Below are 56,372 nucleotides of genomic sequence, written 5' to 3' on the forward strand. Positions count from 1 at the left end.
ACGAAACCGTCGACCTCGAAGTCCCGGCCGGCGACCAGCCCGACGACGTGGCGGTTGGGGGCGTCGGCACCCGTGATCCAGGCGGTGCCGGTGACCACGCGGGGATCGGCGAGCACGCGCACACCGTTGGCGGCCAGGCCGCGCGGGCCGACGTAACCGCGGACGAGGAAGGGGTTCTTCTTGAAGTCCACGTCCTCGGCCATGGCGACCTCGGCCGGCTCGAGGGAGGCCTCGAGGCGCTTCATGTCCACCTCGCGGTCACCGGGAACGAGCACGCCGAGCAGCTCCGGCTCCTCCGCACCCGGCTCGGTGACCTTGACCACCACGCACTTGAGGGTGTCGGCGGCGGTGACATCCAGACCCTGCGAGTTCGCCCAGTCCACCAGGGTGGCGATGGTCTCCGCATCCGGGGTCTCATGCTCCACGGCCGCAGGCAGCCCCGCCACGGGACGCTCGGTGCCCGGCTGGGTGACCACGGCCTCCACGTTCGCGGCGTAGTCGCCGCCGGTGGCGCGGACGAAGCTGTCCTCACCGTTCCCGCTCAGCGCCAGGAACTCCTCGGAGGCGGAACCGCCCATCGCGCCGGAGGTGGCCTGGCAGATGGCGTAGGAGATGCCCAGGCGGTCGAAGATGCGCTGGTAGGCCGCGCGGTGTGCCTGGTAGGAGGACTCCAGGCCGGCGTCATCCATGTCGAAGGAATAGGAGTCCTTCATCACGAACTCACGTCCACGCAGGATGCCGGCCCGCGGGCGGGCCTCATCGCGGTATTTGGTCTGGATCTGGTACAGCGTGACCGGGAAGTCCTTGTAGGAGGAGTACAGGTCCTTGACCGCGGAGGTGAACATCTCCTCGTGGGTCGGCCCGAGCAGCATGTCCGTGCCGCGGCGGTCCTGCAGCCGGAAGAGTTCCTCGCCGTACTCGGTCCACCGGTCGGTGGTCTCGTAGGGCTCACGCGGCAGCAGCGCCGGGAAGAGGAGTTCCTGGCCACCGATCGCGTTGATCTCCTCACGCACGACGTCCTCGATCTTGCGCAGGGTCCGCAGGCCCAGCGGGAGCCAGGAATAGACACCCGGGGCGGCGCGGCGGATGTAACCGGCGCGGACGAGCAGCTTGTGGCTGGGGACCTCGGCATCAGCGGGGTCTTCGCGCAGCGTGCGCAGAAACAGCGTGGACAGACGTGTGATCATGAGCAGTCACATTACCCGGTAGCCTACTGGGCATGCTGATCGTGCTCCCCCCTTCCGAAACCAAGGCACCCGGCGGCGACGGACCCGCCCTCGACCTCGGGGAACTGTCCTTTCCGGACCTGAATCCCGTGCGGGGGAATCTGGTGGACGATCTGGCTGCGCTGCCGGTCGATGAGGCACTCGGGGTGTTGAAGATCTCGGCGAGGCTCCGCGGCGAGGCGGAGGCCAACCTGGCGTTGCGGAGCTCGCCGACGATGCCTGCCATCCACCGCTACACCGGGGTGCTTTTCGACGCCCTCGACGCCCCCACCCTGCCCACTGCCGCGCTGGAGCGCCTCGCCGTGGGCTCGGCACTGTTCGGTGTGGTGCGTGCCACCGACCCGATCCCCCGCTACCGACTCTCCGGCAGCACCCGCCTGCCGGACGCGCCGACGCTGAAAACCCGGTGGGGTGGGCTGATCACCGGGGTGTTGGCGGCGGAGGATTTCGTGGTGGACCTGCGTTCCGGTGCCTACCAGCAGCTGGGGAAGGTGCCCGGCGCGCTGACGGTGCGGGTGGAGCGTGACGGGAAGGTGGTCAGCCACTTCAACAAGCAGTACAAGGGGGAACTGGCCCGGGTGCTGGCGCTGGCTGGGGAACCGGCGCGCGGCATCGACGATGTCGCGGAGATCGCCCGCGCCGCGGGGATGACGGTGGAACGCGATTCTGGCTTTCAGCTGACCCTGGTGGTGTAGTTGTCCCATGGTTGACGACTCAGGCATGAGGAAGGTGGCTGTGCTCTCCCCCTCCCGCGCGGCCCCGGCGATGGGTCCGGCGGTGCACGAGCAGGCGATGCGCCGCCTGCGGGAGGAGTTCGGTCTGGAGCCGGTCGAGTACCCCACGACCCGCACGCCTGATTCCACCCCGGAGGACCGGGCCCGCGACATCATGGCTGCGTTCACCGACCCGGAGATCACGGCGGTCTTCGCCACCCTCGGCGGCGACGACCAGGTCACGGTGATCCCCTTCCTCGATCCCGGGCTGATCCGGGCCAATCCGAAACCCTTCTTCGGTTACAGCGACAACACGAACATGCTCAACCTGCTCCACGGCCTGGGTGTCCCCGCCTTCCACGGCGGCAACACGCAGGTGCAGATCGGCGCGGGTCCGGAGCTTGACGGCGTCCTGCGCACCTCCCTCACCGCGGCCCTGAACGGCGGCGGCCTCATCGAGGTGACGGATCCTGGTCAGTCGGAGGACCACGGGATCCGGTGGAGCGATCCCCTGGCCCTGAGCGAGAACGGCCTGCGCGAATCCACCCCGCCGTGGCGCTGGGCGGGTGCGGCGCGGAAGGTCAGCGGTCGCACCTGGGGTGGCTGCCTGGAGGTGATCACCCAGATGTCACTGGCGGACCGGATGCCACGGGTGGCGGATCTGGCCGGCGGGATCCTCATGATTGAGGCCTCCGCGCGGCTGACCAACACCCACGGGATCATGGAGATCGTCCGTGCCCTCGGTGAGGCCGAGGTCCTCGGGGCGGTGCAGGGCGTGATGCTGGCCCGGCCACCCGCCCGCAGTCTCTTCCTCCCTGACCACAGGGACCGCGGGGAAATCTACGACGCCGTGATCGAACAGGTCGAGCTCTACAACCCGGAGGCCGTCGTGGTCTGTGGTGTCCCCTTCGGCCACACCCGTCCGCAGTGGGTGCTGCCCTACGGCGGGACCGTGGTGCTGGACGGGGTGGAGCAGCGGGTTTTCGCGGACTACTGATTATCAACGGGCGCGATTTATCAATCCCACCTTCGGCGCCTCGCCCCACCACCGGGCCGGGCGCAGCCTCATTCTCGAGGAGTTCAGCGAGGCACTCCACAGTCACCCGGGACACCCCTCCCGGAGCATGGTCATCGACGGTGCCCGCGGCATCGGCAAGACGGTCCTGCTCACTGAACTCGAGAACCTCGCAGCGCAGCAGGGTTGGGTCGTGTTGCGGGCGACCGGACGCCCCGATTCCGCCCCCACCCTCATCAACACGACAATCCCCGCGAAGATCGCCGAACTTGACCCACCCGCCGGTCGCACCGTGACGGCGGTGCAGGTCAGCGTTTTCCGCGTGGACACCGAGCTTCTCGACGCCCCCTCCCTCAAGGGCGTACCCCCCGGCACAGCTGGACTATCTGCGCGCCATGGCAGAACTGACTGACGAGGAGGTGTCCAGCACCGCCGTGGCGGAACACCTGGGCCGGCGGCCCAACGAGGCCCCCCGCCTGGGGCCGGGTCTCCTTCACCCTGCCGTATCTGGCGGAATTCCTCCGCGGTGAATCACGTCCGACGCGGGTGAGCTGACACCCACACCCCCACCGTCGCGGTCACCGCGGTGCCGAGCATGACCGCGACCATGGCCACCGGCTGGGACACCCCGGCCGCGGCAACCAGGCCCACCAGCGGGGAGAGGATGCCGGCCATGATGAACTGGCCTGAGCCCATGAATGCGGAGGCCGAACCGGTGACGGTGCCCGCCCGGGAGATCGCCAGGGCGGAGTTGTTCGCGAAGTTGATGCCCATCGAGGCGACCACGATGAACAGGCCGGCGAGAATGAACCAGCGGGAGGCGTCGAGAAGCGCGACCGTGAGCAGGTAGACCGTCGCCCCCAGCATCACCAGGTTGCCGATGCGGGCGAGCTTCAGCGGCCCGATCTTCTTCACCAGCCGCGCGTTGGCCAGCGCGACGAGGAACATGCCTCCGGTGTTGGTGGCGAAGATGAACGAGTACTGGACCGGGGTGAAACCGTAGTACTCCTGCAGGATGAACGGTGAGGCGGCGACATAGGCGAACATCGTGGCGAAGCTGAAGATGAAACCGACCGTGAAGCCGACGTAGGTACGGTCGCGCAGCAGTCCGCCGATGGCCCGCAGCAGCGGTCCCGCTCCCCCGCTGGAGCGTTCCGCAGCGGGCAGGGTCTCCGGGATAAAACGCCAGATCATGATCACGACGAGCAGGTTGAGCCCGGTCAGCAGCCAGAACACACCCCGCCAGCCGACGCCGTCGACCATGAGCCCGCCGATGACCGGCCCGAGGACCGGTGCCACACCACCGAGCAGCATGAGCAGGGAGAAAACACGCGCCAGCTCCGGGCCCTTCACCAGGTCGCCGGCGACGGCTCGGGCCAGCACGACCGCCGCCCCGCCGGCCAGTCCCATGACGAAGCGGGCGGCGAAGAGGATCCACGCCTGGGTGGCCAGGGCGCTGGCCATCGTCGCGAGGACGAGCAGTATCGCGCCGGTGCGGAAGAGTCCGCGGCGGCCGCGGGCGTCGGAAAGCGGGCCGGTGAGCAGCTGCCCCACGGCCATGCCCGCGAGGAAGAAGGTGATGGTCAGCTGCGCACCGGCCTGGCTGAGGTCGAGATCGCGGCCGAGCTGGGGCAGGCCCGACAGGTACATGTTGATGGACAGCGGTTCGACGGCCGAGACGAGGGCCAGCACGCCGAGGATGATCGGGGGGATCATCGTCTTCCGGTCCGCCTGGGTGGTGGTCGCCATGTGTTCTCCGCTTCGCTGGTGGTGATTATTGGTTATCTGTCAACGACCATAGCAACAGATACCCGAGGGGGTATAAATGACAGATTAGGCAACCCTAAGAAGAAATCGGTACCATGACAGTCATGACTATTACATCAACTGCCCACGTCACCACCGACCGCCCCGGCCGCTACGGCAAACAGCTGACCTCCCACCTCGGCCGCCGCCTGCACAGCAGCTGGGACGCCGAGGCCGAGCACGGCCAGATCACCTTCGGTGGTGAGGAGTTCAGCGGCGGCCTGGTCGGCGAGGTGACCCTGACCGCCGCCGAGGGCACCCTCCTGCTGGAACTGGCCACTGAGGAACAGCATGTCGAGCAGATCGAGAGTGTCGTGGGCCGCCACCTGGCCGGCTTCGGCAAGAAGGATGAGCTGAACGTCTCCTTCGAACGTTCCGACGGCACGGCCGGCACCAGCTACACCGCTGAGGAGCGCTGACCTACAGTCCCGCAACCTCGCCGATGACGTAGACCGCCGGCGCGCCGATGCTGTGCTCCGTCATCGTCGCAGCCAGCGTGCCCAGGGTGCAGCGCACCGCACGCTGCGCCTCGGTGGTGCCCTCCTGGATGACGGCCGCGGGGGTCTCGGCAGGCAGGACCTCCTGCAGGGCCTGCGCGATGGCGGGGGCGTTCTTCACGCCCATGATCACGCTGATCGTGCCTCCGGACTGTGCGACGGCCCGCCAGTCGACCAGGGAACCGGGATGCCCCGGCGGGAGGTGCCCGGAAACCACGGTGAAGGAGTGGACCAGGCCGCGCTGGGTGACGGGGACGCCCGCTGCCGCCGGCACGGAGACCGCGGAGGTCACGCCGGGCACGACCTCGCAGGGGATGCCGTGTTCGCGGCAGACGGTCAGTTCCTCGAAGCCACGGCCGAAGACATAGGGGTCACCGCCCTTGAGCCGGACGACCTTCCGGCCGGCCAGGGCGTGGGTGACGATGAGCTCGTTCGTCTTCTCCTGGGTTACCTGTCTGCCGTAGGGCAGCTTGGACACGTCGATGATCTGCTTCGACGCGGTATCGCAGAGCTCGTCGAGTTCGTGGGCGGGTCCGAGGTGGTCAGTGAGGATCACGTCGGCCTGCTGGAGTGCGCGCTGGCCCCGGATGGTCATCAGGTCCCAGGCGCCCGGTCCGCCGCCGACGAGAGTGACGGAACCGGTGGTGGGAGAGGCTGCAGTCATGGTCAATCAGTTTAGGGGGCTGACTGCGGGGCTCCACATCGTTAGCCTGGGGGTATGAACGCACCACACCTCGACCACCCGTTCTCCGGGACATTTCCCGAGCTCGTCCACGCCGCCCAGGCAGAGGAGCAGCCTGATCCGCAGCTGCTCGTCCTGAATGAATCTCATGCCCGCGAGCTCGGCCTCGACCCGGACTGGCTGCGCAGTCCCGACGGGGTGGCCTTCCTGCTGGGCCACGGGGAGGGACCGACGGTGGCGATGGGCTATTCGGGGCACCAGTTCGGGCAGCTCTCCCCGCGGCTGGGTGACGGGCGGGCGCTGCTGCTCGGGGAGACCGCCGGCCGGGAGATCCACACCAAGGGCACCGGCCCGACGGTCTTCTCCCGGGGTGGCGACGGCCGGGGTGCGCTGGGGCCCATGCTGCGCGAATATCTGGTCTCCGAGGCGATGCATGCCCTGGGTGTGCCCACGACCCGCGGTCTGGCGGTGCTGTCGACCGGGCGGCGGATCCAGCGCACGGGGGTCGTGCCCGGCGCGGTGCTGGTACGCACGGCGGCGAGCCACCTGCGGATCGGCACCGTGCAGTATGCGCGGCTGTTGGGGGTTGAGGGTCTGGTGGAACGCCTGTGTACTTATGCACGTGAGCGCCACTACCCGGAGGTGGACACCCATGAGGGTTTCTTCCGTGCGGTGATGACATCCCAGTCGGAGACGGTCGCGAAATGGATGCGCCTGGGTTTCATCCACGGGGTGATGAACACCGACAACACCACCCTGTCCGGGGAGACCATCGACTACGGTCCGTGCGCCTTCCTGGACCGTTATGACCCGGCGATGTTCTTCAGCTCCATCGACAGACACGGCCGTTATGCCTTCCGCAACCAGCCCGCCATCCTCGGTTGGAACCTCGCCCGCCTGGCGGAGGCGATGCTCCCGCTTTTCGACGCCGATGAGAACGCGGCCGTCGATAAGGCGCAGGCCGCCATGAACGACTTCCCCGACGTGTGGGAGCAGGCGCAGCAGCGTGAGCTGGCGCGCGCCCTCGGCACGGCGGACACGGGGATCGGGCAGCGGTGGCTGCAACTGCTGGAGGAGCATGCCCCCGACCTGACCACCGTCAACCGCCTGCTCGTCGACGATCCCGGTGCGCTGGCGGAGATCGTCGGCTCCGAATGGGTCGCGGACTGGCAGGCGCTGGATCCAGAGGTGCCGGCACACCCGCACCACATCCCACGCAACCATCTGCTCGACGCCGCGCTCCGCGACGCCGAGTCCGGCGACCTCGGCCCCTACCTCGATCTGCTCACCGTGGTCACCGACCCCTTCACCGACCACGGTCGGACGTACCGGGGGCCCGCGCCGGAGGGCTTCGACGAGAGTTTCCGCACCTTCTGCGGCACCTAGAGTTCGTCGATGACGATCTTCTTCATCTCCATGAGGTTCGCGTAGGCGCCGGGGCGTTCCAGCAGATCGTTGAGGTTGTCGGGGGCGATCTGCCAGCTCACGCCGTAGCGGTCCTGGAGCCAGCCGCACTGTTCGGCCTCGGGCACCGCGGACAGCGCCTTCCAGAGGTGGTCGATCTCCTCCTGCCCGCGGGCGTTGAACAGCAGGGAGATACCCGGGGTGAAGGTGAAGGGCTGCTCAACGGCCGAGTCCATCGCGGTCAACCATTCCCCGCGGATCTGGAACTCCGAGAACATCACCGCATCGGTGGAGTCCTCGTAGTGGACGCGGTTGCCCACCGCAGCTTCCGGGAAGACGGAGGCGTAGAAGTCGACGGCCTCGTGCGCCTTGTTCTGGGCGGGACCGCAGAACATGAGGTTGGGGATGACGAAGGGGCGGGGCTCCCCCTCCGGGTCGGTGAGCATGAGCTGCCAGTTCACGCCGTAGCGGTCGGCGACCCAACCGTAGTGCGGGCTGAAGGGGTACTCACCGAGCTCCATGAGCACCCGGCCACCCTCGGTGAGGCGCGCCCAGGTGCGGTCGAGGTCACCGCGGGCGTCGTCACGCTGGCTGGGATCGAAGTTGAGGAAGAAGCTGATCGCCGGGGTAGGGGTGAATTCATCGCCCGCGTTGATCATCGCCAGCCGGTAACCGCCGATGTCGAATTCCACCGTCAGGGGCTGGCCGGCGAACTCCTCCTGGAAATCCAGCAGCCCCTCGGTGGGGTAGGTCCACCTCTCGACGACCGTGGTGTCGGGCAGAGCGGAGAGATAGAACTCCGTCGCATCATCGGCGACGCGGTTGATCCAGATGTGCGGGACGATCGTCTGCATGCGGTTTCCTTCCGCGATATATTAGGTGTGACGCACTTCACGATACGCCCGCTGGGGGCGCCTGCGCCAGAGCCCGGGAGGAACGATGGGCGACACCGCCATCACCACGAACAACCTGACGAAGACCTTCGGTTCCACCCGCGCCCTGGACGAATTCAACATCACCGTCCCCGTCGGTGAGGTCCGCGGCTTCCTCGGCCCCAACGGCTCCGGAAAATCCACCGCCATCCGGGTGCTGCTGGGTATGCTGCGCGCCACCTCCGGTTCCGCCCAGGTGCTCGGTATGGACCCGTGGCGGGACTCCGTCGCCCTGCACCACCGCCTCGCCTATGTCGCCGGGGACACCAGCCTGTGGCCCAGCCTCACCGGCGGTGAAGCCATCGACCTGCTCACCCGCCACCAACGCTCGGAGGCACAACGCCGCCGCCGGGCGGAACTCATCGACCGTTTCGAACTGGACCCCACGAAGAAGGCCCGCACCTACTCGAAGGGCAACCGGCAGAAGGTCGCGCTGGTCGCCGCGCTCTCCCTCGACGTCGACCTCTACCTGCTCGATGAACCCACCTCCGGTCTGGACCCGCTCATGGAGTCGATCTTCACGCAGGAGATCCGGCAGCTGCGCGACCAGGGCCGGACGGTTCTGCTGTCGAGCCACATCCTCGGGGAGGTGGAGAAACTCTGCGATTCGGTCACCATCATCCGGGCCGGCCGGGACGTTGAACACGGCACGCTCGCCGAACTGCGCCACCTCACCCGCTCCGCGGTGGCCGGCACCGTCACCAACGATCCGGCGCGCCTGACACAGATACCGGGGGTCCATGACCTCGCGGTCGATGGCGGCCGGGTGCGTTTCCAGGTCGAGGACCGCAACATCGATGACGTGCTGCGGGTTCTGCCGGAGCTGGGGGTGCAGAACCTGACGATCACTCCCCCATCCCTGGAGGACCTCTTCCTGCGGCACTACGGGAAGGTGGAACAGTGACCTCCCGGCTCGCCGGCACGGGGCAGCTGCTGCGCCTGTATCTCCGGCTGGACCGCTTTCGCCTGAGCGTATGGATCCTGGCGATCCTCGTCGTGGTCTGGGCCTCCGTTGACGCGCTCCAGGACACCCTCAGTGACCCGGAGTCGTTGCAGGCCCGCGCGATCCTGGGGGCCAACCCCGCCTCCATCATGATGACCGGCCCGCTGTTCACCGACAACTACAACTTCGGCACCATGGTGGCCAACGAGCTCTCCCTGTGGCTGCTGCTGCCCACCGCGATCATGGCCGTACTCTTCACCGTCCGGCACACCCGGACGGATGAGGAGTCCGGCCGGCTGGAGATGCTGCGTGCGCTCCCCCACGGCCGGTTGGCGGCCACCGCGGCGACCACGGTGCTGGTCGTCCTGGCCAGCAGTGCCCTGGGGGCGGCGACGACCATCGGTCTGCTCATCCCCGGGATGGCGGTGGCCGATTCGGTGGCCTTCGGCCTGGCGGTGGCTGTCACCGGTCTGGTCTTCGGTGCGGCCACGGCGGTGGCGGCACAGCTGACCAGCAGCGCCGGCACCGCGACGGGGTTGGGCATGTCCGCTATCGTGCTGGCTTTCCTCATCCGTGGGGTGGGGGATGTCATCGATAAGGAAGGCTCGTGGCTGTCCTGGTTCTCGCCCTTCGCCTGGGCACAGCAGACACGACTGTACAGCGACCTGCGCTGGTGGCCGCTGCTGATCTCCCTGGCGGTGGCGGTGGGACTGACCGTCCTGGCCCTGCGCCTGGCGGACAGCCGGGACCTGGGCGCGGGTATCGGCACCGACCGGCCCGGCCCCGCGGAGGCCGCGACGCGGCTGCTGTCCCCCGAGGGGCTGGCCTACCGCATGGAGACCCCCAAGTACCTCCTCTGGGGTGTAGGACTGCTCTTCTTCGCGGTGGCCTTCGGCAGCCTCGCCTCCGAACTGGACGGGGTCCTGGACGACGTACCCGCCCTCAACGAATGGGTCGAGATCGACCTGTCCGACCTGACCACCTCCTTCGGTTCCCTGGTGCTCAGCTACCTCAGCCTCGGGCCCGCGGTACTGCTGGTGACGTCGGTGCTCCGTCTGCGCCGGGAGGAACGCGAGGGCCGGCTCACGGCCCTGCTGCTCAGTGGTTTCTCCCGCCCCCGGGTACTCGCCGGCTGGTTCGCGGTGGCCGCCGTTGAGGCGGTGCTGCTGATGGTTGTCCTCGGTGCCGGCCTCGGCCTGGGGATGGTGTTCGGCTCCGGCGGGGGCGGCTGGAGCGGTGAGATGGCGCTCGCCTCCCTGGCCTACGTCCCCACCGTGCTGCTCCACGGTGCGATCAGTGCCCTGCTGCTGGGCTGGCTCCCCCGCCTGGCTGCATTGAGCTGGCTGGTGGTCTCCTGGTCCGCCCTGGTGCTCTTCCTCGGCCAGCTGCTCCGCCTGCCGGACTGGGCCATGGCTCTCTCGCCACTGTGGCACGCCCCCCTGGTGCCGGAGGCCAAACCCGACCCTGTGCCGCTGGCCGTCCTGGCCGCGCTCACGGTGGCCTTCCTGGCGCTCGGGCTGCTCGGTTTCCGACGCCGTGACATCGCCGAGGGCTGAAAAAGGGAAAGCCCCTCCGAAGAGGGGCTGATCCTGCTGGCGGAGACTACTTCTTTGCGTTCCTGGGGGCCAACTTGAGCGTCTTCTGGGAGTAGTCCCAGAGCTCGTCGAAGAGCTTGGTGTCGTCGCCCAGCTTCTTGCCGTAGGACGGGATCATCTCGTAGATCTTCGGACCCCAGTCGATCATGCGCTCACCGAAGCAACGCTCGAGCAGCTCGAGCATCGCGGCCGGAGCGATGGAGGCACCCGGGGAGGCACCCAGCAGGCCGGCGATGGAGCCGTCGCTGCCGTTGATCAGGGTGGTGCCGAACTCCAGGGAACCGAACCGCGGGGCGGCGGTCGGCTTGATCACCTGGACGCGCTGCCCGGCGACGACGGTCTCCCAGTCCTCGGCCTTTGCGGAGGGGACGTAGTCGCGCAGGTCGACGAGACGCTTCTCGAAGTCCTTGGCCACCTCAGAGATGAGGTACTTGGTCAGGGCGAACTCCTGGACGGCGACACCCAGGTAGGACGGGATGTTGTCCGGGCGGATCGACTTGAACAGGTCGAGGTAGGAACCCTCCTTGAGGAACTTGGGGGTCCAGCCGCCGTAGGGGCCGAAGAGCAGGCCCTTCTTGCCGTCGATGACGCGGGTGTCCAGGTGCGGGACGGACATCGGCGGGGCGCCGACCTTGGCCTTGCCGTAGACCTTGGCGTCGTGCTGATCGATGAGCTCCTGGTTGGTGGAGCGCAGCCACAGGCCGGAGACCGGGAAACCAGCGTAGCCGTTGACCTCGGGGACACCGGCCTTGCGCAGCAGGTCAAGGGCGTAGCCGCCGGCACCGACGAAGACGAACTTGGCCTTGACCACGGAGGTGTCACCGGTGTGGACGTTCTTGACGGTGACCTTCCAGGAGGAGCCCTGCTTCTTGAGGTCCTTGACCTCGTGACCGTAACGGACCTCGGTGCCGGAGGCCTCGGCGGCGGTGAGGAACTGGCGGGTCAGGGCGCCGAAGTTGACGTCGGTGCCCAGGTCCGTGCCGGAGTAGGCGACCTTCTCCTTCTCGAAGTCACGGCCCTCGGCCATGACCGGCAGGCGCTCGGCGAACTTGGCGTCGTCATCGACGAACTCCATGCCCGGGAAGAGGATGCTCTCCTTGAGCGCCTCGTGGCGGCGGCGCAGGTAATCCACCTGGTCATCACCTTGGGCGAAGGCCAGGTGCGGAACCGGGGCGATCCAGTCGCTCGGGTCATCCAGCACACCGTTGTCGACCTGGTGGGACCAGAACTGGCGGGAGACCTGGAACTTCTCGTTGATGTCGATCGCCTTGGACAGGTCGATCTGGCCGTTCTTCTCCGGCGTGTAGTTCAGCTCGCAGAGTGCCGAGTGTCCGGTTCCGGCGTTGTTCCACGGGGAGGAGGACTCCAGAGCGGGTCCGTCGAGCCGCTCGAAGATCATCTGGGACCAGCTGGGTTCCAGCTCACGGATCATGGCACCCAGGGTGGCGCTCATGACACCCGCGCCGACGAGGACGACATCGACCTCGTCAGTGACCTTGGCAGCGTTCGTTTTGTCAGTGGACACCTTGCATTACCTCATTCGTCGTCGAAGGTTGTGGCCCTCACCGGGCGGCGGCTGACTTCCCGGCGGGCGGGACAATATCGGGTGCGGCCTCTCCGTCCTCGGCGGGAATCCGCTCCCCTTGTCCGGCAACCAGACAGCTTACGCCCTGGCCATGCTGGGGGTGGGCAGAAGGTCCGTATTTAGTGAACTTGCCGACACTCCACACTCCCCCGCACATTGCCCCCGGCCGGTTCTAGACTGGGGTGCATGACCGTAGCTGACATCTCCGACTGGTACGAGGACCTCCTGGGCCCGGACTTCCACGCCCGCGACATCAACCTGGGGCCCGACCCCGAGGGCGAGGGGGACATCGTGGCGACGTTGGTGCGGTACGGGGAACCGGCGGCGTCGAGAAGCGCCGTCCTGTGGGTGCACGGGATGACCGACTACTTCTTCCATGAACACGTCGCCCGCGCCCTCGATGAGGCGGGTTACGCCTTCTATGCGCTGGACCTGCGCAAATGCGGGCGCTCCTGTCAGGAGGGCCAGCGCTGGCACTACAGCACCGACTTCCGGCACTATTTCGCTGAGCTGACCGTCGCCCTGGACCTGGTCACGGCGGAACACCCGGAGGTCATCCCCATCGCGCACTCCACCGCCGGGATGATCGTCCCCCTGTGGGCGGCGCATCTCGCCCGCAATGACTCCGCCCGTCACGCGAAACTCGGCGGGCTGATCCTCAACTCCCCCTGGCTGGACATGATGTACCCGAAGCCGTTGGTGAGGGTGCTCCGGCCCATCGTCGACATCCTGGGCCGGGTGGCACCGGGTGTGGAGATCCCCGGCGGCAACCTCGGTGCCTACGGCATGTCGATCCACCGCGAGCACCACGGCGACTGGGATTTCGACGTCACCTTCAAGCCGGTGCGCGGCCACCGGAAGTACCTGGGCTGGCTGCGCGAGGTACTGCGGTCCCAGGCCCGCATCCACCGCAACGAGATCGACGTGGGCGTGCCGGTACTGACCCTGTGTTCCGCGGAGTCCCGGTTGGGCAGGCCGTACTCCGATGAGAGCACCGGGGTGGACACCGTCCTGGACACCGCGCAGATCCAGCGGTGCGCCCCGCAACTGGGTGAGGAGGTGACGGTGCATCCGGTCGAGGGCGCGCTGCACGATGTGTTCCTCTCGAAGCCGGGACCACTGGCGGAAGCACTGGGCACGACCATCGACTGGTTGAGGCGCAGGTAGACTCTCCGGTTGACCCCATCCATCATCCGTCGAGCCGAGGAGCCTACCCACCCATGACTGCTGACCTGAAGGTCGACCAGCACTATGACCTGATCATCATCGGCACCGGTTCGGGTAACTCCATCCCCGGTCCGGAATTCGATGATCTCTCGATCGCCATCGTGGAAAAGGGCACCTTCGGCGGCACCTGCCTCAACGTCGGCTGCATCCCGACGAAGATGTTCGTCCACGCCGCCGACACCGCCCTGGCGACGCGGGAGGCCGGGAGGCTGGGACTGAGCGCACAGACCTACCACGTGGACTGGCCGGGCATCGTCTCCCGCGTCTTCGACCAGCGCATCGACCTGATCGCCGAGGGCGGCGAGGCCTACCGCCGTGGCCCGGAGACCCCGAACATCGATGTCTACGACCAGCACGCCAGCTTCGTGGGCGAGCGCACCATCCGCACCGGTGAGCACGTCATCTCCGGTGACCGTGTCATCATCGCCGCCGGTTCCCGCCCGATGATCCCCGAGGCCATCACCGAATCCGGTGTGCATTTCCACACCAACGAGGACATCATGCGTCTGCCGCAGCAGCCGCAGTCGATCATCATCGTCGGTGGCGGTTTCATCGCCATGGAGTTCGCGCACGTCTTCGACGCCCTGGGCACCAAGGTGCACGTCATCAGCCGTTCCGCCCTCATGCGGCGCATCGACGCCGACCTCGGCTCCCGCATCAACGACCTCGCAGTCAAGCGTTACGACGTCCGCATCGGCCGCACCGTCGCCGACGCTGTGCAGAGCCATGACGGCATCACCGTCACGCTTGACGACGGCGGCTCCATCACCGCCGACGTCCTCCTCGTCGCCACGGGCCGCACCCGCAACGGCGACCAGATGGACCTCGACCGCGGCGGCATCGAGATGACCGACGACGGCCGCATCAGCGTCGACGAGTACGGCCGCTCCACCTCCGCTGAGGGCGTGTGGGCCCTGGGTGACATCTCCTCCCCCTTCATGCTCAAGCATGTGGCCAACGCTGAGATGCGGGCCGTGCGCCACAACCTGCTGCACCCCGACCACCTGCAGAAGATGCCGCACGACCACGTCCCCTCCGCAGTGTTCACCAACCCGCAGATCGCCACCGTCGGCCTCACCGAGCGTGAGGCCCGCACGGCCGGCCACAACATCACCGTGAAGCTCCAGAAGTACGGCGACGTCGCCTACGGCTGGGCGATGGAGGACACCACCGGCATCGTCAAGCTCATCGCCGACAAGGACACCGGCAAGCTACTGGGTGCCCACTACCTCGGCCCCCAGGCCTCGACCCTGATCCAGCAGATGATCACCGTCATGGCCTTCGATCTCGACGTCCGCGAGGTGGCCACCAAGCAGTACTGGATCCACCCGGCCCTGCCCGAGGTCACCGAGAACGCTCTGCTGGGCCTGGAGTTCTGACGCTTCCCAGTGCCTGTGGGCACCGTTTCCTGTTAAATGGAAATGGTGCCCATTTTCATTAAATAACACCCCCTGAACTGCATATTCACCGTCGGTTGACCCCGAAGTTCACCCCCGTGTCCCGGTCATGGTCTAGCGTCGGAATCGAACGGATAAGCGACGGATGTTCGACAGGGGGTGACCACGATGCAACCGTCATGGAGCGTGCTCAACGAAGACGACCCACACGCGGTGGCCCGGACCATCAACACCGCCGGCAACTACCGGTTCTGGCGGGCCATCCAACCCACCGACGAGCAGTTGGACACCGTCGACTGGACCACCCTGCTCGCCGGACTAACCCGTTCCACCGGCATCGAAGCCCCTCGCCTGACCGCCTATCTCGACGCCCTGACCACCCTCGACCAACTCCCCCGCCTACGCACACTTGTGGAGGCCACGTGGGTGCTCGACATGGACTACCTGCGCATCATCGACCGCGCCGCCGCACGCGCCCCGCTACGCCTGCAGGACGACCCCTACTTCTGGGAGACCCTCGACGAGGTCCTGGTCGAGCGCCTGTCTACACCCCGCAGGGCGCATCAGCTGCTGCTTAAGCCCGGGGCCATCCGGCAGGTCGTGGCCACCACCATCACCACCGTGCAGACCGCCGATGATCATCCTGCCTGGCCACCGGTACCGGAGCCTGACCCACCACCGGAATCAGAGCCAGGGGACAACTCTGAGAAGAATTCTGAAGGGGAGGCCGGGGAGGACGATTCCGAGGGGAACGTCGGGACGGAGGGCCCTGAAGGAGATTCCGACGCCGACAGCGAGGGGAACCACACCAACGACGGGGATGAGGGGACTGCGGACCGACCGCAGCCGTGCCTCGACCCGGCAGAGCTCATGCGGTCCCTCCCACCCCTGGAAGGCACCCCGGCACCGGGCCTGTGGATCGACACCGAGGACAACGGCACCCTCCGCTTCGAGTTGTCGGTGGATCAGGCCACCGGCACACTCATCAGGGATGCGGTGTGGCAGGTCGCCAGATCAGCCAAGATCAGTCAGGCCAGGGCCATGGTCATGCTGCTGCTGGGCCAGGCCACCACCAGTGTCACCACGCACCTCTACACCGCGAAGGATGTTGCTGATGCGCCGGTGTTCCACCCCCTGGCCGGGGTGCTCACCGAGCAGGCAGCACAGCGCCTGCTGGACATCTCAACGAAGACCACCGACATGGATGCTGCGGCCGGTGCCTACACCCCGTCGTACACCCCCACCGACACCATCCGGGCCTACCTCGTCGGCCGGGATTGGGCCTGCCGCTGGCCGGGCTGTTCCGCACCCGCGGTCAAGGTCGACAACGACCACCGCATCAACCACCACGAGGGTGGGCCCACGACAGCGGCGAACATGGTGATGCTGTGCCGGCACCACCACAACCGGAAGACCGATGTCCAGGCCCAGTATCTGCTGGACCCGGTGACCGGGGATGTATTCTGGCTGTTCGCCGACGGTACCTGGGCGGTGGACCATGCCGAAGGTCCGCTGGCACCTGCGGAGAAGCACTGGGTGCAGACCTACGCGCAGCGCCGGAAACGCCGGGCGGAGCGGGCTGCAGCGCGGGCCGCAGCAGCGGAGTTCGAGGACTACCAGGAAGGTGCTGAGCAGCGGGCCGAGGCCCACGGCCGGCTGGAGGAGGCCATGGCACAGACCGACACTGATCCGGGCCGGGCCCCACCCGAGTAACAGCTGCACCCCGGGCACCTGGAGGATGACCCGGGGTGGGAGGAGCATCGATAAGAGGGGGCCCCGAGGATTATCTAGTCCTCGTCCGGCAGGGTGAGGATCTCGTTGCCGTCCTCGGTGATGACGATGGTGTGCTCGAACTGGGCGGTGAACTGGCCGTCCGAGTTCTGCACGGTCCAGTCGTCGTCCCAGATGGTGTAGTCGAGGCTGCCCAGGTTGATCATGGGTTCGATGGTCAGGGTCATGCCCGGCTCGAGGATGTCGCGGTACATCATGGAGTCGTAATGCAGCACCACCAGTCCGTTGTGGAAGGTGGGGCCGACACCGTGGCCGGTGAAGTCGCGGACGACGTTGTAGCCGAAGCGGTTGGCGTAGGACTCGATGACCCGGCCGATGACGTTGACCTCGCGGCCCGGCTTGGCGGCGCGGATGCCGCGCATCATGGCTTCCTCGGTGCGCTCGACGAGCAGGCGGTGCTCCTCGGAGACATTGCCGGCGAGGAAGGTGGCGTTGGTGTCGCCGTGGACACCGTTCTTGTAGGCGGTGACGTCGACGTTGACGATGTCACCGTCCTCGAGGACGGTGGTGTCGGGGATGCCGTGGCACACGATCTCGTTGAGGGAGGTGCAGCAGGACTTGGTGAAGCCTCGGTAGCCCAGCGAGGAGGGGTAGGCATTGTGGTCGAGCATGTACTCGTGGGCGATGCGGTCGAGTTCATCGGTGGTCACGCCGGGGACGACGGCCTTGCCGACCTCCTTGAGTGCGTTGGCCGCGATCTTCGAGGTCTCGCGCAGCGCCTCAATGACCTCGGGGGTCTGGACGAAGGGCTCGCCGATGTTCTCCTGGACCGTCTCCTTCCACGCGTACTCGGGACGCTCGATGTGGTCCGGGACTGAGCGGATGGGGGTGGGCTTACCGGGGACAAGAAGGGCACGTTTCGACATGCCTGACATGGTAGTCCCCTACCCTGCCATCACTGGAACGCGGTCTGCGCGCATCCCGTCGAGGTTGAGGAAGAAGCGGTCGGTGATAGCGGTCGCGGTCTCGGACCCGCCGCCCAGAACAACCAGGGTGGCGAAGGCGATGTCGTCGTCGCGGTAGCCGGCGAACCAGGCGTGTGAGCCTTCATTGATCTCAGCCTCACCCGTCTTGCCGTACAACGCGCCGGAGGCCTGCATGCCGCGGGCGGTGCCGGAGGTGACCACGGACCGCATCATCTGGCGCACCTGGTCGATGACCTCCGGCTCCGGGGCGGGGACCTCCTCGCTGGCGGTGGTCTCGTGGCCCTCGATGAGCACCGGCAGGGGGGTGGAACCGTTGGCTGCGGTGGCGGCGACGAGGGCGAGGCCGAAGGGGCTGGCCAGGTCGAGGCCCTGGCCGTAACCGGCCTCGGTGCGGTCCAGCGGGGTCTCGCCGACGGGGACGGAGCCGGTGACGGTGTGCAGGCCGGGGATGTCGTAGTCGACGCCGAGGCCGAACTGCTTGGCGGTCTCGGTGAGTTCGCCGGGGGCGAGGTTGGTGGAGATGTCGGCGAAGGTGGTGTTGCAGGAGGAGGCGAAGGCGCGTTCCAGCGGCACGTTGCCCAGTGCGAACTGGTTGTAGTTGATGACGACGCGTCCGTAGAGGTTCATCGAGCCGGGGCAGGGCACGATGGAGCCGGTGTTCAGCCCCTGGCGGTCCAGGCCGGCGGCGGCGGTGATGATCTTGAATACGGAGCCTGGCGGGTACAGGCCGGAGAGCGCGACGTCGCCCTTCTCGTCGGCGGCCTTCGTCTGGGCGACGGCCAGCACCTGGCCGGTGGAGGGGCGGATCGCGACGAGCATGGCCTGGGAGTTGGCGCGCAGGTCGACGGCCTCCTGGGCGGCGCGCTGGATGTCGTGGTCGAGGCCGATGCGGATGGCGGGAGCGGGCTGGGCGGGGTGGTACTCGACATCGTCGATGGGTGAGCCGTGTTCGTTGACGGCGGTGACGCGCCAGCCGTTGGCGCCGTCGAGATCCTCCGCGACGATGGTGGACACACGCGCCATGATGTCGGGGGCGAAACCGGGGTCGAGGTTGACCATGGCGGCTTCGTCGTTGACGATGACACCCGCCACGCCGGCGAGTTCCTCGGCGACACGTGCCCCCTCGACCTGGTTGACCATGGTGACGGAGTAGATGCCGCTGGCGCGGTCGAGCTGTTCGGTGAGTTCAGCGGCGTCGATAAGCGGGACCGTTTCGTCGCGGCCGTGGGCGGCGTTCACGGAGGCGGCGATGGACGCGGCGACGGGGCGGACATCATCGACCTGGTCCGTGTCGACCAGCACCCGCCACATGGTGCCCGGCTGGAGGATCTCCACGCCGTCGGAGCTGACCACACTCGCGCGTTCCGCGGTGACGGGATGCAGCTCGAGGTGCTGGTTGGCGCCGAGGCTCGGGTGCAGGAGGGTGGGCTGCCAACGGACGGTCCACTCCTCCCCCGTCTTCGTCAGGGTGAGGGCGGTGTCGTAGGTGAGACTGCGCTCGCGCGGCAGCTGCCAGTCGAGGGTGTACTGCGCGGTGGCGATGTTCTCCCGCACGTCAACATCCCCGAGGGTGGCGGTCAGGGATTCCGCCTGGAGGCCGTCCCAGGTGGAGTTGATCACCGACTGGGCGGTGGCGGGGATGTCGATGAGCTCACCGATGTTCTCGGTGTCGCGCGCCGCCAGCGCCTCGAGGAAGTCCTCGGCGACGGGGGCGGCCTCGACCGGCTTCGGTGTGCAGGAGACCAGCGCGAAGCAGGTGGCCACGGCCGTCAGCATCCCCACCAGTGTCCTTGCGCTCCCTGTCATGGAAGGCAGGTTAACAGGCGGGGAGCTTATCGACGCCCAGGCGCGCCCCTACTGGGTGACCTTGACCTCCGCCTTCGTCCCTTCGATCTCCTCGAGGCCCTGCTCCTCTGCGATGCGCAGGGCCTCCTCGATGAGGGTCTGGACGATCTGGGACTCCGGCACCGTCTTGATGACCTCACCCTTGACGAAGATCTGGCCCTTACCGTTGCCGGAGGCCACGCCCAGGTCGGCGTCGCGTGCCTCGCCGGGGCCGTTGACGACGCAGCCCATCACCGCGACACGCAGCGGGAACTCCATGCCCTCCAGGCCGGCGGTGACCTCCTCGGCGAGCTTGTACACGTCGACCTGTGCACGGCCGCAGGAGGGGCAGGACACGATCTCCAGCTTGCGGGGGCGCAGGTTCATCGACTGGAGGATCTGGTCACCGACCTTGATCTCCTCCACCGGGTCCGCGGACAGTGAGACGCGGATGGTGTCGCCGATGCCCTGGGAGAGCAGCGCGCCGAAGGCCACGGAAGACTTGATGGTGCCCATGAACTTCGGGCCGGCCTCGGTCACACCCAGGTGCAGCGGATAGTCGCACTGCTCGGCGAGCTGGCGGTAGGCCTCGACCATGAGGACCGGGTCGGAGTGCTTGACGGAGATCTTGATGTCTCCGAAGCCGTGCTCCTCGAACAGGCTGGCCTCCCAGAGCGCGGATTCGACGAGGGCCTCCGGGGTGGCCTTGCCGTGGTACTTGTCCAGGATGCGCTTGTCCAGGGAGCCGCCGTTGACGCCGATGCGGATGGGGATGCCGGCGTCACCGGCCGCCTTGGCGACCTCCTTGACGCGGCCGTCGAATTCCTTGATGTTTCCCGGGTTGACACGCACGGCGGCACAGCCGGCGTCGATGGCGGAGAAAATGTACTTCGGCTGGAAGTGGATGTCGGCGATCACCGGGATCGGGGACTTCTTCGCGATGATCGGCAGCGCCTCGGCGTCGATGGTCTTCGGGCAGGCGACGCGTACGATGTCGCAGCCGGAGGCGGTCAGCTGGGCGATCTGCTGGAGGGTGGCGTTGATGTCGTGGGTCTTGGTGGTCGTCATGGACTGCACCGAGATCGGATGGTCCGAGCCGACGCCGACGTTGCCGACCATCAGCTGGCGGGTTTTCCGGCGCGGCGCCAGAACGGGCGGCGGGGAGGCCGGGAGTCCAAGTCCGATGGAGGTCGACACGTTACTTAATTCTCCTCAGGGTTCGGGTCAGGGGATGCCTCATACTCTAGCCGAACAAGCGCACAGGATTAACTACGTCAGCGACGATGACCATCAGCCCCACCGTGAGCAGGGCGGCGGCCATCGCGTAGGTCAGCGGCAGCAGCTTCTCGTAGTTCGCGGGGCCGGCCGGGGCCAGTCCACGCAGGCGGCGGAAGAAGTCACGGACCTTCTCCCACAGCACCACGGCGATGTGTCCGCCGTCGAGAGGCGGCAGCGGCACGATGTTGAACAGGGCGAGGAAGAAGTTCAGGGAGGCGAGCATCAACCAGAACATCTCCCACAGGGAACGCTCCACCAGTTCCCCGCCGACACGCGAGGCGCCCACCACGCTCATGGGCCCCTCCATGTCGCGTTCCGCGCCGAAGATGGAGGCCACCACGCCGGGGATCTTCGACGGGAAGGCCATGAGCCCCTGGACCGTGCCCTCCAGCAGCGTGCCGGTGAAGGAGAAGGTCGCGCCGACGGCCTCGACGGGGCCGTAGTTGATGATCGTGTTCTCCAGCGGGGCGTTGGTCAGGCCGACAGCACCCGCCTCGTAGGGGCGGCCCTCGGCATCCAGGCGAGTGACGGAACTCACCGGCACGGTGATGTCCAGGACCTCACTGTCGCGTTCGACAGTGAGCACGACGTCCTCGCCGGGCATGGTGAGAACCTTGTCACGCAGCTGTCCGAAATCAGCGAGTTCCTCGCCGTCGAGCGCGAGCACCCGGTCACCGACCGCGACGCCGGCCTGCCCGGCGGGGCCGGTGCCGGTGCAGGTGGCCAGCGTCTGGGCGTCGAGCTGGTCGGAGACGCAGCTGACCTCTCCCACCGTCGGCGTGGTGTCGACGTCGGGGTTGGGCAGGCCACTGCTCACGGCGATGCCGTAGATGATGATGATGCCGATCAGGACGTTGGTGATCACACCGCCGGAGAGCACGATCACCCGCTGCCACCACGGCTTGTTCACCATGGCGTGCGGGGCCTCCTCCGCGGTGACCGGGTCCTGCGCGGTCATGCCGGCGATGTCGCAGAAGCCACCGAAGGGCAGTGCGGCCAGGCCGTAGGTGGTGTGTCCCCGCCTGAACGAGAACACCGTCGGCCCGAAGCCGATGAAGTAGCGGCGGACCCGCATGCCGAAGGCACGGGCGGTCAACATGTGGCCTGCCTCATGCAGCGCGATGGTCACCGCGATGCCGAGGGCGAACAGGACCACGCCGAGCAGGTAGGCGCCCACGAATCTCCTCTAGAGCTTGTTGACGATCGCGTTGGCCCGCGCCCGGGCCTCCCGCTCCACCGCCAGAATGTCGTCGACGCTAGAGGGTACACCAGCGAACTGCCCGGCCTCCGCGAGGACCTCGGCAACGGTGTCGACGATCTGGGGGAAGCGGATCCGGCCCTGCAGGAAAGCGGCGGCCGCCTCCTCGTTGGCGGCGTTGTAGACCGCGGGGAAGGTGCCCCGCTGCTTTGCGACGTCGCGTGCGAGCTGCACCGCGGGGAAGGCGACACCGTCCAGCGGTTCAAAACGCCAGTCATGCGCCCGGCTGAAATCGAGCGCCGGCTGGGCCTGTGGCACCCGGTGAGGCCAGTTCATGGCCAGGGCGATGGGCAGTTTCATCGACGGCGGGGAGGCCTGGGCGATGGTGCCGCCGTCGGTGAAGGTGACCATGGAGTGGATGATCGACTGCGGGTGGACGGTGACGTCGATGCGTTCGGCCGGAATACCGAAGAGTAGGGTCGCCTCGATGAGCTCCAGGCCCTTGTTGACCATCGTCGCGGAGTTGAGGGTGTTCATCTGCCCCATCGACCAGGTCGGATGCGCCGCTGCCTGCGCCGGGGTGACGTCCCACATGCGCGCGCGGTCCCAGCCGCGGAAGGGCCCGCCGCTGGCGGTGAGCACCAGCCGGTCGACCTCTCCCCCGGTACCCGAGCGCAGGCACTGGGCCATGGCGGAGTGCTCCGAGTCGACGGGCACGATCTGCCCCGGCGCCGCGGCCGCCATGACCAGGTCACCTCCGGCGACCAGGGATTCCTTGTTCGCCAGCGCCAGGACCGCACCGACCTCGATCGTGGCCAGCGTGGCCGCCAGGCCGAGGGAACCGACCAACGCGTTGAGGACGGTGTCGGCCGCCACCTCCCGGACGAGCCGTTCCGCGGCGCCCGGCCCGGCGATGACCGGGCCGCCCAGTTCACGGCCCACCGTGTATGCGGCCTGTTCGTCGGCGACAGCGACCTGTTTCGGGCCCAGGCCCAGCTGCCGGGCCTGGGTGATGATCAGTGCCGGATCCGAGCCACCGGCGGCGATGCCGGTCACCTCGAAGAAGCCGGGATTGTCCGCCACGACCTCGAGGGCCTGGGTCCCGATCGAACCCGTCGAACCGAGAAGGAGAATGCGCCTGGGGGAATCATCCGTGTTAGTCACGCACCCTATTCTGTCACCAGCTTGTTACGGGGGTGTCTTCTCGCACCCGGATGAACTATGTGCAAGGATATGTGGAGAAGAAACTGTCGCAGAAACGTGCCCGGCGCCCGGTTGATGGGTGCTGCACACGTTCATGAGAAGGAGAAGAACGTGGCTGCTTCCCACGAGATCGTGCCCGAGGTCCACAACGGAACCTCCACCCTGGATGTGCCGTCTGCTGCCGTAGGTTGGAGCGAGCTCTCCCGCACCACCGTCCAGGTTTCGGGCTGGGTTTCCGTGTTGATCCTCCTGGGCTACAACTTCGGTAACCACGAGGGCCACGTCGAGACCATCTGGCTGCTGGTTCTGGCCTCCCTCGTCGCGATCGGCCTGCTGATCCACCTCTTCGAGCCGAAGCTCAACCAGGTCCGCACCCTGTCCTCCCGCAACCAGCCGGTGGGCCACAAGGAGCCCGAGTGGGCCTACGACCAGAAGACCCTCTCTGGTGCCTACTCCAGCCTGACCGACTCCCAGCTGATCGCGCTGAACATCGACCCGGCCCGCGTCCGGCACCTGCGCGAGCTCGACGTCGAGCGTTCCTGACCGGACACTCCGAAAAGCGCCCTCCCGCGAACGGGAGGGCGCTTTCGTTTGTTGGCCCGGGATTGAGCTGGAGAAACTGGGCCACACCGTTCAATCCCGGTGGTTCGCCTGCGCCGCATTCCTGTCCTGTCAGGCCTGGCGGTGGCCCGGGAGGTGAGCCTGCTCCCCACCGTGATCGAGGATGGTGAGCAGCTCTGCGGGGCCTCCCTGGGCCTCGAGCCGGTGCGGGGTCATTGTCGAGAACTCGACAGCCTGGCCCGGGTACACCAAAATCGACCTCGTGCCGAGCTGAAGCCTGACAGTGCCGCTGAGCACAGTGAACCACTCATACCCGGGATGAACCTGGGGGTCATTATCTGCACGGTCTTCGGTGATCCTCATTTTAGCGATGGTGACACCCCGTCGATCACGCTCGCGGGAAAGCAGCCAGAACGTCGTTCCGCCGTTCGATTCTGGCGTGGGGCGAATGACGACATCCTCATCGCCCTCTGGTTCCACGAGTTGGTCCAGCGAGATACCCAGCGCCTTCGCAATCGACACGAGCTGCTCGAGCCCGAGCCTCTGCCGGCCGGTCTCAATGCGGCTGAGAGTCGATGGTGAGAGATGACAGCGCGAAGCGAGCGCATCAAGCGTCCAATTACGAGCCAGACGTAGACCGCGAATGCGCTGTCGGACGATCAATTCCGTATCTTCTTGCACCATACGCAAGAGCATATCCGATTTGAGGGATTCTCCGTTACAGTTTGCTTATGACTCACCATCACCACCACCCGGGCCGGGAACCCTGGCACGATCTTCCCGAAGCTTTCATCGATCGTCTCGAGTTGGAATCGCTCCTGAATGAATCCGTGAGACGGGAGACTCTCGAACAGGCAGCTCTCACACTGCGCACACCACCGTCCACCATCATCGACATCGGATCAGGCACCGGATCAGACGCGGTCGCCTTAGCGGAACGCTTCCCCACGGCCCGGATCCATGCACTTGATGTCTCTGCGGAGCTCCTCGAACGCGTCGAATCGGCAGCGGCGGCATCGGGCCTCGCAGATCAGATCGTGAGTCATCGGGTTGACCTGAATGACGACTGGCCGAAGGAAGCTCCGCAGGCTGTTGACCTCGCCTGGGCAGCACTGTCACTCCACCACCTCAGCGATCCCGCCGCGGCCCTACAACGCGTGCTCACGACGCTGAAACCTGGCGGAGTGTTCGTCCTCACTGAGCTGACCGGTCCCGGCGTCTTCACTCCATCTGATCTCGGCAGCGGACGAACCAGCCTGCAGGAACGCATGACGCACGGGTCATCAGCACATAGCGCGCACCGAACCCGGGACTGGTCGAAACTCCTGGAGCAAGCGGGATTCACCGCTGTTGAATACCAGGAGAAGGAATTCTCTGCACGGGCCGACACCATTGACGGCGCCCGATACCTGGAGATGCAGTTGCGTGCACAGCGGGAGCGACTCGCCCCCGACCTGAGCGCTGAAAACCTTGCAGTCATTGACGCGGCGATCCATGCTGTCACAACGGGGAAATCGGAGATTTCGTTCAGCGCTGGTCGGGGGGTGTGGATCGCGGCCCGCCCGCAGCCCACGATCTCGACCCCTCCAGTCACCCCGGGCACCCGAGAGTTCTCGGAGGTTGGTACGGAGGGCCACTCGACGTTGTCGCTGCCCCGGAGCTTCGAAGCAGACGTTGCAGTGGTGGGTGGCGGTGTTGCCGGGCTCGCCGCTGCCATTGCCCTTGCCCGCTCCCGACGCAGGGTCGTGATGGTTGATACCGGAGAACCACGCAATGCACCTGCAATTGGAGCGCATAACGTGCTCGGCCAGGAAGGCGTAGCGCCGGTTGAACTGGTTGCCCGGGGGCGTACGGAGGCCATATCCTACGGTGTCCGGATCATTCCCGGGCACGCCACCAATGTCGCGGGCCAGATTGACGATTTCAACGTTGAGGTCAACCACGGGAGTCATCACATCCACACCCGCCGGATCATCCTCGCGACCGGACTGGTGGATGATCTTCCTGACATTCCCGGAATCGATGCAGGATGGGGCCGGACAGTGCTCCACTGTCCCTTCTGCCACGGCTGGGAAGTGCGCGACCAGCACATCGCAATCCTCATCCGCGACGAAGTAACCATTCACCAGGCAATGCTGTTCGCCCAGCTCAGCGACAGGGTGACCATGTTCCTCCACGAAGCACCCGACCCCAGCGAAGAACAACGGGAACAGCTTGCAGCGCTGGGCATCGAAGTTGTGCGTCCGCGAGTCGAGCGACTCCTGATGGACGGCCCGGTGGTGCAAGGAATTGAGATCGCAGATGGCCGGACACTGGAGGTCGATGCAGTTGTCGTCACCCCCCGATTCAACTCCAGAACCGAACTCTATGAGTTGCTCGGAGGAGCAGCTGAATCGACTCCTTTCGGTAGGCAGATCCCTACAGCACCCAACGGCTTGACCGATGTTCCGGGTGTATGGGCCGCTGGCAACGCCAGCCAGATAATGGCAATGGTGACTGCATCAGCTGCGTCGGGCACCATGGCCGGCGCCGCTGTACACGGGGATCTCTCCCTGACTGAACTCAACAGGGCGGTAGAGGCACGTCGCACCAAATCCCGCTGAACCCGGTACCTGCATGGGGGGCAGTGGTGAAGAATCGCCGTCATCTTTCAGCAGCCGTGTGGACAGAGTAATTCCACCCAGATCCATATCCACGCTCACTGGTCTGTAGATCATCGCGGTAGGCGTGCGACAGCTGGTTCCCGATGAGATTCAGGCCGGGTCACACCACACCGCATCGCTTGTGGGCCCGGCGTCATCATCTGTTCACCGCAGCAAAGAAGCAGGGCGAGGTGGCCTCGGATAGTTACTTCTCCTCGGCGGCGAGCTGGCCACAGGCCGCCGCGATCTCCTGGCCACGGGTGTCACGCACCGTGCAGGGCACACCCTGGGCGGCGACACGGCGGACGAACTCTTCCTGACGCTCCTTGGGGGAGGCGTCCCACTTCGAGCCCGGGGTCGGGTTGAGCGGGATGAGGTTGACGTGCACCTTGGAGCCGAGCGCCTTGTGCAGCTTCTTGCCCAGCATGTCGGCGCGCCAGCCCTGGTCGTTGATGTCGCGGATCAGGGCGTACTCGATGGACACGCGACGGCCGGACTTCTCGGCGTAGTAGCTGGTGGCGTCAAGCACCTCCTGTACGGAGAACCGGTTGTTGATGGGCACGAGGGTGTCGCGCAGCTCATCGTCGGGGGTGTGCAGGGAGACGGCCAGACGCACGGACATGTCCTCGTCCGCGAGTCTCCGGATCGCCGGGGCCAGGCCCACGGTGGACACGGTCACATTACGCTGGGAGATGCCGAAGCCCTGTGGGGAGGGCTGGGTGATCTGCCGGACCGCGGAGACCACACGCTTGTAGTTGGCCAGCGGTTCACCCATGCCCATGAAGACGATGTTGGTCAGGCGTGAGCTCTCCGCCTCCATGGCACCGGCCGCGGCACGGACCTGGTCGACGATCTCCGCGGTGGAGAGGTTGCGGTCCAGTCCACCCTGGCCGGTGGCGCAGAACGGGCAGGCCATGCCGCAGCCGGCCTGGGAGGAGATGCACAGCGTCGCCCGGTCCGGGTAGCGCATGAGCACCGACTCGAGCAGGGTGCCGTCGTTGAGGCGCCACAGCGATTTGGTGGTCTCCCCGTCATCGGTCTCGATGCTGCGCACAGGGCTGAGCAGGGTCGGGAAGAGCTCCGCGGCCACCGTCGCGCGGGCATCGGCGGGCAGGTCGGTCATGGTGGAGGGGTCGGCCTCGAAACGCCCGTAGTAGTGGCGGGCGATCTGGTCGGCGCGGAACTTGGGCAGCCCGAGTGCTGTGATGCGCTCGACGCGCTCCTCAGGGCTGAGATCGGCGAAGTGGGTGGGCGGCATACCGCGCTTGGGGGCGGAGAACTGGAGGGTCACAGGTACGGCCATAATGTTTCCCATCCTTGCATGTCGGGGCCTGTTTCTCCCAATTGTTCACCCAGTTGTTAGCTGGTGGCGTGGCGAAGCTCGCAGGACCAGCGTTGAATGGGGATATGACACGTTCCAATGCGCAGCACGGGAATGACCCCGTCCACGAGCCCACCCCGGCGGTCCGCAATGAGCCTCCGACCGAGCACCTCGACGAATACCGGGACATCCTGGCGGAGGAGCCGGCGACGGCGAATCTGCCCGCCACTGTGTCGGAACCCGAACAGCCGAAGAAACACCCCGGGACCGCCAAGCCTGAGGTGAAGAAGACCCTGGCGGGCGGGACGTGGGCGGCACTGATTGTCGGTGCGCTGCTGCTCATCGCCCTGCTGGTGTTCATCCTGCAGAACCAGCAGCAGGTGGAACTGAACCTGTTGTCGTGGACCTTCCAGTTTCCCGCCGGCATCGGCTACCTGTTCTCCGCGATCACCGGCGCGCTGATCATGGCGCTGGTCGGTGGGGTGCGCATGCTGGAACTGCGCCATCAGGTGCGCAAACAGCGCAAGGGCTAGTTGCCCAGGAAGCTCAGCACCAGCCAGGTCACCATCGCGGAGGGCAGCATGCCGTCAAGACGGTCCATGAGTCCGCCGTGGGCGGGCAGCAGATTCGACATGTCCTTGATGCTCAGCTCGCGCTTGAACTGGGACTCCACCAGGTCACCGAGCGTCGCGCAGACCACCAGGCCGACGCCCATGACCGCCCCCACCCACCACTGGTGCTGCAGCAGCAGGGACACCGTGAGGGCGCCGGTGAGTGAGCCGCCCACGACGGAACCCGCAAAGCCCTCCCAGGACTTCTTCGGGCTGACGGCCGGGGCCATGGGGTGCGAGCCGAACATGACGCCGGCGATGAACCCACCCGTGTCCGAGGCGACGACGCACAGCATGAACGTGATGATGTACAGCCCGCCCGGTACCCCGTCGCCGGAGATGAGGGAGAGCATCGCCGCGAAGGAGGCGAACAGCGGGATCCACGTGAGCACGAAAATCGCCATCGACGTGTCCCGCAGGTAGTTCTGCGGTGGTGTGGTGCGGCCGTGGTAGAACAGCCGGCCGAACATCGCCACCAGCACCGCCGTGACGAAGGCTGCCACCAGCCCCTTCGTCCCGAAGGGCCAGGACATCCACACCATGAGCTGGCCCAGCAGGATCATGGGCACCAGGGGAATGTGGTAGCTGCGCTCCTGCAGCCGGGATACGACCTCCCACGTCGCCACCGCCACCGCCGCGGCCACCAGCGGGTACCAGCCCGCCGGGCCGATCCACACCGCCAGCAGCACCAGTGCCCCGAGGAACGCGCCGACGGCGATGGCCACCGGCAGGTTACGGCCGGGGTTATTCTTCGGTTTCGGCAGGTGACCCGCCGGAGCAAGGCGCCTTGCGTCGCTCACCTGGAGCCTCCTGGGATGGGTGGGGAGAAAAAGGGGGACGTCGAGAAGCAGCGGAGGCCTAGACCTCCATCAGCTCCGTCTCCTTGCGGGTGACCAGCTCATCGATCTGGGCGATATAGCCCTGGGTGACCTTGTCGAGTTCCTTCTCCGCGGTCTGGATCTCGTCCTCGCCGGCGTCGCCGTCCTTCTGGAGCTTCTTCAGCTGCTCCATGCCCTTGCGGCGGATGTTGCGGACGGCGATCTTACCGTCCTCGCCCTTACCCTTGGCGACCTTGACCATGTCGCGGCGGCGCTCCTCGGTCAGCTGCGGGATGGTCACGCGCAGGACCTGTCCGTCGTTGGTGGGGTTGACGCCGAGATCCGAGTTGCGGATGGCCTTCTCGATGTCGCCCATGACGTTCATCTCGTAGGGCTTGATGATGAGCATGCGCGGTTCCGGCACCGAAATGGTCGCCATCTGGGTGATCGGGGTGGGCACACCGTAATATTCGGCGATGACACCGTTGAACATGGCGGGGTTGGCACGGCCCGTACGGATCGTGGTCAGGTCCTCGCGGGTGTGCTCCACCGTGTGGGTCATGCGCTCCTCGGACTCGAGGAGGATCTCGTCGATCATGAGGCGTTATCCTTTTCTGTTGCTGTTGAAGGTACTGCGCAGGGCTTATCCTGCATCAATCTACCAGGAGAGCCCCTAGGACTGGACCAGCGTGCCGATCTGCTCCCCCGACACCGCACGGGCGATGTTGCCCTCGGTGAGCAGGTTGAACACCAGGATCGGCATCTCATTGTCCATGCACAGGGAGAAGGCCGTCGCGTCGGCGACCTTCAGGCCCTGCTCGATGACCTCCCGCGGAGTGATCTCCGTGTAGAGTTCCGCCTCCGGGTTCGTGCGCGGGTCGTCGGAGTAGACACCGTCGACGCCCTTGGCCAGGAAAAGCACGTCACAGCCGATTTCCAGGGCACGCTGCGCGGCGGTGGTGTCGGTGGAGAAGTACGGCATGCCCATGCCGGCGCCGAAGATGACCACACGCCCCTTCTCCAGGTGGCGGACGGCCCGCAGCGGCAGGTAGGGCTCAGCGACCTGGGCCATGTTGATGGCGGTCTGCACACGGCAGTCGATGCCCTGCTGCTGCAGGAAGTCCTGCAGTGCCAGGCAGTTCATCACCGTGCCGAGCATGCCCATGTAATCGGAGCGGGCGCGGTCCATGCCGCGCTGCTGCAGCTGCGCGCCGCGGAAGAAGTTGCCGCCGCCGATGACCACGGCGATCTCCGCGCCGGTGCGGGCGACCTCGGCGATCTGGCGGGCCACGTTCTCGACGACATCCGGGTCGATGCCGACGTTTCCACCGCCGAACATCTCACCCCCCAGCTTCAGCATGACCCGTTTATAGCTGGTCCTCTTCGGGGTGGTGCTTTCAGCGGTGGTCACCGGGGAATCTCCTTCGGGTCGGCGTGGGGGCATCAGAATCGGATCCATCCTATCCCGTACCCGCCCTCCCCCGGTATTCGAACGCGCCCACCCGGAAAGCAGTGACCGCCGTGCTCCCCGGGAAGCGGGGGGCACGGCGGTCACCGGTGCACTCGGGCGGCCTTAGGCCTGGCCGACCTCGAAGCGCTGGAAGGCGGTCAGCGTGATGCCGGCCTCATCCATGAGCTGCTTGACGGTCTTCTTGGAGTCGGCGACAGAGGCCTGCTCCAGGAGGACGACGTCCTTGTAGAAGCCCTGCAGGCGACCCTCGACGATCTTCGGGATGGCCTGTTCCGGCTTGCCCTCTTCGCGGGTGATCTGCTCGGCGATGGAGCGTTCCTTCTCCACGATCTCAGCCGGAACATCCTCGCGGGTGAGGTAGCCGGCCCGGAGGGCGGCGACCTGCATGGCGGCGGCCTTGGCTGCTGCCTCGGCCTCTGCGCCCTCACCGGTGTAGGCGACCAGGACGCCGACTGCCGGGGGCAGGTCAGCGGAACGCTGGTGCAGGTACACGGCGACCTTGTCGCCCTCAACGGTGGCCGCGCGACGCAGCTCGAGCTTCTCGCCGATCTTGGCGGAGAACTCCTGGAGAGCGTCGTGGGCGGTCTGACCGTCAACGTCCACGGCAGCCAGCTCCTCCTGGGAGTTGGCCTTGGCGGCGGCAGCGGCCTCGGCGATCTTCGCGGCGAAGGCGATGAACTCGGAGTTCTTGGCCACGAAGTCAGTCTCGGAGTTGATCTCCACCATGGTGTTGCCGGAGACGGCGATCAGGCCCTCGGAAGCGGAGCGCTCGGCGCGCTTGCCCACGTCCTTCGCACCCTTGACGCGCAGGATCTCAACGGCCTTGTCGAAGTCGCCGTCGGCCTCCTCCAGAGCCTTCTTGCAGTCGAGCATGCCGGAGCCGGTGAGCTCGCGGAGCTTCTTGACGTCTGCAGCAGTGTAGTTCGCCATAGTCGGGGCGATCCTCCTCGTATCGGAACGGTTATCGTTCACAGAGCGTAGTCGATGGGTAAGGCCCCCGCCGCGTACACGACCGGCGGGGGCCTAGAGTTTTCAGGCCGTAGCCTGGTTTAGTTCTCGGTGGCCTCAGCGGCAGCGGACTCAGCCGGAGCCTCGGTGGCGGCAACCTCAGCCGGAGCCTCGGTGGCGGCAACCTCAGCGGCCTTCTCCGCGTCAGCGGCGGCCTTCTCCTCGGTGTCACCGGCAGCCTCGCGGGAAGCGGCCAGTGCGCGCTCCTCGCGGGACTTCTTGCCCTCCTCCACGGCGGTGGAGATCACGCGGGACAGCAGGGCGGTGGAACGGATGGCGTCATCGTTGCCCGGGACGGGCCACTGGACAACATCCGGGTCGCAGTTGGTGTCCAGGATGGCGACAACCGGGATGTTGAGCTTGTGGGCCTCGTTGACCGCGATGTGCTCCTTGTTGGTGTCGATCACCCAGAGAGCGGACGGGATGCGGGTCATCTCGGCGATGCCACCCAGGACGCGCTCCAGCTTGGTGCGCTCGCGGGTGAGCATGAGGGTCTCCTTCTTGGTGCGACCCTCGTAGCCGTCCTCCGCTGCGTCCATGGCCTGCAGCTCCTTGAGGCGGTGCAGGCGCTTGGAGACGGTCTGGAAGTTGGTGAGCATGCCGCCGAGCCAACGGTGGTTGACGTAGGGCATACCGACGCGCTCGGCCTCGGTCTGCACGGCCTCCTGGGCCTGCTTCTTGGTGCCGACGAACAGGATGGTGCCGCCGTGGGCGACGGTCTCCTTGACGAACTCGAACGCTGCGTCGATGTAGGTCAGGGTCTGCTGCAGGTCAATGATGTAGATGCCGTTGCGGTCGGTGAAGATGAAACGACGCATCTTCGGGTTCCAGCGACGGGTCTGGTGGCCGAAGTGGACACCGGCGTCGAGAAGCTCGCGCATGGTTACAACTGCCATGTCACGCTCACTTTCTTGTAGTTTCGGTTTTGGATCGTGCGTGCAGGTTTTTGTCCTGCACCCTAGCGACGTGGCCACGCCGACACCCGGATGTCCGGGACCAGGTCGACGTCGGTTTTCCCCGCCGCGCGTAGTCAGTGCACCCCGGTGAGGGCACACTGCTGACGCCAATCTTAGCCCCCTGTGCGCCGCCTGCCAAAACGAATCACCGACCTGTCCACAGGCAGGCCACACCCGTCACACCATCCACAGACCCCCGCTTATCGACGTCCCCTCCTCCCCCACCCCACCTAGCATCTGCAGACATGCGCCGGCTCACTGTCCTCCTCACCGCCCTGCTGCTCAACCCTCCCGCAGCGGAGGCCTACGTCTCCCCCGCCACCGGCTCCCCGGAGGTCAGCCACGTGCTGCGGGCCTTCGACCGGCCCGAGCACAACTGGCTGCCCGGCCACCGCGGCGTCGACCTGGACCTGCCCGTGGGCGCACCGGTGCTCGCCGCCGGTGACGGCACGGTTGCCTTCGCCGGTGTCGTGGCGGGCACCCCGACGATCTCCATCGACCACGCGGACGGCATCCGCACCACCTACCAGCCGGTCCACGCCCGGATGGTCCAGGGGGATGCGGTCCACGAGGGCGGGGTCATCGGCACCCTGGGCCACCCCACCGACGGCTGGCCGGGGCTGCACTGGGGGGCGCGCACCGGACCCGACGACTACCTCAACCCGCTCTCCCTGCTGGAGCTGCCGACCATCCGTCTCAAACCGAACCCCTCGTAGAGGTTCAGGCCCGCGGGTGGGCCTGCTGGTAGACCTGCTTCAGTCGTTCTGCGGAGACGTGCGTGTAGATCTGGGTGGTCTGCAGGGAGGAGTGTCCCAGCATCTCCTGGACCACGCGCAGATCCGCCCCGCCCTCCAGCAGGTGGGTCGCCGCGGTGTGCCGCAGGCCGTGCGGGCTGATGTCATGGCCGGTGACCTGCCCGGCCTTCTCCACCACCCGCCGCACCTGCCGAGGGTCGATCCGGCCGCCGCGCACCCCGACGAACAGGGCCGGGGTGTCACCCGCCAGCTCGGGGCGCCCCGTGCGCAACCACTGCTCGAGGGCGTCGGCGGCGGCCCGGCCGAAGGGGACGACACGCTCCTTGTCGCCCTTGCCGCGCACGCGGACGGTGTGGCGGGTCAGGTCCAGGTCCTTGATATCCATGCCCGTGAGCTCAGCGACGCGCACACCGGTGGCGTAGAGCAGCTCCAGCATGGCGGAGTCCCGGAGGAATTCGGTCTCGTCGCGGGAGGCGGCGTTACCGACGAATTCATTCGCCTTGTTGGTGCCCAGCACCTCCGGCAGCGGCCGGTTTACCTTCGGGGTGACCAGGCGGGCGGCGACATCCGAATCCAGGTGCCCGTTCCGCAGAGCCCAGCGGGAGAAGGACTTCAGGGAGGCCGTGCGCCGGGCCAGCGTCGCCCGGGCTTTGCCTTCTGAGACCGCCACCGCCAGCCACCCGCGCAGGGCCGGCAGGGTGAAGTCCCGGAAGGTGGGCACGTGGTCGGCCAGGTCGAGCAGATCGGAGCGGTAGCCACGCACGGTCGCCTCGGAGCGTCCCAGCACCAACCGGGCATGCTCTGCGAAGTCCTCGACGGCCTCCCGCAGCTGGGATGATTGCGCACTCATGGTGCCTAAGCCTATCCCTGGGACACCTCCACCCGCGACCATGCAGTGCCATCCAGCCGGACAATGCTCCGGCGCGCCAGATCCATGAGCAGGTGCACCGTCAGGGGCAGCGGCAGGCCCGCCCCGGCCGCAATCTCCTGGGCGGTGGAACCGTCCGGGCCGCAGGCATCGAAGATCCGCAGTTCGTTGCGCGTCAGGGACTGCACCGGCGTGGCGGCGTAGGCCAGTTCGTACTGCTCCGCGACGTCGAGGGCACCGACCGCGCCGAGCAGGCCACGGATATCGTCGGCACCGGTGACCAGCTGGGCCCGGCCTTGTTTGATGCGTTCGTGGCAGCCCAGGGAACCGGCACCGGTCACCGGGCCAGGTACGGCCATGGTCACCCGGCCGAGCCCCTCGGCCCAGCTCAGGGTGTTCAGCGCCCCGGAGCGCCAGGCCGCCTCGACGATGACGGTGCCGGCGGTCAGGGCCGCGACAAGCCGGTTGCGGGTGAGGAAGCGGTGGCGTTGCGGGCTCATGCCGGGCGGGTATTCACTGATGACGCAGCCCTGCGCGGCAATGCGGTCCAGCAGAGCCTTGTTGCGGGCCGGGTAGGGGCGGTCGATGCCGCAGGCGGCGACGGCCACGGTGAGCCCGCCGGTGGCCAGGGCGGTCTCGTGGGCGACGGTGTCGATGCCCAGCGCCGCCCCGGAGATGACCGTCCAGTGGTGGGTGGCCAGGCCCTTCACCAGCTGGCGTGTGGCCTCATGGCCGTAGCGGGTGGCGGCCCGGGTGCCCACCACCGCAACCGACTGTGCGACGGCCTGGTCCAGCGGCATGCCCCGCACCCACAGGACGTGCGGTGGGACAGCATCGGCCTGGTAGCTGCGGACGTGGTCGCTGCGCCCGGTGGCGGCAAAGCCGAAGGCCCGGTCGAATTCCGCCCGGGGCCATTCGGCGGATCCAGGGTGGATTAACCGGGCGCCGACGGTTGCGGCGTCGGCCAGGTCCTGTTCGGCCCGGTCCCAGTTGTGGCGGGAGGCGGTCTGGGTGGCCAGCTCCCCGATCCAGGTGGCCCGCCGGCGCACGCCGTGGGCAATTTCGTCGGCGTCGCGGCCGGCGTGGAGAAGTTGCTGCAGCGGTCGGCTGGGGCCTTCGACGACGCGGTTGAGATAGGCCCAGGAGAGCTGGCTCATGCGCCCTCCCGCAGGTCCAGGGCGCGTGCGACGTGTCCGAGGTCCGGACTGCCGGCCCCCTCGAGGTCGGTCAGGGTCCAGGCGAGTTTGAGGCAGCGGTCGACGCCGCGCTGGGTGAGCTCCCCCTCGGCGAGCAGCGTCCCGAGCATTGCCATGCCGGCCTCATCCGCGGGGTGGTGCCGGCGGAGCTCGTGCGGGTCCATCATCGAGTTGGACATGCCCCACCGGTGCTGTGCCCGCTCCCGCGCCAGGTGGACCCGTCCGGCGATGCGGCTGCTCGGTTCGGCATCTCCGGCATCCAGGACGGCACCGGTGGCGGAGGTGGCGGCCACGATGTCGAGGCGGTCGCGCAACGGTCCGGAGAGATTGTTCAGGTAGGAGGTGCGCTGACGGGAAGTGCAGCGGCACCGGGCCGGGTCCTCCGCCGCGCACCGGCATGGGTTGGCGGCGAGGATGAGCTGGAACCGCGCGGGGAAGACGACCTCCCGGCGCGAACGGATGAGCCGGACCTGCCCGTCCTCGAGCGGGGTGCGCAGCCCGTCGAGGATGGCGGCGGGCACCTCGGAGACCTCATCGAGGAAAAGTACCCCGTGGTGGGCCAGGCTCACGGCCCCCGGGCGCGGGAGTCCGGAACCGCCTCCGAGGAGGGCGGCCCGGCTGATGGAATGGTGGGGGTCGATGAACGGGGCCTGCGTCATCACCTGGCCGCGGCCGGCGACGGAGTGTACGGCGGTGGCCTCCAGTGCCTGGGCCGGACTCAGCGGGGGCAGGATGCCCGGCAGGCGGGCGGCGATCATGGATTTGCCGGAGCCGGGTGGTCCGATGAGCAGCATGTGGTGTCCGCCGGCGGCTGCGACCTCGGCGGCCAGGCGCGCCCGGGGTTGCCCGGCCAGGTCCGCGAAATCGGGTATCCGGCGCTGGGTGGCGGGCACGGCTCCTGTCGCCGCGGGCAGCTCTCCTTCCCCGGTGGTCCAGTGCCAGGCCTGGACGAGGGTATCGGCAGTGTGGACCGTCAGTCCCTCGACGAGGGTGGCCTCCTGCGCGTTGCCCGGCGGGATGACTGCGTGGCTGAAGCCGTGTGTGCGTGCCGCCAGCAGGGCGGGCAGCACGCCGGGTACCGGTCGGACCGTGCCGTCCAGGCCCAGTTCGCCGACGAACACGGTCTGTTCCAGCCGGTTGCGGTGCGGTGTGGCACCGGCGGCGAGCAGCGCCAGCGCGGTGGGCAGGTCGAAGTGTGAGCCGGACTTGCGCAGCGAGGCCGGTGACATGGACACGACGATCTTCGTCTTTGGCCAGCTCAACTGTGAGTTGGCCACGGCGGTGCGGATCCGGTCGCGGGATTCGATCACGGCGGCATCCCCCAGGCCGACCATGTGGATGCCCGGCAGGCCGGGGCCGATGTTGGCCTCCACGGTGACGATCCGGGCGGTGACCCCCTCCAGGGCCACGGTGTGGCTCCTACCGAGCGCCATGTTCGACCCCCTCATGGACCTCGGTGTCGAAGCCGCGGCCGGTGCGGGTGAACACGACGACGTCGAAACGCACGGAGGCCCCGGGTCTGCCCTCGAGCCAGCGGGCGGCGGCACGCCGCAGGCGGGCGAGCTTGCGGTCGGTCACCGCCTCCGCGCCCCCGAAACCCGGTCCGGAACGGGTCTTGACCTCCACGAAGACGATCGTGCCGTCCGCTTCCCGGGCGATGAGGTCGAGTTCCCCGACGGGATAGGCGACGTTGCGGTCGAGGATCTCCGCGCCGCGGCGCCGGTAGAGCTGCGCGGCGTGTTCCTCCCCCAGCCGCCCGAGCCGGCTGCGGCGACGGTGCATGGATGTGCTCATGGTGTTTCCCCCTGATCAGATGACGGTGTCTTCTCCCCCTCACCATCACCCGGGCACGGCCGTCCCCACCAGTGCCTGATACGCGAAAATGCCGCGAACTGTGGATAACCCCCGTTATCCACAGCCGCGGCGCAGGCGGAGTTGACTACTCCGGCAGGATCAGGTCCGGCTTGTCCAGCTCCTCGATGTTGACGTCCTTGTAGGTGATCACCCGGACGTAACGCACGAAACGGGCGGAACGGTACATGTCCCACACCCACGCGTCGGACATGCGGACCTCGTAGTAGACGTCCCGGCCCTCGGTGTGCGGGATCAGCTCCACGGCGTTGGCCAGGTAGAAGCGGCGCTCGGTCTCCACCACGTAGGAGAACTGGCTGACCACGTCCCGGTACTCGCGGTAGAGGGAGAGTTCGACCTCCGCCTCGTAGTTGTCGAGTTCCTCAGCGCTCAATGATCTGCCTCCTGCGTGCTCAGCCATTCGCCGTGGGCCTTCACGACGTTGGCATAAGTGTATCGGTGCTCCCCTGTTGCGCCGTGGCGGCGCACCGCAGCCATGTGCGCCTTCGTGGAATAACCCTTGTGCGAGGCCAGGCCGTAGCCGGGGAGACGTCCGTCCATCTCCACCATGTGCCGGTCCCGGGTGACCTTCGCCAGCACGCTGGCCGCGGAGATGCACCGCATGGCCGCGTCCCCGCCGAGCACCGGCAGGTGCGGGGCGGTCAGGCCGGGGATATGCCAGGCGTCGGTGAGCACGTAACCGGGCCGCACGTCCAGCCCGGCCACGGCGCGGCGCATCCCGGAGATGTTGGCGGGCTGGATGCCGCGGGCGTCGATGTACGCGGCGGAGATGCTGACCACGGACCAGGCCACGGCGGCGTCGATAATCAGCGGGTAGAGCCGCTCGCGGACCGCGGGCGTGAGCTTCTTGGAGTCCGTGAGGCGCTCCAGGCCGGGCAGCTCCCCCTCAGGCAGGACACAGGCCGCAACCGTCATCGGCCCGCAGCAGGCCCCCCGTCCGGCCTCATCGACCCCCGCCACCGGTCCCAGACCATGGGTAGCCAGCAGCTCCTCCGGACGCACTACTGCTGGATCGCGGGGTCGTCGACGCCACCGATCCGGTTGAAGGGGAAGATGATGAACTGCACCTTGCCGCGGATGTTCTCCTCCGGGATGCTCCCCTGGAACTCATCGCCGATGTGGGCGCGGGAGTCTGCGGAGTTGGTGCGGTTGTCACCCATCATGAAGTAGTTGTCCTCCGGCACCGTCAGCGGGCCGAAGTAATCACCGCCGCAGGCCTCGGAACCTGTCTCAGGGCTGACCGGGAAGGCGGCCGGCTGCAGGATGAAGGAATCATCGACCGGTTCCCCGTCGACCATCACCCCAGGGTCACCGGCCTCGCAGGACACCGTCTGCCCGCCGGTGGCCACGATGCGCTTGACCAGGTCATTCTCGTCCGGGGCCACCAGGCCGATGTAGGAACCGACGTTCTGCAGGCTGCGGACGACATCGTTCTCGGAGCGCTGGGACACGAAACCCTGGTTCCAGGAGTCGGTGCCCTTGAACACCACGACATCACCGGCCTCCGGCTCACTGAAGTTGTAGCTGATCTTGTCCACGAAAATCCGGTCACCCGTACAGCCTTCACAGCCGTGCAGGGTCGGTTCCATCGACTGCGAGGGGATCATGTAGACCCGGCCCACGAAAGTCTGGAGGAGAAAGATCGCCAACAGCGTCAGCGCAATGACCACCGGGATCTCGATGTACCAGGGGGCCTGCTTCTTCTCCGTATCAGTCACGAGGAACGAGCTTAGCAGCCGCTGGCCGCCGTACACTTGTACACCATGGCCTCGTCCACCGTGTCACCGTTCCGCACCCTGCTGTCCATGCTCGCCCACCACAAGGGTGTGCTCACCATCGCGGTGGTCATGTCACTGGTCGGCTCCGCCCTCGGACTGGTGCAGCCCCTGGTGGTCAACCGCATCATCTCCACCATCGGTGACGGACCCGTCGCCGCCTTCATCTGGTTGCTCATCGGCCTGCTCATGGGTTCCTCCGCGCTCTCCGCGCTGCGCTCCTACCTGCTCACCCGCACCGCCGAGACCGCGGTCCTGGCCACCCGCCACCGGCTCATCGCCCGGCTGCTGCGTCTGCCCATCCCGGCCTACGACCGCCACCGCACCGGCGACCTGGTCACCCGCCTCGGCTCCGACACCACACTGATCCGCTCCGCCTTCAACGGCGGCCTGGTCGAGGCCATCGGCGGGGTGGCCACCATGGCCGGCGCGATCGTGCTCATGGCCCTGGTCGACGTCTTCATGCTCGGTATCGTCCTGGTCGTCGTGGTGGTCACCCTCGTCGCGGTGGTGGGCACCTCCACCCTCATCCAGCGCTACACCAAGAAGGCCCAGGAGGCCGTCGGTGACCTGGGTGCCGGAATGGACCGTGCACTGGTGGCTGTGCGCACCATCCGGGCGGCCGGTGCGCAGGACCGCGTCGAGACCGGTCTGCGTGCCGACGCCGACACCGCCTGGGTCCAGGGCGTGCGCATCGCACGGGTCGCCGCGCTGATCTTCCCCGCCGCCGGACTGGCCATGCAGGGCAGTTTCCTGGCGGTGCTGGGCATCGGTGGCGCCCGCGTCGCCGCCGGCACCATCAGCGTCGCGGATCTGGTCACCTTCGTCCTCTACCTGTTCATGGTCTCCATGCCGCTGGGCTCCATCTTCGGTGCGGTGACCACCATCCGACAGGCCATGGGTGCGATCGAACGCATCGGGCAGATCTTCGACATCGCACCCGAGTCCACCGCAGGACAGGAGGCGGAGCCGGCGCACTCCATCACCTTCGACGACGTCTCCTTCGCCTATGAGACAACCTCCGAGGAGGATGAGACGCGTCCGGTGCTCAGGGGCATCTCCGTGGACATCCGCGCCGGCGAGAAGACCGCCATAGTCGGCCCCTCCGGTTCCGGAAAATCCACCATGCTGGCCCTCATCGAGCGTTTCTACGACCCCACTTCGGGCCGTCTCCTACTCGGTGACCAGGACATGTCGGAACTCACCCGCGCCTCCGTGCGCCAGGTCGTGGGTTATGTCGAGCAGGAGGCCGCGGTGCTGGCCGGCACCGTGCGGGAGAACCTCACCCTCGGGGCCCCCGAGACCAGCGATGAACGCTGCTGGTGGGCGCTCGACCAGGTCAACCTGCGCGAACGCGTCGCCGGGACCGATGGACTGGACACTGTCCTCGGCGACCGCGGCCTGACTCTCTCCGGCGGGCAGCGCCAGCGCCTCGCCCTGGCCCGCATGCTGCTCATGGACACCCCCATCCTGCTGCTCGACGAACCCACCTCCGCCGTCGACTCCCAGAACGAGCAGCTCATCCTCGACGCCATCGACGCCTCCGCTGAGGGGCGCACCCTGGTCGTGGTCGCCCACCGCCTGTCCACGGTCACCGACGCCGACCAGATCATCGTCCTCGACGCCGGCCGGGTCGTGGCCACCGGCACCCACGCCGAACTGCTGGAGACCAGCCCCCTCTACCGCAACCTCGCCTCCCGGCAGCTGCTGGGCTGAGACCGGGCCCCAGAAAAGGCGAAAACCCGCCGCCCACCAGGGGCGACGGGTCAAACGCGGGGAGCTTAGCGCTTCTCCTTGATGCGGGCAGCCTTGCCGCGCAGCTCACGCAGGTAGTAGAGCTTGGCGCGACGGACGTCACCCTTGCGGATGACCTCGAGCTTGTCGATGTTCGGGGAGTGGACCGGGAAGGTACGCTCCACGCCGATGCCGAAGGAGACCTTGCGGACGGTGAAGGTCTCGCGGATGCCGGAGCCCTGGCGGCGGATGACGACACCCTTGAACAGCTGGGTACGCTCGGTGGAACCTTCGATGACCTTGACGTGGACGTCAACGGTGTCACCCGGGCGGAAGGCCGGGATGTCCTCGCGCAGCTGCGCGGAATCAACCTTGTCGAGAATGTTCATGCGACATTTTCCTTTTCATGTTCTGGACAGAGGACCCTGGCGGCTTCTCCCCGGTTGGGGCGCTCGACCGGTTCGTATCCGATACAGACAACCTGGACATTCTCCCACAGTCGCACGACACCGGCAAAATCCACGAGCGATGGCCTAGACTGTCCTCGACCCCACGGGCGCCCGAGGCATCGGGCTGAGATCGCGCTGCCGCCTGCGCGAGGACCGTACGAACCTGTCTGGTTAGCACCAGCGAAGGAAGAGAGGCCAGGCTGTGCCATCCATTGATCTCCGTTGTTATCTGGTCACCGGCGCCGGTTCCCGTGAACATGTCGTCGATGTGGCGCGCGGGGCCGTGGCGGGTGGCTCCCGGATTGTGCAGGTGCGGAGCAAGCCGATCCCGGCACGCGATCTCTACGCGCTGACCGAGCAGGTCGCCCTCGCCGTGGGCGACCTGGCCCATGTGCTTGTCGACGACCGCGTCGACGTCGCCCTCGCCCTGCGCCACCGCGGCATCCCGGTCCACGGGGTGCATGTCGGCCAGGATGACCTGGACGTCCGCGACGTCCGGGCCCTGCTGGGTGGGGATGCCGTCATCGGCCTGACCACCGGTACCCGCGAACTGGTGGCGGCCGCCAACGAGCTGGCCGATGTCCTCGATTACGTCGGTGCGGGTCCCTTCCGCCCCACCCCCACGAAGGACTCCGGCCGCGAGCCCCTGGGCGTGGCCGGTTACCGGGAGCTGGTGGAGCTCTCGGAGGTGCCGGTCGTGGCCATCGGGGACGTCACCGCCGATGACGCCACCGAACTCGCCGGCACCGGTGTCGCCGGCCTGGCGGTCGTGCGCGGCCTCATGGGGGCTGCGGATCCGGCCGCCTACGCACAGCGCCTGATCCGCGATTTCGAGCAGGGCCGCCCATGAGCACCGTCACCGTCATCGGTGGCGGGCTGGTCGGCCTGGCCACCGCCTTCCGCCTGGCCGAGCGCGGCCACGGTGTCACCCTCGTCGACCCGTCCCCCGCCTCCGAGGCGACGCACCACGCCGGCGGCATGCTCGCCCCGGTGGCCGAGGTCGTCTACCGGCAGGACTCGCTGTTCCCGCTCATGCTGCGCTCGGCGGAGCTGTATCCGGGGTTGATCGCGGACGTCGCAAAGCACACCGGGCTGCCCACCGGGTACCGCACCGAGGGCACCCTCGTCGTGGCCGCGGACCGCGCGGATGCCACACACCTGGCGGAACTCACGGACTACCAGGCGGCCCACGGGATGAGCGCGGAGCGGCTGCCGCTGCGCCGGGCACGGCAGCTGGAACCGGGGTTGAGCCCACAGCTGGCCGGCGCCGTGCACATCCCGGGCGACCACCAGGTCAACCCACGGATGTTCGCCGCAGCGCTCCTCGATGCGCTGGGCAACCTCGGCGTGGAGATCATCCGGGAACAGGCCACCGGACTGCCGGGGGGACAGACCATCCTGGCCAACGGCCTCGGCGCCACCGCGCTGTACCCCGGCCTGCAGCTGCGGCCCGTCCACGGCGACATCCTGCGCCTGGGTGTGCCGCGGTACCTCGATCCCCTGCTCAGCCGCGTAGTGCGCGGTTTCGTGGCGGACCGGCCGGTCTACCTCATCCCGCGCACCGACGGTACCCTCGCGATCGGGGCCACCTCCCGCGAGGATGACCGCCCCACCCCGCGGGCCGGTGGGGTCCATGATCTGCTGCGCGACGCCGTCCGGCTGGTCCCCGGCGTGGAGGAATGCGATTTCCTCGAGGCCACCACCGGCGCGCGCCCCGGCACCCCGGACGATCTGCCCTATCTGGGCCGGGTCTCCGGAGACCTGATCATCTCGACGGGGTATTTCCGCCACGGGATCCTGCTCACCGCGCTGGCCGCCGAGGTGACGCTCGCGCTGGTGGAGGGCCGCGATCCCGGCATTGATCTCTCCGCCTGTGAACCGAACCGACACCAGGAGTTGCCATGAACCTGACCGTGAACAACCAGCCCGTCACCACTGAGGCCACCACGCTCGCCGGCCTGCTCGAGGAGACCCTCGGCCGGCTCCCCGACGCCGGGGTGGCCGTGGCCGTCGACGGGGATGTGGTGCCCCGCTCCCAGTGGGACCACAGCCTCGTCGAGGGCCAGACCATCGACATCCTCACCGCGGTCCAGGGAGGTTAGGCATGCTCACCATCGCCGACCGCACCTTCGAATCCCGCCTGATCATGGGCACGGGCGGGGCGACGTCCATGGCCATGCTGGAGGAATCACTGGTCGCCTCCGGCACGGAGCTGACCACGGTGGCCATGCGCCGCCACGCCGCGAAGACCACCGGCGAATCCGTCTTCGACATGCTCCAGCGCCTGGGCATCGCGCCACTGCCCAACACGGCCGGCTGCCGCACGGCGCGTGACGCGGTGATCACCGCGAAACTCGCCCGGGAGGCACTGGGCACCAACTGGGTGAAGGTGGAGGTCATCGCCGATGAGCACACCCTGCTGCCCGATGTGGTCGAACTCATCGACGCCTGCGAACTGCTCGTCGCCGAGGGCTTCGTCGTGCTGGCCTACACCTCGGATGACCCGGTCGTGGCCAGGCGTCTCGAGGACGTCGGTTGTGCGGCAGTCATGCCGTTGGGCTCGCCGATCGGCACGGGGTTGGGCATCCTCAACCCGCACAACATCGAGCTGATCTGCTCGCGCGCGGGCGTGCCCGTGCTTCTCGACGCCGGCGTCGGCACCGCCTCCGACGCCGCCCTGGCCATGGAGCTCGGCTGCGACGGCGTGCTGCTGGCCTCGGCGGTCAACCGCTGCCAGGATCCGGTTGCCATGGCCACCGCCATGAGATACGCCGTGGAATCCGGTCGGCTGGCGCGGGAGGCGGGGCGCATCCCGAAGCGGGAGCACGCCCTGGCCTCCTCGAGTTTCGACGGGCTGGTCTCCTGGTCGGATCAGGTGCTGTAGTTGACCGTGACCCTGCCTGATTCCGAGCTGCGCCGCACCGCCCGCCAGCTGGCCCTGCCCGGCTGGGGCATCGGGCAGCAGCAGCGCCTGTTCAACTCCCATGTCCTGGTCATCGGCGGTGGCGGGCTGGGCTGCCCGGCCATGCAGTCCCTGGCCTCCGCCGGCGTGGGGCATATCTCCGTCATCGATGACGACACCGTCGACATCACCAACATCCACCGCCAGATCCTCTTCGGTGCCGGGGACGTCGGCCGCCCCAAGGTGGAGGTCGCCGCGGAACGCCTGCGCCAGCTGCAGCCGGACATTACCGTCACGCCGCTGAACAAACGCCTGACCGTCGACAATGCGGTGGAGATCCTCGCTGGCGTGGACCTGGTGCTCGATGGTTCGGATTCCTTCACCACCAAATATCTGGTGGCCGATGCCGCCGAGATCACCGGAACGCCCCTGGTCTGGGGCACGGTGCTGCGCTTCCGGGGCGATGTCTGCCTGTGGGCCGACGGTGTGGGCCTGCGTGACCTCTTCCCTGTCCAGCCCACCGGTGACTCGATCCCGGACTGTGCCACCGCCGGGGTCCTCGGTGCCACCACCGCCACCATCGGGGCGATGATGGCCACTGAGGCGATCAAATTCCTCGCCGGGTTGCCCACCCAGCCTGGCCGCATGCTCAGCTATGACGCGTTGACCGCGACGACCCGCAGCTTCACTGTCGTCGCCGATCCGCAGCGCCCGCGGGTGAGCGCCCTGCAGCCCGACTACGCCGACGCCGTCTGTACGGTGGGCCCCTCACCGGAGGAGCTGCTTGACAGCGTCCGCGCCGGCCACGCCACCCTCCTGGACCTCCGCGAACCGCACGAGTGGCTGCTCGACGACTCGCTGGCTGAGCTGGCCCCGGTGCGTCTGCCGCTCTCCACGGTCTCCGGACCGGAGTCTGTCCGCGAGGCCCTGGGTGAGGCGCAGCGGGTGATCGTCCACTGCGCCTCCGGGGTGCGCAGCGCCGAGTTCTGCCGCACCTGGGCGGATCTGGGCTATGAGCTGGTGGACCTGCCCGGCGGCATCAACGCGCTGGACTGAGCCGTGTTCCTCACCGCCGCACGTCTCGACGTCCCCCCGGAGCGCGTGGCCCGCCACCTCGCCCGGTTACCGGTGGTGGCTGCGCTGGCTGGTGACGGGCTGGAATTCACGACCCCGGTCACCGCGCTCACCGGGGAGAACGGCGTGGGAAAATCCACCCTGCTGGAGGCCCTGGCCGTCGGGATGGGCACCAACCCGGAGGGTGGTTCGCGCCATGCCCGCTTCGCCAGCCTCGACCAGTCGGTCTCACCGCTGCACCACTGGCTCACGCTGAGCCGGCGCCGTAACCCCCGCGACGCCTTCTTCCTGCGCGGGGAATCCTTCCTCAACCTCGCCGGCTACTACGCCGGACTGGAACCTGCACCCCGGGGCCCACGCATGGATGATCTGCAGGAAATGAGCCACGGACAGTCCCTCCTGGCGCTGTTCGACCGGCGTTTCCACACCGACGGCCTGTTCTTCCTTGACGAACCGGAGGCCGGCCTGTCGGTCCTGCGCCAGCTGGAACTGCTCGGCCGGCTCCACCACCTGGCGGCTGCCGGCGCCCAGATCATCATGGCCACCCACTCCCCCGTTCTGTTGGCGGTGCCCGGCGCGCAGATCCTCGAGATCAGCACTGAGGGGATCCGGCCCCGTGACTTCGAGGACACTGAGGCGGTGCATGCCGCCCGGGAATTTGTCGCGGACCCGGAGGGCACGGCCGCCTTCCTCACCGCAGAGGAGGGGGCATGACCCCGTTCATCCACGACTATTTCCTCCGCGCTCCCTCAGCCACCGACAAGACACCGCCGTGGGTCTTCGAGGTGCCCGCTTTCCGGGCGCTGCGGGAGCGGGGCCGACTGTCTCTGGATCGGCCGGTCACGCTGCTCACGGGGGAGAACGGCGTGGGCAAGTCCACCCTGCTGGAGGGCATCGCCGTCAGCTGCGGTTTCAATGACACGGGTGGTCCTTTCGGTGCGCAGGTGGGCAGCCGGGTCAATCCCCTGCGTCACGTCGCCACCGTCCGGCGGAGTGCCCGCGCGATGGACGGCTATTTCCTGAGGGCCGAGGCCCACTTCAACATCGCCACCGAATACGGCAGCAGCGCCCCGGGGGCGGTGGACCTGCACCGGATGTCCCACGGGGAATCCGTGATGCAGGTGGTGCAGCAGGCCTTCCACGGCAACGGGCTCTATCTGCTCGATGAACCGGAGTCCGGGCTGTCGATGATCCGGCAGATGGCGCTGCTCGCCGAACTGCATGGGGTGGCGCAGGCGGGGGCCCAGCTGATCATCGCCACCCACTCCCCCGTCCTGCTCGCCCTGCCGGGTGCGCAGATCTGGGAATTCACCGCCGAGGGGGAGCTGCTCCGGGGCTTGACGGTGGAGGAGACGACGGCTTTCCGGGCCCTGCGGGATTTCCTGGCGGATCCTCAAGGCATCGCGGAGTTCATGGTGGAGGCGACGGATCCGGACTAGAAAGGACGGGTATGCCACGTCTCTTCGACGCCCACTTCCACATCATCGACCCGGCCCACCCGCTGGTGGAGAACAACGGCTACCTGCCCGAGCCCTTCACCACGCGGGACTACCTCGCCCGGGTCAAGGACCTGAAGGTTGCGGGTGGGGCTGTGGTATCCGGTTCCTTCCAGGCCTTCGACCAGGGTTATCTTCTCGACGCCCTGGCGCAGCTGGGGCCGAATTTTGTCGGCGTCACCCAGCTTCCGGCGGGCACCCCTGACGGGCGGATCCGGGAGCTTGCCGACGCCGGCGTGCGCGCCGTCCGCTTCAACCTCCGCCGCGGCGGTTCCGCGGGGCTGGCGGATCTCGACCGCTTCGCCCGGCGCGTGCATGACCTGGTCGGCTGGCACACCGAGCTCTACGTCGACAGCCGTGAGCTTGAGGAGCTCTCCCCCACCTTGAACTCCCTGCCGGCGGTGAGCATCGACCACCTGGGGCTGCACCCCGACGGTCTGCCCGCCCTGCTGCGGCTGGTGGAGGTGGGGGTGAAGGTCAAGGCCACCGGCTTCGGCCGCATCGACCTCGATCCGGTGGCGGCGGTGAAGGCGATCATGGCCGTCGACCCAGGCGCACTCATGGTGGGCACCGACCTGCCCTCCACGCGGGCCAGGCGTCCCTTCGAGGACCACGACCTGGAGATCATCGCCGAGACGGTGGGCCCCGAGCACGTCGAGACCGTGTTCCGGGGCAACGCGGAGGCGTTCTACCTCAGGGCCTGAACCGCAGGGGTGGCCCCCACCCTGAACTCCTCGATGCGCTCCCCCACACCCAGCAGTTCAGCGATCGCCGCGACGCATCGCTCAGCGGCCCGGCCGTCACCGTAGGGGTTGACGGCATTGGCCATGGCTGCGTAGGCGGCAGGATCATCCAGAAGATGCTGGACCTCCTGGATGATGCGTCGGCGATCCGTCCCGATCAGCTTCACGGTTCCGGCGGTCACCGCTTCCGGGCGCTCTGTGTTCTCCCGCATCACCAGAACCGGCTTACCCAGTGAAGGTGCCTCCTCCTGGACGCCCCCCGAATCCGTGAGGACCAGGGTGGAACGGTTCATCAGGCTGGTGAACTGGTCGTAGGGCAGCGGGTCGGTGACGATGACGTTCTCCATCTTCTTCACCTCCGGCAGGACCGCCTCCCGTACCCTCGGGTTGAGGTGCAGCGGCAGCGCAAGAATCACGTCCGGGTACAGTCGGGCGAGTTCCTGGATCGCCGAGCCGATCTCCACCATGGCATCGAGGTTCTCCCGGCGGTGGGTGGTGACCAGGACGAGGCGCCTGTCCGAGGCCACGGCCGCGGCCAGCGGCGGGTCGTCGAAGTCCACCTTCTGTTTCGCCACCGTCAGCAAGGCATCGATGACGGTGTTACCGGTGACCACGATGTCGGCGGGGTCGAAATTCTCCAGTATCAGATTCTCTCGGGCCGCTTCGGTGGGGGCGAGATGCAGGGAGGCCACCTGGCTGATCACCCGGCGATTCGCCTCCTCGGGGAAGGGCGAAGCGATGTTGCCGGTGCGCAGTCCCGCCTCGATATGGACAACTCTGGTGCCCCGGTTGAAACCGGCCAGCGCAGCCACCATCGCCGTGGAGGTGTCTCCCTGGGAGACGATGACCTCGGGCTGTTCCCTTTCGATGATCACATCCAGACCCGCGAGGGCACGGGAAGCCAGTTCGTTGAGGGCCTGGCCCTGCTTCATCAGGCCCAGGTTATGGCGGGGGCTGATACCGAAAATGCTGTTGACCTGCTTCAGCATTTCCCGGTGTTGACCGGTGGAAACCGGGATGGACTCGAAACGTACATCATTCTGCAGGTGGGAAAGTATGGGGGCCACCTTGATAGCCTCGGGACGGGTGCCGTAAACGGTCATGATCTTGGGGAGGGACATTGTGGGTTACCTTCTCGTCTGGATATGTCTCAACAATTGGTGAAGCAAAGTACGCTCCGTACGGAATCACCCCGGATAACAGACCTCTCCGGAACAGTTCCTCCACCAGGTCCCCGGGAACGAAACCGAGTACCTGCTGAACATTCACTTGTCGCCTCTTTCGCGGATTTCCCGTCGGGCAGTCCCCGTGTCCGAGGCACATCATCATGTCGGTCAGGTGCGCACCACCAGGCGCCGGAGCACGTTTTACAGTTCCGTGGAGGGAACGAATGTGTATCCGAGATCAGTGATGCCCGTGACTACTTCATCCAGGTAATCGACATCCAGATACGGGTGGAAGAAAAAACTGGCGGTGGATTCCCGAACCACAAGATTCCGCTTCGCGTTGTCCACCAGAAATGCCGGCGGGCGGGGCGGGTGGTTGTTCTGCATTTCCTCGGACACGTTCCCGAGGTTCTCGGGGAGAACCGTGGTGCCGTAGACATCGTGGACCCGGTACGGGAAGATCTGGGTGAAGTCCGAGTCCTCCTCGAATTCGACACCTGAGGTAAGACCAGGGAAATAGTGGACCCGCTCATAGCGGTAGTCGTAGTACTCGCTGATTGCCTGGTAAGCGTTCGGCGATGCACTGTAGTGGGGAACCTCGAACTGATCCGGTTCGCCCAGTCCCGCATCAACCATGATTTTTCGCCCAGCCGCCAACCGTTCTGCATGATCCTCGACTTTGTCCCAGCTGACCGGTCCGGTCAGCTGGACCCACGATTCCTGACGGCACTCCTCGAACTGCAGGGGCGGGAATTGATTGTCACTGCACCTCGAGCGGTAGAACTCGTAGTCGGCGCCGCTGGTCGCGCCGGGGTACGGGTTGTGGGTTGTCCCGTACTGGTGGCTGGTTCCGTGTTGGATCAGGGTCCCTCCGCGCTCCTGCATGTACTTCAGCGCCTTGACCACCTTGGGCCGGTCCAGCAGTGACAGCCCGTAATGCCGGACCGGGTCGGAGTCGGGGACCTCGGATACGTGGAAAGGAACCACGGCCACCTGGAATGGGATGCCCCGCTCATGCAGGTAGTCGGCGACGCGGCGCAGCACCCGCGGGTCAGCCTCAGGCCCTACGTCCTCAAACCGGACTGCGGCCTTCTTCGTCGGCACTGTCCCAGGCGCCAGCAGGTCATAGAAGAGGTCCGCATAGGCCAGGTGATGGGTGTTCTCATAGATGACATCCAGGGGGATATCGGTGACGTAGGTGAGGTGACCGGTGCGGACCGCCCAGGGGAATTCCGTTCCTGACGTGCCCCGGCATTCCCTCGGTGTGGAACGCGTTCCGCAGACCGCAGTGCCCAGCACCTCGACCTTCTCCGGGTCGATGATCGCCGGCACGTGGATGGACCCCCCGAACTCCGACCGCTCAAGTTCCTCGTCCTTGTAGACGATCTTGGTGATCGCGTCTTTTTCATTAACTTCGGTAGAGCTGGGCAGCCATCCATACCGGGCACCGAATGCCTCCGCTTCGGGAGATCCCTCATAGTTGCTCAAATTTTCAATATTGGCTCCCACCCAGAGGATCTTGGTACGCCTGTCGAGCATGTCCTGGATCAGAAAGTGCGGCAGCTCCTGTCCGAAGCGTGTTCCGACATAGACTGCGGCGTCATAATCATGCATCTGCCCCGGCTGATAGTCGCTTACCTGCAGCATCGTCGACTGGCCGAAATGAGTGGCGAGGTTCGCCGTACCCAGGGCGTAGAGGTCTGCTTCCGCGCTCTCGGTGTCATAGACCACCAGGGTGTGCTTTCCCCCCTCCTGACCGAACGTCGCCGGGAAAACGGGTTTCGTGAGAGGCAGATCCACGTCGGGATCATCCCTGAAGTCGTCGACAAAATCTGCGGCTACCGCGGACTGCTCGCCCACCCTCAGGGTGTCGTCTGCTACGAAATAGAGCAGGTACGCGGATGCTGACAAACCTGTGATAGTGGCTATGACGATAACCATCAATGCTGATTGTCTACCCAAGTTTCCTGTTGCGTGTTTGACCATCATTAACTACACCTCTTTTAGAGTGCTGCTTTCTCGTGGATGTGTTGCAATTCCGGATTCCAGAATCAGATCCTGGACCTCGTTCAGCCGCTCCCGTCTGAAGGGGTCGTGAAATAGAGACCGCTGAATCGGACTCTCGCGTCCTCGGTGTAAAGGCCGATCGCGCCGTGGTCGTACGGCGTCTCCGTGTCGGTCACCTCACCGAGCAGGTGGTCGTCCGCATATGCCGTGATGGTGTTCCCCATCTGGACTATCCGGACGCGATACTCCTGGTCCACCGGGAATTTCGGTTCGGTGCCGGACATGAGGAAACGTTGGTTGCCGCGATAGTCGGGATCCTGTTTCGACAGTTCCCAACCGTTCGGCTTGAGGGCGAGAGCATAGAAATGCTCATCATCCTGGTAGTTCCAGAGGACCCAGCCGACCTCCCATGTGTTGGGGGTGTCGATCCGGACCTGCTCCTCCGTTCGCATAAGCATCGAGAAATCGAGGTTGCCCTGGAAGTTCTGCTCTGTCACCACGAGACACGCGTGGGTGACGTCCTCGGCGTCGGCGGCCTTCGGCTGCATGATCACACTCTGGTCATCACCGGTGACCGAGCCGAAGCCGTGATACTTCAGACGCCACTGCCCGTAGCGCTCACCTTCTTTCCAGGTACCTGGGTCGCCAGGGTTACAGGCCACGAGTGCGATGGTGGCCAGCCCGGTGACCATCATCCGGCCGGGAGGACTACGCCAGCTCATGTACGCACCTCCCCGACCGGGGAACTCTCCGGCAGCTCCGGGTCCACTGTCCCGTCGGCCACACCGTCGGCGTTCTCCTTCAACCGCTCAGTCTTGGCCCATCCCTTCTTCCCCAGCAGGATCCGCGCAACCGCCCTCCATCCCGCGATCATCCACAGCAGCGAGTACGGGACGAACAGGTGCGCGAGGAGAAGTGTCCTGAACACTCCCAGGGATCGCTCGGATCTGCGGTAGATCAGCGAGAGCAACATGGCGGGGCCGAACGTGAAAAAATAGGTGCTCAGCCAGTACCAGGAGAAGAAGGTGGTTCCCTGGTAGAGGTCGACCATGAGATCTACGAACCAGAGGAAGAACGCAACTGTGAAGAGCGAACCCATGAGCAGAACGAACGGGCTCGTCAGGTGGTAGTACACGTCGATCCGCCGTGTTCCGCTCAGTCTGGTGAGGATGTCCGGAAGCAGCGACCAGGACTGCAGATGTCCCTGGAACCACCGGGTCCGCTGGCGGATCCAACGTTTGAGACTAACCAGTCCCTGCTGGTGCACTGCCACATCCGGACAAAAGTCGAGACGCAGGCCCTCAATAAGCAGGCGTACCCCCAGGTCAAGGTCCTCGGTGAGCGAATCGCTCCAGGGATCCTCCCCTAGTGTGGTCAGTGCGGATAACCGGACGAACTGTCCGTTACCGCCCAATCCGGAGCTGCCCAGATGCACCCTGCCGCGCTGGAAAACCTCTGTGTATAGGACGAACTCCAGATCCTGGAACCGGGCGAGGAGATTGGTGTGTCGGTTGTTGATGCGCACGCCGATCTGGACCCCACCGAGTTCGGCATCATCGAACCGGGGAAGGACATACTCAAGGGACCGCTCGTCCATACGCCCGTCTGCATCAACCACCACGATGATGGTGGCGTCCAGATCCGGGGCGCCGATGACCTTTCCGGTGAGGATATGTCTGATTGCGGCGTTGAGCGCCTGCCCCTTTCCCTTCCGGGCGTTGGGCAGGGTCCGCTGCAGGAGATGGACGCGCGGGTCATCGAAGGACCGCACGACCTCCGCTGTCCTGTCATCCGATCCGTCATCCACCACCAGCACGCTGGTCCGCGGGTAGTCGATACTCACGAGCCGCTCGATGCTTGCCCCGAGAACGGATTCCTCATTCAGGCACGGAATGACGAAGACTACTTCGTACCTGGTCCCTCCCTCGTCGGTCACCTGACGGGGAAACCAGGTGCTCTTCCGGAACTGCGACAGCGTGATCATCATCAGCAGGTAAAAAACGAAAATGAGGACCAGCGACAGTGCCACGAGGAAAATCAGGTCAATGCGTTGCCCGCCAATAAGGATCATTTCTGTGCCTCCTTCGGGCTCTCCCCGTTGACATAGGTTTTCTTCGGGTTAAGGTCCGAGCTCCCGGTGTCGGAAACTCTCCTGATGTACATCACCTGGATCGGGGTCGGCTCAATCGCTTTCCCGCCACCGGTACCTGACGCTTCTGATGCGGAATCCACCTGCTCCCGTTGAGGCTGATTAACCTCAAGGAGCACGGCCACCCTGGTACTTCCCCTTCTCCCGGGGCGCCACGTCAGGATGAGCGAAATCAGAACGGCGAGAACATAGGTCAGGAGAAGAACACTCGCGAATCGAAGGGTGAAACGACTGATGTCGTAGAAGAAGTCACTCAGCGTTGAGCTGTTGGGGATCAATGGGGTCATGCCGTTCTCGTTTTGTTCGGTCTGGTTACCGTTCCCATTCGCCACCACATTTCTGTTGGAACGGGCGGAGGGAAGCTCTCTGCACGGGACGGGTTAATCCACCCTCCACATCAGTGGCCGACAGGTCGACCTTCGCGGGACAAGTCATGCGACGCCTTCTGTACGGGAGAAGAAATTGTCGCCCAACCCGACCCGGAACACTCGCTTGGGCATCGTCAGCAGAACCGCAGGCGGTTGCCGTCGCCCTATTACGGGATGGAATGCCGGAAAAGATTTTTAATTTCCGTGACAAGCATCACCCTACCGCCCATGTGTGACCGTGTCTGCAAAATGGGGAATTTCAATTGACGCAGAAACTTTCTTCTCCGCAGCGCCCCCGCGCCGGGGACTGGCCACTGCGGAGAGGATGAAGCCAGGCACCTGTAGAAGCCATCACCTCCCCCCCGAGGTGAATTCTTTTCCGGCGGGCTCCCGACCCCCTCCGGCCCCCCTCCCCGGATACGTGCCGAGCCCCCACCGGCGCCTTTATCCCCACCCCACTCCCCTGAGTAGCTGCCGGAATCAACCGGATAACCGCAATTCAGTGGCTGTCACGGTAGCTACCCCTTGCGCCTGTCAGTTCAGGCCGGCCCGCTTGAGCGCGGCGGCCATGCTCCCGCCCGGCGCCGCCGGCTTCTTCGGCTGGCGGGACGGTCGTTGCTGCTTCCCACGCCCCGGCTTGCGGGTGAGTTGACCGGGCTCGTCATCAAGCCGCAGGGACAGGCCGATGCGCTGGCGGTCGACGTCGACCTCCATGACCTTGACCTTGACCACCTGGCCGGAGCGGACCACCTCGCGTGGGTCGGAGACGAATTTATCGCTCATCGCGGAGACGTGCACCAGGCCGTCCTGGTGGACGCCGACGTCGACGAAGGCGCCGAAGGCGGCGACGTTGGTGACGGTGCCCTCCAGGACCATGCCGGGGACCAGGTCGGAGATCTTCTCCACGCCCTCCTTGAAGGTGGCGGTGCGGAACTCGGGGCGGGGGTCGCGGCCGGGTTTGTCCAGCTCGGCGATGATGTCGGTGACGGTGGGGATGCCGAAGGTCGCGTCGGCGAAATCGGCCGGGCGCAGCTGGGAGAGCACCCGGGTGTTGCCGATGAGCTCATCGACGCCCAGGCCGGTGGCCGCCGCGATGCGGGCGACGACGGGATAGGCCTCGGGGTTCACGGCGGAGGAGTCGAGGGGGTCGGCACCGCCGGTGATGCGCAGGAAGCCGGCGCACTGCTCGTAGGCCTTGGGTCCCAGGCGCGGGACCTTGAGCAGGGCCTTGCGGTTGGGGAAGGCGCCGTTGTCGTCGCGGTGGGCGACGATGTTCTTCGCCAGGGTTCCGGTGACACCGGCGACGCGTTCGAGCAGCGGTACGGAGGCGGTGTTGAGGTCCACGCCGACGGCGTTGACGGCGGATTCCACCACACCGTCGAGGGTGCGGGCCAGGGCCGTCTGGTTGACGTCGTGCTGGTACTGGCCGACACCGATGGCCTTGGGGTCGATCTTGACCAGTTCCGCCAGCGGGTCCTGCAGGCGGCGGGCGATGGAGACCGCCCCGCGCAGGGAGACGTCCATACCGGGGAATTCCGCGGCGGCCAGCTCGGAGGCGGAGTAGACGGATGCCCCTGACTCGGAGACCACGACCGGGGTGGGGCGCTTCCCGCCGGTGGTCTGGATCAGGTCAGCGACCTCGCCTGCCAGCTTCTCTGTTTCCCGGGAGGCGGTGCCGTTGCCCACGGCCAGCAGGTCGACGCCGTGGGTGGCGCACAGGCCGGCCAGTTCCTGGCGGGCGGCCTCCCAGCGGTTCTGCGGCTGGTGGGGATGGACGATGGTGGTGGCGAGCACCTTGCCGGTGGGGTCGACGACGGCGCATTTCACGCCGTTGCGGAAGCCCGGGTCCAGGCCCAGGGTGGCGCGCTGGCCGGCGGGGGCGGCGAGCAGGACGTCGCGGAGGTTGGTGGCGAAGACGTCGAGTGCGCCTTCCTCGGCGGTCTCCTTCAGGCGCATACGCACGTCCAGGCCTGAGGAGACGGCGAGTTTGGTGCGCCAGCCGAAGCGGACGGCGTCGGCAAGCCAGGTGGACTGGTCGACGGGCAGGTCGAAGCGGTTGGCGATCATGCCTTCGTAGACGGTGTCGTCGCCGGGGTCGAGGTTGAGGTGGAGGACCCCTTCAGATTCGCCGCGCAGCAGTGCCAGGATGCGGTGGGAGGGCAGCTTTGTGAAGGGTTCGGCGAACTCGAAGTAGTCCTTGAATTTCGCCCCCTCCTGCTCCTTGCCTGCGATGACACCGGCGGTGAGCTGCCCGGTGCGGTACATCTGCTCGCGGACCTCGCCGACCAGGTCGGCGTCGAGGGCGAAGCGGTCGATGAGGATGGCGCGCGCCCCTTCGAGGGCCTTCTTCTCCTCCTCGAAGCCCTCGGTGAGGTAGGTGGTGGCCAGCGTGGCGGGATCGGCGGTGGGATCGTTGATGAGCGCATCCGCCAGCGGCTCCAGGCCGGCCTCGCGGGCGATGTCGGCCTTGGTGCGGCGGCGCTTCCTGAAGGGCAGGTAGAGGTCCTCGAGGCGGGCCTTGGTCCCGCAGCCTGCGATCAGTGCGCGCAGGTCGTCGGTGAGTTTGCCCTGCTCCGCGATGGCGGCGAGCACGGTCTCCTTGCGTTCTTCGAGTTCGCGCAGGTAGGTGGCGCGTTCCTCGATGGTGCGCAGCTGGGTGTCGTCGAGTCCGCCGGTGGCTTCTTTCCGGTAGCGGGCGATGAAGGGGACGGTGTTGCCCTCGGCGAGCAGGTCGAGGACGGCGCGGATCTGGTCCTCGCGCACGCCGAGTTCCCGGGCGATGGTGGTGGCGATCATTCGCCCTATTCTAGGCCACACCAATAGTGCTAGTATGGGTAGTACAACTAGCGAAAGGAGAACGGATTGCTCATCCAACTCGACGCCGCCTCCCCCACCCCCATCTACGCCCAGCTCGTCGCCGCGCTGCGCAAAGCCATCACCGGCGGTGACATCCACGACGGCGAACGCCTGCCCACCGCGGCGGACCTCGCCGACTCCCTCGACCTCAACCGCAACACCGTGCTGCGCGCCTACCGCGACCTGCGCGACGAGGGCCTGGTGGAACTGCGCCGCGGGCGTGGCGCCACCGCCATCACGCCCACCGGAAGGCCGGACGGGGACGTGGAGAAACATCTCGACGCCCTCGCCGACGCCGCCCTGAAATCCCGCACCCCACTCGCCGCACTCAT

56 protein-coding genes (2 of these 56 running past the window's edge) are annotated in these 56,372 nt (G+C 66.8%); 25 read left to right on the plus strand and 31 right to left on the minus strand.

Annotation, left to right across the window (positions count from 1 at the left end; translation table 11 throughout):
- A protein-coding gene (locus NYP18_RS06090) for a proline--tRNA ligase (RefSeq protein ID WP_259427275.1) crosses the window boundary here: on the minus strand, positions 1-1,187 show its 5' portion. 556 nt of this gene lie to the left of the window's left edge; only the first 1,187 of its 1,743 coding nucleotides appear in the window; its start codon is at positions 1,185-1,187; its stop codon lies off the left edge, out of view.
- 32 nt (positions 1,188-1,219) lie between these two features.
- Between NYP18_RS06090 and yaaA the strand changes: the two genes are divergently transcribed.
- From yaaA to NYP18_RS15620, 4 genes are read left to right on the plus strand one after another with little or no spacing between them, the layout of a single operon-like run.
- On the plus strand, positions 1,220-1,921 hold the full coding sequence (yaaA, locus tag NYP18_RS06095) for a peroxide stress protein YaaA (RefSeq protein ID WP_259427276.1): 702 nt from the start codon (positions 1,220-1,222) through the stop codon (positions 1,919-1,921).
- Positions 1,922-1,928: 7 nt separating this feature from the next.
- Entirely contained in the window at positions 1,929-2,936 is a 1,008-nt protein-coding gene (locus tag NYP18_RS06100; protein WP_259427277.1) for a S66 family peptidase, read from the plus strand.
- A complete protein-coding gene (locus NYP18_RS15535) occupies positions 2,839-3,366 on the plus strand; it encodes an ATP-binding protein (protein WP_259427443.1) in 528 nt (175 codons plus the stop codon). Before NYP18_RS06100 ends, NYP18_RS15535 begins: the two co-directional genes overlap by 98 nt.
- Positions 3,350-3,484, plus strand: coding sequence for a hypothetical protein (locus tag NYP18_RS15620; protein ID WP_500784493.1), 135 nt, complete (start codon positions 3,350-3,352; stop codon positions 3,482-3,484). The genes NYP18_RS15535 and NYP18_RS15620 overlap by 17 nt, the downstream gene beginning before the upstream one ends.
- A gap of 1 nt (position 3,485) precedes the next feature.
- Here NYP18_RS15620 and NYP18_RS06110 read toward each other — a convergent pair whose 3' ends face one another.
- Positions 3,486-4,703, minus strand: a complete 1,218-nt coding sequence (locus NYP18_RS06110) for a multidrug effflux MFS transporter (protein WP_259427278.1) — start codon at positions 4,701-4,703, stop codon at positions 3,486-3,488.
- A gap of 122 nt (positions 4,704-4,825) precedes the next feature.
- Between NYP18_RS06110 and NYP18_RS06115 the strand changes: the two genes are divergently transcribed.
- Positions 4,826-5,179 carry a DUF2218 domain-containing protein gene (locus NYP18_RS06115; RefSeq protein ID WP_259427279.1) on the plus strand — a complete coding sequence of 118 codons (354 nt, stop codon included), beginning with the start codon at positions 4,826-4,828 and terminating at the stop codon, positions 5,177-5,179.
- A gap of 1 nt (position 5,180) precedes the next feature.
- Here NYP18_RS06115 and cobA read toward each other — a convergent pair whose 3' ends face one another.
- Positions 5,181-5,921 carry a uroporphyrinogen-III C-methyltransferase gene (gene cobA, locus NYP18_RS06120; RefSeq protein ID WP_259427280.1) on the minus strand — a complete coding sequence of 247 codons (741 nt, stop codon included), beginning with the start codon at positions 5,919-5,921 and terminating at the stop codon, positions 5,181-5,183.
- 54 nt (positions 5,922-5,975) lie between these two features.
- Between cobA and NYP18_RS06125 the strand changes: the two genes are divergently transcribed.
- A complete protein-coding gene (locus NYP18_RS06125) occupies positions 5,976-7,325 on the plus strand; it encodes a protein adenylyltransferase SelO (RefSeq protein WP_259427281.1) in 1,350 nt (449 codons plus the stop codon).
- Here the strand turns inward: NYP18_RS06125 and NYP18_RS06130 are convergent.
- Positions 7,322-8,197: a VOC family protein gene (locus NYP18_RS06130; protein WP_259427282.1), complete on the minus strand. Its 876-nt coding sequence runs from the start codon at positions 8,195-8,197 to the stop codon at positions 7,322-7,324. The genes NYP18_RS06125 and NYP18_RS06130 overlap by 4 nt on opposite strands.
- An 85-nt stretch (positions 8,198-8,282) precedes the next feature.
- On the opposite strand from NYP18_RS06130, the gene NYP18_RS06135 reads away from it, so the two are divergent.
- Together NYP18_RS06135 and NYP18_RS06140 are read left to right on the plus strand one after the other, a co-directional pair.
- Positions 8,283-9,179 (plus strand): ABC transporter ATP-binding protein, encoded by an 897-nt coding sequence (locus NYP18_RS06135; RefSeq protein ID WP_259427283.1) that lies wholly within the window; start codon positions 8,283-8,285, stop codon positions 9,177-9,179.
- A complete protein-coding gene (locus NYP18_RS06140; RefSeq protein ID WP_259427284.1) occupies positions 9,176-10,774 on the plus strand; it encodes an ABC transporter permease in 1,599 nt (532 codons plus the stop codon). Before NYP18_RS06135 ends, NYP18_RS06140 begins: the two co-directional genes overlap by 4 nt.
- A 46-nt stretch (positions 10,775-10,820) precedes the next feature.
- On the opposite strand, the gene mqo is transcribed toward NYP18_RS06140, so the two are convergent.
- On the minus strand, positions 10,821-12,338 hold the full coding sequence (gene mqo, locus NYP18_RS06145) for a malate dehydrogenase (quinone) (protein WP_259427285.1): 1,518 nt from the start codon (positions 12,336-12,338) through the stop codon (positions 10,821-10,823).
- Between the two features lie 246 nt (positions 12,339-12,584).
- Between mqo and NYP18_RS06150 the strand changes: the two genes are divergently transcribed.
- The 3 genes from NYP18_RS06150 to NYP18_RS06160 all read left to right on the plus strand — a co-directional run bounded on the left by NYP18_RS06150 (position 12,585) and on the right by NYP18_RS06160 (position 16,735).
- On the plus strand, positions 12,585-13,565 hold the full coding sequence (locus tag NYP18_RS06150) for an alpha/beta fold hydrolase (RefSeq protein WP_259427286.1): 981 nt from the start codon (positions 12,585-12,587) through the stop codon (positions 13,563-13,565).
- Positions 13,566-13,618: 53 nt separating this feature from the next.
- Positions 13,619-15,004, plus strand: a complete 1,386-nt coding sequence (mtr, locus tag NYP18_RS06155) for a mycothione reductase (RefSeq protein ID WP_259427287.1) — start codon at positions 13,619-13,621, stop codon at positions 15,002-15,004.
- Between the two features lie 204 nt (positions 15,005-15,208).
- On the plus strand, positions 15,209-16,735 hold the full coding sequence (locus tag NYP18_RS06160) for an HNH endonuclease signature motif containing protein (protein ID WP_259427288.1): 1,527 nt from the start codon (positions 15,209-15,211) through the stop codon (positions 16,733-16,735).
- A 74-nt stretch (positions 16,736-16,809) separates the two neighbouring features.
- Here NYP18_RS06160 and map read toward each other — a convergent pair whose 3' ends face one another.
- The 5 genes from map to dxr are packed head-to-tail and all read right to left on the minus strand — an operon-like array spanning position 16,810 to position 23,203.
- Positions 16,810-17,679: a type I methionyl aminopeptidase gene (map, locus tag NYP18_RS06165; protein WP_259427289.1), complete on the minus strand. Its 870-nt coding sequence runs from the start codon at positions 17,677-17,679 to the stop codon at positions 16,810-16,812.
- An 18-nt stretch (positions 17,680-17,697) separates the two neighbouring features.
- The gene (locus NYP18_RS06170) at positions 17,698-19,545 is read right to left on the minus strand and encodes a penicillin-binding transpeptidase domain-containing protein (RefSeq protein ID WP_259427290.1); all 1,848 of its coding nucleotides are present in this window, start codon (positions 19,543-19,545) and stop codon (positions 17,698-17,700) included.
- Between the two features lie 48 nt (positions 19,546-19,593).
- A complete protein-coding gene (gene ispG, locus NYP18_RS06175) occupies positions 19,594-20,760 on the minus strand; it encodes a flavodoxin-dependent (E)-4-hydroxy-3-methylbut-2-enyl-diphosphate synthase (RefSeq protein WP_259427291.1) in 1,167 nt (388 codons plus the stop codon).
- A 46-nt stretch (positions 20,761-20,806) separates the two neighbouring features.
- Positions 20,807-22,018, minus strand: a complete 1,212-nt coding sequence (locus tag NYP18_RS06180; RefSeq protein ID WP_259427292.1) for a M50 family metallopeptidase — start codon at positions 22,016-22,018, stop codon at positions 20,807-20,809.
- A gap of 9 nt (positions 22,019-22,027) precedes the next feature.
- On the minus strand, positions 22,028-23,203 hold the full coding sequence (dxr, locus tag NYP18_RS06185; RefSeq protein WP_259427293.1) for a 1-deoxy-D-xylulose-5-phosphate reductoisomerase: 1,176 nt from the start codon (positions 23,201-23,203) through the stop codon (positions 22,028-22,030).
- 114 nt (positions 23,204-23,317) lie between these two features.
- Here dxr and NYP18_RS06190 point away from each other — a divergent pair, with 114 nt between their 5' ends.
- Positions 23,318-23,785 carry a DUF2631 domain-containing protein gene (locus NYP18_RS06190; RefSeq protein ID WP_259427294.1) on the plus strand — a complete coding sequence of 156 codons (468 nt, stop codon included), beginning with the start codon at positions 23,318-23,320 and terminating at the stop codon, positions 23,783-23,785.
- Positions 23,786-23,914: 129 nt separating this feature from the next.
- Here the strand turns inward: NYP18_RS06190 and NYP18_RS06195 are convergent, their stop codons facing one another.
- A complete protein-coding gene (locus tag NYP18_RS06195; protein WP_259427295.1) occupies positions 23,915-24,487 on the minus strand; it encodes an XRE family transcriptional regulator in 573 nt (190 codons plus the stop codon).
- A 47-nt stretch (positions 24,488-24,534) separates the two neighbouring features.
- Here NYP18_RS06195 and NYP18_RS06200 point away from each other — a divergent pair, with 47 nt between their 5' ends.
- Entirely contained in the window at positions 24,535-26,406 is a 1,872-nt protein-coding gene (locus tag NYP18_RS06200) for an FAD-dependent oxidoreductase (protein WP_259427296.1), read from the plus strand.
- Positions 26,407-26,650: 244 nt separating this feature from the next.
- Here NYP18_RS06200 and rlmN read toward each other — a convergent pair whose 3' ends face one another.
- The gene (gene rlmN / locus NYP18_RS06205) at positions 26,651-27,748 is read right to left on the minus strand and encodes a dual-specificity RNA methyltransferase RlmN (RefSeq protein ID WP_259427297.1); all 1,098 of its coding nucleotides are present in this window, start codon (positions 27,746-27,748) and stop codon (positions 26,651-26,653) included.
- A 104-nt stretch (positions 27,749-27,852) separates the two neighbouring features.
- Here rlmN and NYP18_RS06210 point away from each other — a divergent pair, with 104 nt between their 5' ends.
- Positions 27,853-28,299: a LapA family protein gene (locus NYP18_RS06210; RefSeq protein WP_259427298.1), complete on the plus strand. Its 447-nt coding sequence runs from the start codon at positions 27,853-27,855 to the stop codon at positions 28,297-28,299.
- On the opposite strand, the gene NYP18_RS06215 is transcribed toward NYP18_RS06210, so the two are convergent.
- The 5 genes from NYP18_RS06215 to rpsB form a co-directional block, all read right to left on the minus strand.
- Positions 28,296-29,177, minus strand: a complete 882-nt coding sequence (locus NYP18_RS06215) for a phosphatidate cytidylyltransferase (RefSeq protein WP_241228404.1) — start codon at positions 29,175-29,177, stop codon at positions 28,296-28,298. The genes NYP18_RS06210 and NYP18_RS06215 overlap by 4 nt on opposite strands.
- Positions 29,178-29,235: 58 nt before the next feature.
- The gene (gene frr / locus NYP18_RS06220; RefSeq protein WP_126121185.1) at positions 29,236-29,793 is read right to left on the minus strand and encodes a ribosome recycling factor; all 558 of its coding nucleotides are present in this window, start codon (positions 29,791-29,793) and stop codon (positions 29,236-29,238) included.
- Positions 29,794-29,868: 75 nt separating this feature from the next.
- Positions 29,869-30,555 (minus strand): UMP kinase, encoded by a 687-nt coding sequence (gene pyrH / locus NYP18_RS06225; RefSeq protein ID WP_259427444.1) that lies wholly within the window; start codon positions 30,553-30,555, stop codon positions 29,869-29,871.
- 213 nt (positions 30,556-30,768) lie between these two features.
- Positions 30,769-31,596, minus strand: coding sequence for a translation elongation factor Ts (tsf, locus tag NYP18_RS06230; RefSeq protein WP_259427299.1), 828 nt, complete (start codon positions 31,594-31,596; stop codon positions 30,769-30,771).
- A gap of 119 nt (positions 31,597-31,715) precedes the next feature.
- Positions 31,716-32,570, minus strand: coding sequence for a 30S ribosomal protein S2 (rpsB, locus tag NYP18_RS06235; RefSeq protein ID WP_259427300.1), 855 nt, complete (start codon positions 32,568-32,570; stop codon positions 31,716-31,718).
- Between the two features lie 305 nt (positions 32,571-32,875).
- On the opposite strand from rpsB, the gene NYP18_RS06240 reads away from it, so the two are divergent.
- Positions 32,876-33,346, plus strand: a complete 471-nt coding sequence (locus tag NYP18_RS06240) for a M23 family metallopeptidase (protein ID WP_259427301.1) — start codon at positions 32,876-32,878, stop codon at positions 33,344-33,346.
- 4 nt (positions 33,347-33,350) lie between these two features.
- Here NYP18_RS06240 and NYP18_RS06245 read toward each other — a convergent pair whose 3' ends face one another.
- From NYP18_RS06245 to lepB, 7 genes are all read right to left on the minus strand, one after another.
- Positions 33,351-34,235 carry a tyrosine recombinase XerC gene (locus NYP18_RS06245; protein ID WP_259427302.1) on the minus strand — a complete coding sequence of 295 codons (885 nt, stop codon included), beginning with the start codon at positions 34,233-34,235 and terminating at the stop codon, positions 33,351-33,353.
- 11 nt (positions 34,236-34,246) lie between these two features.
- A complete protein-coding gene (gene dprA, locus NYP18_RS06250; protein WP_259427303.1) occupies positions 34,247-35,410 on the minus strand; it encodes a DNA-processing protein DprA in 1,164 nt (387 codons plus the stop codon).
- Positions 35,407-36,882 carry a YifB family Mg chelatase-like AAA ATPase gene (locus NYP18_RS06255; RefSeq protein ID WP_259427304.1) on the minus strand — a complete coding sequence of 492 codons (1,476 nt, stop codon included), beginning with the start codon at positions 36,880-36,882 and terminating at the stop codon, positions 35,407-35,409. The genes dprA and NYP18_RS06255 overlap by 4 nt, the downstream gene beginning before the upstream one ends.
- Positions 36,869-37,243 (minus strand): YraN family protein, encoded by a 375-nt coding sequence (locus tag NYP18_RS06260; RefSeq protein ID WP_259427305.1) that lies wholly within the window; start codon positions 37,241-37,243, stop codon positions 36,869-36,871. The genes NYP18_RS06255 and NYP18_RS06260 overlap by 14 nt, the downstream gene beginning before the upstream one ends.
- A gap of 145 nt (positions 37,244-37,388) precedes the next feature.
- Entirely contained in the window at positions 37,389-37,694 is a 306-nt protein-coding gene (locus NYP18_RS06265) for a DUF2469 domain-containing protein (RefSeq protein WP_042621676.1), read from the minus strand.
- On the minus strand, positions 37,691-38,323 hold the full coding sequence (locus tag NYP18_RS06270; protein WP_259427306.1) for a ribonuclease HII: 633 nt from the start codon (positions 38,321-38,323) through the stop codon (positions 37,691-37,693). Before NYP18_RS06270 ends, NYP18_RS06265 begins: the two co-directional genes overlap by 4 nt.
- Positions 38,323-39,039, minus strand: a complete 717-nt coding sequence (gene lepB, locus NYP18_RS06275; RefSeq protein WP_259427307.1) for a signal peptidase I — start codon at positions 39,037-39,039, stop codon at positions 38,323-38,325. The genes NYP18_RS06270 and lepB overlap by 1 nt, the downstream gene beginning before the upstream one ends.
- Positions 39,040-39,084: 45 nt before the next feature.
- Here lepB and NYP18_RS06280 point away from each other — a divergent pair, with 45 nt between their 5' ends.
- Positions 39,085-40,812, plus strand: coding sequence for an ABC transporter ATP-binding protein (locus tag NYP18_RS06280; RefSeq protein ID WP_259427308.1), 1,728 nt, complete (start codon positions 39,085-39,087; stop codon positions 40,810-40,812).
- Positions 40,813-40,877: 65 nt separating this feature from the next.
- Here the strand turns inward: NYP18_RS06280 and rplS are convergent, their stop codons facing one another.
- The gene (rplS, locus tag NYP18_RS06285) at positions 40,878-41,219 is read right to left on the minus strand and encodes a 50S ribosomal protein L19 (RefSeq protein ID WP_259427309.1); all 342 of its coding nucleotides are present in this window, start codon (positions 41,217-41,219) and stop codon (positions 40,878-40,880) included.
- A gap of 262 nt (positions 41,220-41,481) precedes the next feature.
- Between rplS and NYP18_RS06290 the strand changes: the two genes are divergently transcribed.
- From NYP18_RS06290 to NYP18_RS06325, 8 genes are read left to right on the plus strand one after another with little or no spacing between them, the layout of a single operon-like run.
- A complete protein-coding gene (locus NYP18_RS06290; RefSeq protein WP_259427310.1) occupies positions 41,482-42,129 on the plus strand; it encodes a thiamine phosphate synthase in 648 nt (215 codons plus the stop codon).
- Positions 42,126-43,184, plus strand: a complete 1,059-nt coding sequence (gene thiO / locus NYP18_RS06295) for a glycine oxidase ThiO (protein ID WP_259427311.1) — start codon at positions 42,126-42,128, stop codon at positions 43,182-43,184. The genes NYP18_RS06290 and thiO overlap by 4 nt, the downstream gene beginning before the upstream one ends.
- Complete coding sequence (thiS, locus tag NYP18_RS06300; protein WP_259427312.1) at positions 43,181-43,381, plus strand: sulfur carrier protein ThiS; 201 nt, start codon at positions 43,181-43,183, stop codon at positions 43,379-43,381. The genes thiO and thiS overlap by 4 nt, the downstream gene beginning before the upstream one ends.
- A gap of 2 nt (positions 43,382-43,383) precedes the next feature.
- On the plus strand, positions 43,384-44,163 hold the full coding sequence (locus tag NYP18_RS06305) for a thiazole synthase (protein ID WP_259427313.1): 780 nt from the start codon (positions 43,384-43,386) through the stop codon (positions 44,161-44,163).
- Positions 44,164-44,169: 6 nt separating this feature from the next.
- On the plus strand, positions 44,170-45,237 hold the full coding sequence (locus NYP18_RS06310; protein WP_259427314.1) for a ThiF family adenylyltransferase: 1,068 nt from the start codon (positions 44,170-44,172) through the stop codon (positions 45,235-45,237).
- Positions 45,238-45,240: 3 nt separating this feature from the next.
- Complete coding sequence (locus NYP18_RS06315) at positions 45,241-45,969, plus strand: AAA family ATPase (RefSeq protein ID WP_259427315.1); 729 nt, start codon at positions 45,241-45,243, stop codon at positions 45,967-45,969.
- Positions 45,966-46,694, plus strand: a complete 729-nt coding sequence (locus NYP18_RS06320) for an AAA family ATPase (RefSeq protein WP_259427316.1) — start codon at positions 45,966-45,968, stop codon at positions 46,692-46,694. Before NYP18_RS06315 ends, NYP18_RS06320 begins: the two co-directional genes overlap by 4 nt.
- Positions 46,695-46,705: 11 nt before the next feature.
- Complete coding sequence (locus NYP18_RS06325) at positions 46,706-47,455, plus strand: amidohydrolase family protein (RefSeq protein WP_259427317.1); 750 nt, start codon at positions 46,706-46,708, stop codon at positions 47,453-47,455.
- Here NYP18_RS06325 and wecB read toward each other — a convergent pair.
- The 6 genes from wecB to NYP18_RS06355 all read right to left on the minus strand — a co-directional run bounded on the left by wecB (position 47,440) and on the right by NYP18_RS06355 (position 55,980).
- The gene (gene wecB / locus NYP18_RS06330) at positions 47,440-48,615 is read right to left on the minus strand and encodes a non-hydrolyzing UDP-N-acetylglucosamine 2-epimerase (RefSeq protein WP_259427318.1); all 1,176 of its coding nucleotides are present in this window, start codon (positions 48,613-48,615) and stop codon (positions 47,440-47,442) included. The two genes, NYP18_RS06325 and wecB, sit on opposite strands and share 16 nt — an antisense overlap.
- 246 nt (positions 48,616-48,861) lie before the next feature.
- Entirely contained in the window at positions 48,862-50,601 is a 1,740-nt protein-coding gene (locus tag NYP18_RS06335) for a DUF2334 domain-containing protein (protein ID WP_259427445.1), read from the minus strand.
- A 128-nt stretch (positions 50,602-50,729) separates the two neighbouring features.
- Positions 50,730-51,389, minus strand: a complete 660-nt coding sequence (locus NYP18_RS06340; protein WP_259427319.1) for a hypothetical protein — start codon at positions 51,387-51,389, stop codon at positions 50,730-50,732.
- The gene (locus NYP18_RS06345) at positions 51,386-52,738 is read right to left on the minus strand and encodes a glycosyltransferase family 2 protein (RefSeq protein ID WP_259427320.1); all 1,353 of its coding nucleotides are present in this window, start codon (positions 52,736-52,738) and stop codon (positions 51,386-51,388) included. Before NYP18_RS06345 ends, NYP18_RS06340 begins: the two co-directional genes overlap by 4 nt.
- Positions 52,735-53,103: a hypothetical protein gene (locus NYP18_RS06350; RefSeq protein WP_259427321.1), complete on the minus strand. Its 369-nt coding sequence runs from the start codon at positions 53,101-53,103 to the stop codon at positions 52,735-52,737. The genes NYP18_RS06345 and NYP18_RS06350 overlap by 4 nt, the downstream gene beginning before the upstream one ends.
- Positions 53,104-53,718: 615 nt before the next feature.
- Positions 53,719-55,980, minus strand: a complete 2,262-nt coding sequence (locus NYP18_RS06355; RefSeq protein ID WP_259427322.1) for a Tex family protein — start codon at positions 55,978-55,980, stop codon at positions 53,719-53,721.
- A 66-nt stretch (positions 55,981-56,046) separates the two neighbouring features.
- On the opposite strand from NYP18_RS06355, the gene NYP18_RS06360 reads away from it, so the two are divergent.
- Positions 56,047-56,372: the 5' portion of a GntR family transcriptional regulator gene (locus NYP18_RS06360; protein ID WP_259427323.1), read on the plus strand. Its footprint extends 31 nt past the window's final position; only the first 326 of its 357 coding nucleotides appear in the window; its start codon is at positions 56,047-56,049; the stop codon falls past the right edge of the window.

The sequence above is a fragment of the Corynebacterium lemuris genome (assembly GCF_024919295.1).
GTDB classification, from domain to species: domain Bacteria; phylum Actinomycetota; class Actinomycetes; order Mycobacteriales; family Mycobacteriaceae; genus Corynebacterium; species Corynebacterium lemuris.

Excerpts from the sequence above, each read along its gene's own strand:
- yaaA (WP_259427276.1), top strand. The coding sequence starts at position 1,220 with ATGCTGATCGTGCTCCCCCCTTCCGAAACCAAGGCACCCGGCGGCGAC.
- NYP18_RS06100 (WP_259427277.1), top strand. The coding sequence starts at position 1,929 with ATGGTTGACGACTCAGGCATGAGGAAGGTGGCTGTGCTCTCCCCCTCC.
- NYP18_RS15620 (WP_500784493.1), top strand. The coding sequence starts at position 3,350 with ATGGCAGAACTGACTGACGAGGAGGTGTCCAGCACCGCCGTGGCGGAA.
- NYP18_RS06110 (WP_259427278.1), bottom strand. The coding sequence starts at position 4,703 with ATGGCGACCACCACCCAGGCGGACCGGAAGACGATGATCCCCCCGATC.
- NYP18_RS06115 (WP_259427279.1), top strand. The coding sequence starts at position 4,826 with ATGACTATTACATCAACTGCCCACGTCACCACCGACCGCCCCGGCCGC.
- cobA (WP_259427280.1), bottom strand. The coding sequence starts at position 5,921 with ATGACTGCAGCCTCTCCCACCACCGGTTCCGTCACTCTCGTCGGCGGC.
- NYP18_RS06125 (WP_259427281.1), top strand. The coding sequence starts at position 5,976 with ATGAACGCACCACACCTCGACCACCCGTTCTCCGGGACATTTCCCGAG.
- NYP18_RS06130 (WP_259427282.1), bottom strand. The coding sequence starts at position 8,197 with ATGCAGACGATCGTCCCGCACATCTGGATCAACCGCGTCGCCGATGAT.
- NYP18_RS06135 (WP_259427283.1), top strand. The coding sequence starts at position 8,283 with ATGGGCGACACCGCCATCACCACGAACAACCTGACGAAGACCTTCGGT.
- NYP18_RS06150 (WP_259427286.1), top strand. The coding sequence starts at position 12,585 with ATGACCGTAGCTGACATCTCCGACTGGTACGAGGACCTCCTGGGCCCG.
- mtr (WP_259427287.1), top strand. The coding sequence starts at position 13,619 with ATGACTGCTGACCTGAAGGTCGACCAGCACTATGACCTGATCATCATC.
- map (WP_259427289.1), bottom strand. The coding sequence starts at position 17,679 with ATGTCGAAACGTGCCCTTCTTGTCCCCGGTAAGCCCACCCCCATCCGC.
- NYP18_RS06170 (WP_259427290.1), bottom strand. The coding sequence starts at position 19,545 with ATGACAGGGAGCGCAAGGACACTGGTGGGGATGCTGACGGCCGTGGCC.
- NYP18_RS06190 (WP_259427294.1), top strand. The coding sequence starts at position 23,318 with ATGGGTGCTGCACACGTTCATGAGAAGGAGAAGAACGTGGCTGCTTCC.
- NYP18_RS06195 (WP_259427295.1), bottom strand. The coding sequence starts at position 24,487 with ATGGTGCAAGAAGATACGGAATTGATCGTCCGACAGCGCATTCGCGGT.
- NYP18_RS06200 (WP_259427296.1), top strand. The coding sequence starts at position 24,535 with ATGACTCACCATCACCACCACCCGGGCCGGGAACCCTGGCACGATCTT.
- rlmN (WP_259427297.1), bottom strand. The coding sequence starts at position 27,748 with ATGGCCGTACCTGTGACCCTCCAGTTCTCCGCCCCCAAGCGCGGTATG.
- NYP18_RS06210 (WP_259427298.1), top strand. The coding sequence starts at position 27,853 with ATGACACGTTCCAATGCGCAGCACGGGAATGACCCCGTCCACGAGCCC.
- frr (WP_126121185.1), bottom strand. The coding sequence starts at position 29,793 with ATGATCGACGAGATCCTCCTCGAGTCCGAGGAGCGCATGACCCACACG.
- pyrH (WP_259427444.1), bottom strand. The coding sequence starts at position 30,555 with ATGCTGAAGCTGGGGGGTGAGATGTTCGGCGGTGGAAACGTCGGCATC.
- tsf (WP_259427299.1), bottom strand. The coding sequence starts at position 31,596 with ATGGCGAACTACACTGCTGCAGACGTCAAGAAGCTCCGCGAGCTCACC.
- rpsB (WP_259427300.1), bottom strand. The coding sequence starts at position 32,570 with ATGGCAGTTGTAACCATGCGCGAGCTTCTCGACGCCGGTGTCCACTTC.
- NYP18_RS06240 (WP_259427301.1), top strand. The coding sequence starts at position 32,876 with ATGCGCCGGCTCACTGTCCTCCTCACCGCCCTGCTGCTCAACCCTCCC.
- NYP18_RS06245 (WP_259427302.1), bottom strand. The coding sequence starts at position 34,235 with ATGAGTGCGCAATCATCCCAGCTGCGGGAGGCCGTCGAGGACTTCGCA.
- dprA (WP_259427303.1), bottom strand. The coding sequence starts at position 35,410 with ATGAGCCAGCTCTCCTGGGCCTATCTCAACCGCGTCGTCGAAGGCCCC.
- NYP18_RS06255 (WP_259427304.1), bottom strand. The coding sequence starts at position 36,882 with ATGGCGCTCGGTAGGAGCCACACCGTGGCCCTGGAGGGGGTCACCGCC.
- NYP18_RS06260 (WP_259427305.1), bottom strand. The coding sequence starts at position 37,243 with ATGAGCACATCCATGCACCGTCGCCGCAGCCGGCTCGGGCGGCTGGGG.
- NYP18_RS06280 (WP_259427308.1), top strand. The coding sequence starts at position 39,085 with ATGGCCTCGTCCACCGTGTCACCGTTCCGCACCCTGCTGTCCATGCTC.
- rplS (WP_259427309.1), bottom strand. The coding sequence starts at position 41,219 with ATGAACATTCTCGACAAGGTTGATTCCGCGCAGCTGCGCGAGGACATC.
- thiO (WP_259427311.1), top strand. The coding sequence starts at position 42,126 with ATGAGCACCGTCACCGTCATCGGTGGCGGGCTGGTCGGCCTGGCCACC.
- thiS (WP_259427312.1), top strand. The coding sequence starts at position 43,181 with ATGAACCTGACCGTGAACAACCAGCCCGTCACCACTGAGGCCACCACG.
- NYP18_RS06305 (WP_259427313.1), top strand. The coding sequence starts at position 43,384 with ATGCTCACCATCGCCGACCGCACCTTCGAATCCCGCCTGATCATGGGC.
- NYP18_RS06320 (WP_259427316.1), top strand. The coding sequence starts at position 45,966 with ATGACCCCGTTCATCCACGACTATTTCCTCCGCGCTCCCTCAGCCACC.
- NYP18_RS06325 (WP_259427317.1), top strand. The coding sequence starts at position 46,706 with ATGCCACGTCTCTTCGACGCCCACTTCCACATCATCGACCCGGCCCAC.
- wecB (WP_259427318.1), bottom strand. The coding sequence starts at position 48,615 with ATGTCCCTCCCCAAGATCATGACCGTTTACGGCACCCGTCCCGAGGCT.
- NYP18_RS06335 (WP_259427445.1), bottom strand. The coding sequence starts at position 50,601 with ATGGTTATCGTCATAGCCACTATCACAGGTTTGTCAGCATCCGCGTAC.
- NYP18_RS06340 (WP_259427319.1), bottom strand. The coding sequence starts at position 51,389 with ATGAGCTGGCGTAGTCCTCCCGGCCGGATGATGGTCACCGGGCTGGCC.
- NYP18_RS06345 (WP_259427320.1), bottom strand. The coding sequence starts at position 52,738 with ATGATCCTTATTGGCGGGCAACGCATTGACCTGATTTTCCTCGTGGCA.
- NYP18_RS06350 (WP_259427321.1), bottom strand. The coding sequence starts at position 53,103 with ATGACCCCATTGATCCCCAACAGCTCAACGCTGAGTGACTTCTTCTAC.
- NYP18_RS06355 (WP_259427322.1), bottom strand. The coding sequence starts at position 55,980 with ATGATCGCCACCACCATCGCCCGGGAACTCGGCGTGCGCGAGGACCAG.